The 56,697-nt window shown below is 59.8% G+C and carries 54 protein-coding genes, 3 pseudogenes and 1 riboswitch (1 of these 58 only partly in view); of the genes and pseudogenes, 41 read left to right on the top strand and 16 right to left on the bottom strand.

Features of this window, described 5'->3' with window-relative positions:
- The 13 genes and pseudogenes from PH558_RS29405 to PH558_RS29465 all read left to right on the top strand — a co-directional run.
- Positions 1 to 107 (top strand): annotated as a pseudogene (locus tag PH558_RS29405) (bifunctional methylenetetrahydrofolate dehydrogenase/methenyltetrahydrofolate cyclohydrolase); the annotation flags it as partial.
- Positions 108 to 443: 336 nt separating this feature from the next.
- Positions 444 to 557: riboswitch (guanidine-I (ykkC/yxkD leader) on the top strand.
- 74 nt (positions 558 to 631) lie between these two features.
- On the top strand, positions 632 to 1,705 hold the full coding sequence (locus tag PH558_RS29410; RefSeq protein ID WP_113407064.1) for a putative urea ABC transporter substrate-binding protein: 1,074 nt from the start codon (positions 632 to 634) through the stop codon (positions 1,703 to 1,705).
- A gap of 57 nt (positions 1,706 to 1,762) precedes the next feature.
- Positions 1,763 to 2,581, top strand: a complete 819-nt coding sequence (locus PH558_RS29415; RefSeq protein ID WP_113407065.1) for an ABC transporter permease — start codon at positions 1,763 to 1,765, stop codon at positions 2,579 to 2,581.
- The gene (locus PH558_RS29420; protein WP_285207997.1) at positions 2,578 to 3,399 is read left to right on the top strand and encodes an ABC transporter ATP-binding protein; all 822 of its coding nucleotides are present in this window, start codon (positions 2,578 to 2,580) and stop codon (positions 3,397 to 3,399) included. Before PH558_RS29415 ends, PH558_RS29420 begins: the two co-directional genes overlap by 4 nt.
- Positions 3,400 to 3,401: 2 nt before the next feature.
- Positions 3,402 to 4,220 (top strand): urea amidolyase associated protein UAAP1, encoded by an 819-nt coding sequence (locus PH558_RS29425; RefSeq protein WP_095437554.1) that lies wholly within the window; start codon positions 3,402 to 3,404, stop codon positions 4,218 to 4,220.
- Positions 4,221 to 4,236: 16 nt separating this feature from the next.
- Entirely contained in the window at positions 4,237 to 4,887 is a 651-nt protein-coding gene (locus PH558_RS29430) for an urea amidolyase associated protein UAAP2 (protein ID WP_285207998.1), read from the top strand.
- A 1-nt stretch (position 4,888) separates the two neighbouring features.
- Complete coding sequence (uca, locus tag PH558_RS29435; protein WP_285207999.1) at positions 4,889 to 8,425, top strand: urea carboxylase; 3,537 nt, start codon at positions 4,889 to 4,891, stop codon at positions 8,423 to 8,425.
- Positions 8,425 to 10,236, top strand: coding sequence for an allophanate hydrolase (atzF, locus tag PH558_RS29440; protein ID WP_285208000.1), 1,812 nt, complete (start codon positions 8,425 to 8,427; stop codon positions 10,234 to 10,236). The genes uca and atzF overlap by 1 nt, the downstream gene beginning before the upstream one ends.
- A 703-nt stretch (positions 10,237 to 10,939) precedes the next feature.
- On the top strand, positions 10,940 to 11,779 hold the full coding sequence (locus PH558_RS29445; protein WP_069609889.1) for a transporter substrate-binding protein: 840 nt from the start codon (positions 10,940 to 10,942) through the stop codon (positions 11,777 to 11,779).
- Between the two features lie 58 nt (positions 11,780 to 11,837).
- Positions 11,838 to 12,500, top strand: a complete 663-nt coding sequence (locus PH558_RS29450; protein WP_113407071.1) for an amino acid ABC transporter permease — start codon at positions 11,838 to 11,840, stop codon at positions 12,498 to 12,500.
- A 6-nt stretch (positions 12,501 to 12,506) separates the two neighbouring features.
- Entirely contained in the window at positions 12,507 to 13,166 is a 660-nt protein-coding gene (locus PH558_RS29455) for an amino acid ABC transporter permease (RefSeq protein ID WP_113228797.1), read from the top strand.
- Positions 13,167 to 13,179: 13 nt separating this feature from the next.
- Positions 13,180 to 13,950 (top strand): amino acid ABC transporter ATP-binding protein, encoded by a 771-nt coding sequence (locus PH558_RS29460; RefSeq protein ID WP_095437547.1) that lies wholly within the window; start codon positions 13,180 to 13,182, stop codon positions 13,948 to 13,950.
- A 163-nt stretch (positions 13,951 to 14,113) separates the two neighbouring features.
- On the top strand, positions 14,114 to 14,917 hold the full coding sequence (locus PH558_RS29465) for an IclR family transcriptional regulator (RefSeq protein WP_095437546.1): 804 nt from the start codon (positions 14,114 to 14,116) through the stop codon (positions 14,915 to 14,917).
- Positions 14,918 to 15,019: 102 nt separating this feature from the next.
- Here the strand turns inward: PH558_RS29465 and PH558_RS29470 are convergent, their stop codons facing one another.
- Together PH558_RS29470 and PH558_RS29475 are read right to left on the bottom strand one after the other, a co-directional pair.
- Complete coding sequence (locus PH558_RS29470) at positions 15,020 to 15,409, bottom strand: nuclear transport factor 2-like protein (protein ID WP_095437545.1); 390 nt, start codon at positions 15,407 to 15,409, stop codon at positions 15,020 to 15,022.
- Positions 15,410 to 15,433: 24 nt separating this feature from the next.
- A complete protein-coding gene (locus PH558_RS29475; protein ID WP_095437721.1) occupies positions 15,434 to 16,186 on the bottom strand; it encodes an SDR family NAD(P)-dependent oxidoreductase in 753 nt (250 codons plus the stop codon).
- Between the two features lie 108 nt (positions 16,187 to 16,294).
- On the opposite strand from PH558_RS29475, the gene PH558_RS29480 reads away from it, so the two are divergent.
- Both PH558_RS29480 and PH558_RS29485 read left to right on the top strand, forming a co-directional pair.
- Complete coding sequence (locus PH558_RS29480; protein WP_095437544.1) at positions 16,295 to 17,191, top strand: LysR substrate-binding domain-containing protein; 897 nt, start codon at positions 16,295 to 16,297, stop codon at positions 17,189 to 17,191.
- A gap of 715 nt (positions 17,192 to 17,906) precedes the next feature.
- Positions 17,907 to 18,689, top strand: a complete 783-nt coding sequence (locus PH558_RS29485; RefSeq protein WP_285208001.1) for a DMT family transporter — start codon at positions 17,907 to 17,909, stop codon at positions 18,687 to 18,689.
- Between the two features lie 25 nt (positions 18,690 to 18,714).
- Here PH558_RS29485 and PH558_RS29490 read toward each other — a convergent pair whose 3' ends face one another.
- The 3 genes from PH558_RS29490 to PH558_RS29500 all read right to left on the bottom strand — a co-directional run bounded on the left by PH558_RS29490 (position 18,715) and on the right by PH558_RS29500 (position 21,668).
- Positions 18,715 to 18,963, bottom strand: coding sequence for a hypothetical protein (locus tag PH558_RS29490; RefSeq protein WP_146214413.1), 249 nt, complete (start codon positions 18,961 to 18,963; stop codon positions 18,715 to 18,717).
- Between the two features lie 475 nt (positions 18,964 to 19,438).
- Positions 19,439 to 21,505 carry a recombinase family protein gene (locus PH558_RS29495; protein WP_285208002.1) on the bottom strand — a complete coding sequence of 689 codons (2,067 nt, stop codon included), beginning with the start codon at positions 21,503 to 21,505 and terminating at the stop codon, positions 19,439 to 19,441.
- Positions 21,498 to 21,668 carry a hypothetical protein gene (locus PH558_RS29500; protein WP_285208003.1) on the bottom strand — a complete coding sequence of 57 codons (171 nt, stop codon included), beginning with the start codon at positions 21,666 to 21,668 and terminating at the stop codon, positions 21,498 to 21,500. Before PH558_RS29500 ends, PH558_RS29495 begins: the two co-directional genes overlap by 8 nt.
- A gap of 268 nt (positions 21,669 to 21,936) precedes the next feature.
- On the opposite strand from PH558_RS29500, the gene PH558_RS29505 reads away from it, so the two are divergent.
- The 7 genes and pseudogenes from PH558_RS29505 to PH558_RS29535 all read left to right on the top strand — a co-directional run bounded on the left by PH558_RS29505 (position 21,937) and on the right by PH558_RS29535 (position 26,937).
- Complete coding sequence (locus PH558_RS29505) at positions 21,937 to 22,185, top strand: hypothetical protein (RefSeq protein WP_285208004.1); 249 nt, start codon at positions 21,937 to 21,939, stop codon at positions 22,183 to 22,185.
- Positions 22,149 to 22,352, top strand: a pseudogene (locus PH558_RS29510) (FAD-binding oxidoreductase); the annotation flags it as partial. The gene PH558_RS29505 and the pseudogene PH558_RS29510, both read left to right, overlap by 37 nt.
- Positions 22,353 to 22,361: 9 nt before the next feature.
- Positions 22,362 to 23,582, top strand: a complete 1,221-nt coding sequence (locus tag PH558_RS29515; RefSeq protein ID WP_285208005.1) for an alpha-hydroxy acid oxidase — start codon at positions 22,362 to 22,364, stop codon at positions 23,580 to 23,582.
- 38 nt (positions 23,583 to 23,620) lie between these two features.
- A complete protein-coding gene (locus PH558_RS29520; protein WP_285208006.1) occupies positions 23,621 to 24,601 on the top strand; it encodes an ABC transporter substrate-binding protein in 981 nt (326 codons plus the stop codon).
- Entirely contained in the window at positions 24,598 to 25,530 is a 933-nt protein-coding gene (locus PH558_RS29525) for an ABC transporter permease (RefSeq protein WP_285208007.1), read from the top strand. Before PH558_RS29520 ends, PH558_RS29525 begins: the two co-directional genes overlap by 4 nt.
- Entirely contained in the window at positions 25,530 to 26,327 is a 798-nt protein-coding gene (locus PH558_RS29530) for an ABC transporter ATP-binding protein (RefSeq protein ID WP_285208087.1), read from the top strand. The genes PH558_RS29525 and PH558_RS29530 overlap by 1 nt, the downstream gene beginning before the upstream one ends.
- A 121-nt stretch (positions 26,328 to 26,448) precedes the next feature.
- Positions 26,449 to 26,937, top strand: coding sequence for a MarR family winged helix-turn-helix transcriptional regulator (locus tag PH558_RS29535; protein ID WP_233789794.1), 489 nt, complete (start codon positions 26,449 to 26,451; stop codon positions 26,935 to 26,937).
- 362 nt (positions 26,938 to 27,299) lie between these two features.
- Here PH558_RS29535 and PH558_RS29540 read toward each other — a convergent pair whose 3' ends face one another.
- The 7 genes and pseudogenes from PH558_RS29540 to PH558_RS29570 all read right to left on the bottom strand — a co-directional run bounded on the left by PH558_RS29540 (position 27,300) and on the right by PH558_RS29570 (position 34,618).
- Positions 27,300 to 27,716 carry a DUF3830 family protein gene (locus PH558_RS29540; RefSeq protein WP_113407081.1) on the bottom strand — a complete coding sequence of 139 codons (417 nt, stop codon included), beginning with the start codon at positions 27,714 to 27,716 and terminating at the stop codon, positions 27,300 to 27,302.
- An 85-nt stretch (positions 27,717 to 27,801) separates the two neighbouring features.
- Entirely contained in the window at positions 27,802 to 28,530 is a 729-nt protein-coding gene (locus PH558_RS29545) for an amino acid ABC transporter ATP-binding protein (protein WP_095437534.1), read from the bottom strand.
- On the bottom strand, positions 28,527 to 31,448 hold the full coding sequence (locus tag PH558_RS29550; protein WP_285208008.1) for an FAD-dependent oxidoreductase: 2,922 nt from the start codon (positions 31,446 to 31,448) through the stop codon (positions 28,527 to 28,529). The genes PH558_RS29545 and PH558_RS29550 overlap by 4 nt, the downstream gene beginning before the upstream one ends.
- A 2-nt stretch (positions 31,449 to 31,450) precedes the next feature.
- The gene (gene dapA, locus PH558_RS29555) at positions 31,451 to 32,341 is read right to left on the bottom strand and encodes a 4-hydroxy-tetrahydrodipicolinate synthase (protein ID WP_285208009.1); all 891 of its coding nucleotides are present in this window, start codon (positions 32,339 to 32,341) and stop codon (positions 31,451 to 31,453) included.
- Between the two features lie 16 nt (positions 32,342 to 32,357).
- Positions 32,358 to 33,050, bottom strand: coding sequence for an amino acid ABC transporter permease (locus tag PH558_RS29560; protein ID WP_113407264.1), 693 nt, complete (start codon positions 33,048 to 33,050; stop codon positions 32,358 to 32,360).
- A 43-nt stretch (positions 33,051 to 33,093) separates the two neighbouring features.
- Positions 33,094 to 33,864 (bottom strand): annotated as a pseudogene (locus PH558_RS29565) (ABC transporter substrate-binding protein); the annotation flags it as partial.
- A 106-nt stretch (positions 33,865 to 33,970) separates the two neighbouring features.
- Positions 33,971 to 34,618, bottom strand: coding sequence for a GntR family transcriptional regulator (locus PH558_RS29570; RefSeq protein ID WP_285208010.1), 648 nt, complete (start codon positions 34,616 to 34,618; stop codon positions 33,971 to 33,973).
- 128 nt (positions 34,619 to 34,746) lie between these two features.
- Between PH558_RS29570 and PH558_RS29575 the strand changes: the two genes are divergently transcribed.
- On the top strand, positions 34,747 to 35,397 hold the full coding sequence (locus PH558_RS29575; RefSeq protein WP_113407265.1) for a GntR family transcriptional regulator: 651 nt from the start codon (positions 34,747 to 34,749) through the stop codon (positions 35,395 to 35,397).
- A gap of 156 nt (positions 35,398 to 35,553) precedes the next feature.
- Here PH558_RS29575 and PH558_RS29580 read toward each other — a convergent pair whose 3' ends face one another.
- Positions 35,554 to 36,453, bottom strand: a complete 900-nt coding sequence (locus PH558_RS29580; RefSeq protein WP_095437717.1) for an AraC family transcriptional regulator — start codon at positions 36,451 to 36,453, stop codon at positions 35,554 to 35,556.
- 174 nt (positions 36,454 to 36,627) lie between these two features.
- Between PH558_RS29580 and PH558_RS29585 the strand changes: the two genes are divergently transcribed.
- The 3 genes from PH558_RS29585 to PH558_RS29595 all read left to right on the top strand — a co-directional run bounded on the left by PH558_RS29585 (position 36,628) and on the right by PH558_RS29595 (position 39,775).
- Positions 36,628 to 37,587: an aldo/keto reductase gene (locus PH558_RS29585; RefSeq protein ID WP_285208011.1), complete on the top strand. Its 960-nt coding sequence runs from the start codon at positions 36,628 to 36,630 to the stop codon at positions 37,585 to 37,587.
- 303 nt (positions 37,588 to 37,890) lie between these two features.
- Positions 37,891 to 38,196 (top strand): hypothetical protein, encoded by a 306-nt coding sequence (locus PH558_RS29590; RefSeq protein ID WP_285208012.1) that lies wholly within the window; start codon positions 37,891 to 37,893, stop codon positions 38,194 to 38,196.
- 544 nt (positions 38,197 to 38,740) lie between these two features.
- Positions 38,741 to 39,775, top strand: a complete 1,035-nt coding sequence (locus PH558_RS29595; protein WP_285208013.1) for a LacI family DNA-binding transcriptional regulator — start codon at positions 38,741 to 38,743, stop codon at positions 39,773 to 39,775.
- Positions 39,776 to 39,794: 19 nt separating this feature from the next.
- Here the strand turns inward: PH558_RS29595 and PH558_RS29600 are convergent, their stop codons facing one another.
- On the bottom strand, positions 39,795 to 40,745 hold the full coding sequence (locus PH558_RS29600; protein WP_113407089.1) for an alpha/beta hydrolase: 951 nt from the start codon (positions 40,743 to 40,745) through the stop codon (positions 39,795 to 39,797).
- Between the two features lie 24 nt (positions 40,746 to 40,769).
- A complete protein-coding gene (locus PH558_RS29605; RefSeq protein ID WP_113407090.1) occupies positions 40,770 to 41,918 on the bottom strand; it encodes a Gfo/Idh/MocA family protein in 1,149 nt (382 codons plus the stop codon).
- Between the two features lie 176 nt (positions 41,919 to 42,094).
- On the opposite strand from PH558_RS29605, the gene PH558_RS29610 reads away from it, so the two are divergent.
- The 11 genes from PH558_RS29610 to PH558_RS29660 all read left to right on the top strand — a co-directional run bounded on the left by PH558_RS29610 (position 42,095) and on the right by PH558_RS29660 (position 52,649).
- Entirely contained in the window at positions 42,095 to 43,441 is a 1,347-nt protein-coding gene (locus PH558_RS29610) for an ABC transporter substrate-binding protein (protein ID WP_285208014.1), read from the top strand.
- 1 nt (position 43,442) lies between these two features.
- Complete coding sequence (locus tag PH558_RS29615) at positions 43,443 to 44,375, top strand: carbohydrate ABC transporter permease (protein WP_285208015.1); 933 nt, start codon at positions 43,443 to 43,445, stop codon at positions 44,373 to 44,375.
- The gene (locus PH558_RS29620) at positions 44,372 to 45,208 is read left to right on the top strand and encodes a carbohydrate ABC transporter permease (RefSeq protein ID WP_095437523.1); all 837 of its coding nucleotides are present in this window, start codon (positions 44,372 to 44,374) and stop codon (positions 45,206 to 45,208) included. Before PH558_RS29615 ends, PH558_RS29620 begins: the two co-directional genes overlap by 4 nt.
- 5 nt (positions 45,209 to 45,213) lie before the next feature.
- Positions 45,214 to 46,032, top strand: a complete 819-nt coding sequence (locus PH558_RS29625) for a sugar phosphate isomerase/epimerase family protein (RefSeq protein ID WP_285208016.1) — start codon at positions 45,214 to 45,216, stop codon at positions 46,030 to 46,032.
- A gap of 11 nt (positions 46,033 to 46,043) precedes the next feature.
- Positions 46,044 to 47,120 carry a Gfo/Idh/MocA family protein gene (locus tag PH558_RS29630; RefSeq protein WP_285208017.1) on the top strand — a complete coding sequence of 359 codons (1,077 nt, stop codon included), beginning with the start codon at positions 46,044 to 46,046 and terminating at the stop codon, positions 47,118 to 47,120.
- Entirely contained in the window at positions 47,120 to 47,938 is an 819-nt protein-coding gene (locus PH558_RS29635; RefSeq protein WP_113407096.1) for a sugar phosphate isomerase/epimerase family protein, read from the top strand. The genes PH558_RS29630 and PH558_RS29635 overlap by 1 nt, the downstream gene beginning before the upstream one ends.
- On the top strand, positions 47,938 to 48,762 hold the full coding sequence (locus tag PH558_RS29640; protein ID WP_285208018.1) for an alpha/beta fold hydrolase: 825 nt from the start codon (positions 47,938 to 47,940) through the stop codon (positions 48,760 to 48,762). Before PH558_RS29635 ends, PH558_RS29640 begins: the two co-directional genes overlap by 1 nt.
- A complete protein-coding gene (locus PH558_RS29645; RefSeq protein ID WP_285208019.1) occupies positions 48,759 to 49,484 on the top strand; it encodes a ribulose-phosphate 3-epimerase in 726 nt (241 codons plus the stop codon). Before PH558_RS29640 ends, PH558_RS29645 begins: the two co-directional genes overlap by 4 nt.
- Positions 49,481 to 50,518, top strand: coding sequence for an ROK family protein (locus PH558_RS29650; RefSeq protein WP_095437517.1), 1,038 nt, complete (start codon positions 49,481 to 49,483; stop codon positions 50,516 to 50,518). Before PH558_RS29645 ends, PH558_RS29650 begins: the two co-directional genes overlap by 4 nt.
- Before the next feature lie 235 nt (positions 50,519 to 50,753).
- Positions 50,754 to 51,656: a heparin lyase I family protein gene (locus tag PH558_RS29655; RefSeq protein ID WP_285208088.1), complete on the top strand. Its 903-nt coding sequence runs from the start codon at positions 50,754 to 50,756 to the stop codon at positions 51,654 to 51,656.
- Positions 51,657 to 51,911: 255 nt separating this feature from the next.
- Complete coding sequence (locus PH558_RS29660) at positions 51,912 to 52,649, top strand: L,D-transpeptidase family protein (RefSeq protein WP_168192603.1); 738 nt, start codon at positions 51,912 to 51,914, stop codon at positions 52,647 to 52,649.
- 458 nt (positions 52,650 to 53,107) lie between these two features.
- Here PH558_RS29660 and PH558_RS29665 read toward each other — a convergent pair whose 3' ends face one another.
- Positions 53,108 to 53,284, bottom strand: coding sequence for a hypothetical protein (locus PH558_RS29665; protein ID WP_168192602.1), 177 nt, complete (start codon positions 53,282 to 53,284; stop codon positions 53,108 to 53,110).
- A 293-nt stretch (positions 53,285 to 53,577) separates the two neighbouring features.
- Here PH558_RS29665 and PH558_RS29670 point away from each other — a divergent pair, with 293 nt between their 5' ends.
- The 4 genes from PH558_RS29670 to PH558_RS29685 form a co-directional block, all read left to right on the top strand.
- Positions 53,578 to 53,964 carry a hypothetical protein gene (locus PH558_RS29670; protein ID WP_095437514.1) on the top strand — a complete coding sequence of 129 codons (387 nt, stop codon included), beginning with the start codon at positions 53,578 to 53,580 and terminating at the stop codon, positions 53,962 to 53,964.
- Between the two features lie 196 nt (positions 53,965 to 54,160).
- Positions 54,161 to 54,850 carry a GntR family transcriptional regulator gene (locus PH558_RS29675; RefSeq protein WP_285208089.1) on the top strand — a complete coding sequence of 230 codons (690 nt, stop codon included), beginning with the start codon at positions 54,161 to 54,163 and terminating at the stop codon, positions 54,848 to 54,850.
- Between the two features lie 67 nt (positions 54,851 to 54,917).
- The gene (locus tag PH558_RS29680) at positions 54,918 to 56,432 is read left to right on the top strand and encodes a putative N-acetylmannosamine-6-phosphate 2-epimerase (protein ID WP_285208020.1); all 1,515 of its coding nucleotides are present in this window, start codon (positions 54,918 to 54,920) and stop codon (positions 56,430 to 56,432) included.
- A 47-nt stretch (positions 56,433 to 56,479) separates the two neighbouring features.
- Positions 56,480 to 56,697, top strand: the start of a protein-coding gene (locus PH558_RS29685; protein ID WP_285208021.1) for an extracellular solute-binding protein. Its footprint extends 1,108 nt past the window's final position; the window shows 218 of its 1,326 coding nt (coding positions 1-218); its start codon is at positions 56,480 to 56,482; its stop codon lies beyond the right edge, outside the window.

Here is a 56,697-nt window from a genome sequence, read left to right on the forward strand (position 1 = left end):
TCACGCCGGTTCCGGGCGGTGTCGGGCCGATGACGATCGCCATGCTGATGGCCAATACCGTCATTGCCGCTTATCGCGCCGCGAGTAAGAAGCCGCCGAAGTTTTGAGGGAGAGAGCTGTTAGGCCTCTGCCTCGTCGAGCTCGTTTATCGCCGACAGCGAAAATTAATCGACTAGCACGAGGAGCGTTTTTTGCCCTCCTCAGTGAGTTCGCTATCACAAGGTGGGAGGAGAACTACGCTTATCCAACTCGACACGAGCAAGCTCAGCCTGCTGCTTCCCGATCGTTCCTTATCCGTTGTCCAATGAAGATCAGCGCGCTCATCAAAATTGCATATTCTCCGCGCAAATTTTCAGATCGCTCAATTTTTCATCAACCACCTAGCATCATCCCCTAGCAAATCAATGGTTTGCGATCTGGCACACCACTTGCTTCGTATTGTTCGAGTTGGTGGCTAGGGTTCCGGCGCTCCATTGCGAGCGTGGCTGGTCCGAGAGCCACCACCGGCTGGGGGAGAAATCCCACCGGATGCACGGCGGGATAAAAGCCCGGGAGACCTCGTAAGCCAAGGGATTGGCGGCGCGATGGTCTTTGCCGATCCCTTTTTGAAAAAAGCAAAAGGGGAATTTCAATGCAGACTTTTTCGAAAATTCTTTCCGTCACAGCCCTGTCCGTATCGCTGGCCCTCGGGCTCGGTTCCGTCGCCAGTGCTGCGCCGAAGACTAGCTTCAAGGTCGCCTGGTCGATCTATGTCGGCTGGATGCCCTGGGGCTATGCGAGCGACCACGGCATTGTCAAGAAATGGGCCGACAAATATGGGATCAATATCGAGGTCACCCAGTTCAACGACTATGTCGAGTCGATGAATCAATATACGGCCGGCGCCTTCGATGCCGTAACGCTCACCAACATGGATGGCCTCTCCATACCGGCTGCTGGCGGCGTCGATACGACGGCCGTCATCGTCGGCGACTTCTCGAACGGCAATGACGCCGTCATCCTCAAGGACAAGACGAACCTCGCCGATATCAAAGGCCAGAACGTCAACCTCGTCGAATATTCCGTATCGCACTATCTGCTCGCCCGCGCGCTCGACAGCATCAAGCTCAGCGAACGCGATGTGAAGGTGGTCAACACCTCGGATGCCGACATGGTTGCGGCCTATAAGACGCCTGACGTCTCGGCTGTTGTCACCTGGAATCCGCTTGTTTCAACCATTCTCGAAGATCCGACGGCCAAGAAGGTTTTCGACAGTTCGCAGGTGCCGGGCGAAATCATCGACCTGATGGTCGCCAACAGCAATGTGCTCAAGGACAATCCGAATTTCGGCAAGGCACTCGCCGGCATCTGGTATGAAACGGCCGCGCTGATGAAGGCCGACACGCCGGAGGGCAAGACCGCCCGCGAAGCCATGGGCAAGGCATCGGGCACCGATCTCAAGGGCTTCGAGGCACAGCTCGCTGCGACCCGCCTTTTCGACAAGCCCGCCGATGCGCTCACCTTCACCACCTCGCCGAACCTGCCGAAGACCATGGATCTGGTGCGCAACTTCCTCTTCCAGAAGGGGCTTCTCGGCAATGGGGCGCCTTCCGCCGATGTCATCGGCATCGAAATGCCCGACGGTAAGGTTCTCGGCGACGGCAACAACGTCAAGCTTCGCTTTACCGAAGCCTACATGAAGTCGGCCGCCGACGGTCTGCTCTGAGCTTCCTTGAACGGCGGCGCGGCAGCGCCGCCAGCGTTTCATTTCTTGGAGCCATTCATGCGTTGGATCAATACCAAACCAAGTCCCGGCGCGCAGCTTGCCTTGACGCTCTTGCCCTTTGCGCTGCTGATCATTGCCTATGCGATCGGTTCCGCCGCAAGGCTTGCCGAAAACGCCAATGACAAGCTGCTTCCAAATTTCGCCGGCTTTGCCGACGCCATCAACCGCATGGCCTTCATCGCCGATCCTCGCACCGGAGATTACCTCCTGTGGTCGGATACTGGGGCAAGTCTCGTCCGGTTGCTCTCCGGTCTTGGCATCTCCACGGCGATCGCGCTTTGCCTGGGCATGCTGATCGGCATGTTGCCTTATTTGAGAGCGCTTCTATCGCCCTTCGTCGCCGTCATTTCCATGGTGCCGCCGCTGGCATTGCTGCCCATCCTCTTCATCGTCATGGGCCTTGGAGAAACGTCGAAGATCGCCTTGATCGTTATCGGTGTTGCGCCAACGATGGTCCGCGACCTGGCCCTGAAGGCGCTGGAATTGCCCCGCGAACAGATCGTCAAGGCCGAGACGCTTGGCGGCTCATCCTGGCAGATCGCCCTTCGCGTCGTGTTGCCACAGATCCTGCCACGACTGATCACCTGCCTCAGGCTGCAGCTCGGGCCGGCCTGGCTGTTCCTGATCGCCGCCGAGGCGATCTCGTCCGATTCCGGTCTCGGCTACCGCATCTTCCTCGTCCGCCGCTATCTCTCGATGGACGTAATCTTTCCCTATGTCGTCTGGATCACCCTGCTCGCTGTGGTCATGAACTACCTGCTCGACCGTATCCGCATCGCCGTCTTCCCCTGGTCCGAACTGGAGAAGCAGGCATGAGCGAGCTCAGAATAGAAAGGGTCTGGAAGGAATATGGCGACCAGATCGTGCTTGAGGATGTCTCGCTGACCGTCGCCTCGCGTGCCTTCGTCGCGCTCGTCGGCCCATCGGGCTGCGGCAAGTCCACCTTCCTACGCATGCTTTTGGGTCAAGAGCAGCCGACGCGCGGGACGATCCTGCTCGACGGAGTAGCCCTGCCCTCGGAACCTGGCGCCGACCGTGGCGTGGTCTTCCAGCGCTATTCCGTCTTTCCGCATCTGACCGCGCTCGGCAACGTAGTGCTCGGCAAGGAACTTGCCGGCTCGCGCTACAAGGCAAGGCTCTTCGGCTCGGCGCGTCGCGATGCCATCGACGAGGCGCGTCAGCTTCTTGCGGAAGTCGGTCTTGCCGGCGCAGAGAACAAATATCCGGCCCAGCTTTCCGGCGGCATGCAGCAACGCCTGGCGCTTGCGCAAGCGCTCATCATGCGACCGAAAGTGCTGCTACTCGACGAACCCTTCGGCGCGCTCGATCCGGGCATCCGCGCCGAAATCCATACGTTGATGAAACGCCTCTGGCACGAGACGCAGATGACCGTCGTCATGGTGACCCATGACATGCGCGAGGCCTTCACGCTTGCGACCCGCGTCGTCGCCTTCGAACGCCGCTGCGACCGGCCGGAGGAAAAGGAGCGCTACGGCGCCACCATCACCAAGGACATTTCCATATGGCCGCCGCGCATCGCCGGCGGAGCCTCGATCTTTAGCCCCGACCGGGACGGCCCGGTCTCTTCCCTGGGGCACCGCCGGGACGACCTGGCACCATCGGGAGATATTTAGCCATGCAGCATGTCAGACGTTCACCGGAAGAAATCGCCGCCAATCGCGCACGGTATGAAGACCATCAACGAAAGGGACTGCAATTCGCGCCCAAGGCGTTGCCGGCCCCAAGCCCACTTCCCGCCCCGCCGATCGACCCCGCCCTTGTCCTACACCGCGAGACCCTGCCCGGCGGCTGGTACTGGTCAACGCGCATCAGGGCGGGTGAGACGCTGCGCATCGCGCAGGCCCAAGGCTTTTCTGCAGTGTCGCTGATCGCCTGGAACGAGGCGGATCCGAGCGAACGGCTGAACCTCGTCGATACGGTCAAGGTACAATGGACGACGGCGCTGTCGAAAGGCCGGGTGATCTTTTCCGACATGGGCCGCGTCATGTTCTCGGTGACGGAAGATTCCTCCGGCGCCCATGATTGCCTGATGGGAGGCTCCACCGCCGCCTCCAACGAAGCAAAATACGGCCAAGGCCTGCGCAACAGCCGCGATAACTTCATCCTCCTCACAACGAAAGCAGGCTTGGATCGGCGCGATATCCCTGCCGCCCTGACGCTTTTCGCGCCCGTCCGGGTCGATGCGGACGGCAAGTTCGCCTGGAAGCCCGAACTACTGCACGATGGCGACTATATCCATCTTCGCGCCGAAATAGACATGATCGTCGGCTTTTCCAACTGCCCTCACCCGCTCGATCCAAATCCGCATTACGCACCGAAACCGGTGACCGTGGCCCGCATTGCCGCCCAGCCGATCGCTGAAGACGATCTATGCCGGACAGCTACCGCCGAAGCCGTGCGCGGCTTTGAAAACAACGCCTTCGCCAATCTTTGAGCCGGGAGAGACGATCATGAGCGATTTCATCCAGACCGCACCGTCCCGCACGCTCGACAAGGCGGTGCAGGATCATTTCATCGCTGCCGAAGCGCCGTTTTCGACAATCGTGCGCAAGGGCCAGATGCTGCGCATCGAAGACAGCTACGGCCAGCAGGCAATCGACACGCTGTTCTACAATGCTGAGGACTATTCCGAGCGCTATTCCAACCAGGACACGATGCGCGAACAAGGCGCCGCCTACATCACTACAGGCACCCGGATCATCTCCAACGAGGGGCGCGTCATGCTGACGATGATCGCCGACAGCTGCGGCCGCCATGATACCTCGGCAGGCGCCTGCTCCTGCGAGAGCAACACGGTGCGTTTTGGCCACGGCACGAAATATCTTCACGCCTGCCGTGACAATTTCGTGCTGGAAGTCTCAAAGCACGGCATGAGCAAGCGCGACGTCGTGCCCAACATCAATTTCTTCATGAACGTGCCGATCGAACCATCAGGTGAAATGACGATCGTCGACGGCATCTCCGCGCCTGGCGACTATGTCGAGCTCAAGGCCGAAATGGACGTGCTCCTCGTCATCTCCAATTGCCCGCAGATCAACAATCCCTGCAACGGCTTCGACCCGACGCCAATCCGTGTCCTCGTATGGGACGGTGAGGCCTGAGATGTTCCAGAAAATATTGATCGCCAATCGCGGCGAGATCGCCGTCCGGATCATCGGGACGCTGCGGCGCATGGGCATTGCCTCCGTCGCCGTCTATTCCGATGCAGACCGTTTCTCAAAGGCATCCCTGATGGCCGACGAAGCCGTCAGGCTCGGCCCGGCGCCGGCCTTGGAAAGCTATCTCAATATCGACGCCGTCATTGCCGCCTGCAAGGCTACCGGCGCCGAGGCAGTGCATCCCGGCTATGGCTTCTTATCGGAGAATATCGGCTTTGCTGAACGGCTGGCAAAGGAAGGCATCATCTTCATCGGGCCGACGCCGGACAATATCGCCGCTTTCGGACTCAAGCACACGGCGCGAGAGCTGGCGCGCGCAAGCGGGGTGCCGCTGCTACCGGGCAGCGGCCTCGTCGAAACCAGCGAAGCGGCGCTGACGGCTGCGGCGGAGATTGGCTATCCGGTCATGCTGAAATCGACGGCCGGCGGCGGCGGCATCGGCATGCAGCTCTGCGAAGATGCTGCCAGCCTAAAGACCGCCTTCGACAGTGTGCAACGCACGGCGAGGGCGAGCTTCGGCGATGCCCGCGTCTATCTGGAGCGCTTTGTCTCGCGGGCACGGCATGTCGAGGTTCAGATCTTCGGCGACGGCAAGGGTCGCGTGATCGCGCTTGGCGAGCGCGACTGCTCGCTGCAGCGACGGAACCAGAAGGTGATCGAGGAAACGCCCGCGCCCGATCTTTCGCCTTCGGTGCGCAAAAGTCTCCATGCAGCGGCGGTGGCACTCGGCACCTCCGCCCACTATCGGTCCGCCGGCACGGTCGAATTCATCTATGATCCTGCGCGCGAGGAATTCTACTTCCTCGAAGTCAATACGAGGCTTCAAGTCGAACATCCGGTCACGGAGGCCGTCTACGGCATCGATCTCGTCGAGTGGATGATCCGCCAGGCGGCCGACGAAGAGGTAATCACAGGAAATGCCCGGCTTGTTCCCAAGGGTGCCGCGATCGAGGCGCGCATCTACGCCGAGATGCCGCATGCGGGCTTCCGGCCGAGCGCCGGCCTTTTGACCGAAGTTATCTTTCCGGAAAACACGCGCGTCGACGGCTGGATCGAGACGGGCACGGAAGTCACCCCTTATTACGACCCCATGCTCGCCAAGGTGATCGTGGCAGCCGAAGACCGGCCAGCCGCGATCGAGAAGCTCAAGCTTGCGCTTGCACAAAGCTCCATCTCCGGCATCGAAACCAATCTCGACTATCTAAAGGCCATCGCCGGATCGGATCTGCTGGCCAGCGGCAATGTGGCGACGACGGCGCTGAAGGATTTTCCCTTCGTGCCCGAGATAATCGAGGTGGTGGCGCCCGGCGCGCAGTCGAGCATCCAGGAGCTTCCCGGCAGGCTGGGGCTCTGGCACGTCGGCGTGCCGCCGAGCGGGCCGATGGATGAGCGCTCGTTCCGCCATGCAAATAGGCTGGTCGGTAACGCCGACGAGACCGCAGCCCTCGAGCTGACCGTCTCGGGACCGGTGCTCAAGATCTTCTCCGACGTGACGATCGCGCTTGCAGGCGCTCGCATGCCGACGACCCTCGACGGCGTTCCATTACCCTACGACGAGGCCGTTATCGCCAAGGCAGGGCAGACGCTTGCCATCGGCGCCATAGAAGGTCGGGGCCAGCGTGCCTATCTCGCCGTTGCGGGCGGCTTTGCCGCGCCGCTCATGCTCGGCTCCAGGGCAACCTTCGGCCTCGGTCGTTTCGGGGGCCACGCCACCGGCACACTTCAGACAGGCCATGTGTTGCGGCTGGCACGCACACCTCAGCCTCGGGCCAAGCCGGCGAACATGCCCGCCGCCCTCACCCGGACCTGGGAGGTCGGCGTCGTCTATGGACCGCACGGCGCGCCGGATTTCTTTCTCGACGACGATATCGAAACGCTGTTTTCGACCGAATACGAAGTGCATTTCAACAGTGCCCGCACCGGCGTCCGTCTGATCGGCCCCGCTCCTAAATGGGCACGCAGCGACGGCGGCGAGGCCGGCCTCCACCCCTCCAATCTTCACGACAATGCCTACGCCATCGGCGCGATCGATTTCACCGGCGATATGCCGATCATTCTCGGCCCGGATGGACCGAGCCTCGGCGGCTTCGTCTGCCCGGCTGTCATCGCGCACGACGAGCAATGGAAGATGGGCCAGTTCAAGCCGGGCGACAAAATCCGCTTTCACCCGTTGGTGCGCAGTGAGGACGCCATCGCCGGCCCAACGGTTCGCCACGCGCCCGAGGAAGCCGGATCGGCGATCGTCGGCCAGAATCAGGACGGGCCGGTGCCTGTCGTCTACCGCCGTCAGGGCGATGACAACCTGCTCATCGAATACGGGCCGATGACGCTCGATATCGCGCTTCGCCTGCGCGTGCACCTGCTGATGCAGGCAATCGTCGATACGCGTTTGCCAGGAATTATCGACCTGACGCCCGGCATCCGCTCGCTGCAGATCCACTATGACGGGACGACGCTGACCCGCAATCGTGTGCTGGGTCTGCTTACGGAGATCGAAGCTACGCTGCCGGCGGCGCAGGAGGTAAAAGTTCCAAGCCGCATCGTGCATCTGCCGCTCTCCTGGAACGATCCGCAGGCCGAGCTTGCCATGCGTAAATATCAGGAGCTCGTGCGCCCCAATGCGCCATGGTGCCCTTCCAACATCGAGTTCATCCGCCGCATCAACGGCCTGCCCGACGAGCAGGCGGTGCGGGACATCGTCTTTGATGCCAGCTATCTCGTGCTCGGCCTCGGCGATGTCTATCTCGGGGCTCCAGTCGCTACACCGGTCGATCCGCGACATCGGCTGGTGACGACGAAATACAATCCGGCGCGCACCTGGACACCGGAAAACGCCGTCGGCATTGGCGGTGCCTATATGTGCATCTATGGCATGGAGGGACCGGGCGGCTATCAGCTTTTCGGCCGCACGATCCAGGTATGGAACAGCTGGCGGCAGACACCGGCCTTCGCCAAGGGCAAGCCATGGCTTCTTAATTTCTTCGATCAGATCCGCTTCTTCCCTGTCACGCATGAGGAGCTCAATGAAGCGCGTGCGGCCTTCCCACACGGCGGCTATCCGATCAAGATCGAGGAGACGGAGTTCTCCTACGCTGCCTATGAGGCCGGCCTCGCACGTGAGGCTGCTGCAATCAGCGCCTTCAAGTCCAGGCAGCAGGCAGCCTTCGAGGCGGAACGGCAACGCTGGAAGGAGCTGGGGCTCGATAGCTTCTCGGTCGACGAGGGGACAGGCCCCGCCCTTGCCGGAGATATACCGGATGGTTGCTTCGGCATCGAAAGCGCCGTGCCCGGCAATGTCTGGAAAATACTTGTCGAGGAGGGTCAGCCGGTTGCAGCCGGTGATACTTTGGCCATCATCGAGTCGATGAAAATGGAAATCAACGTCACCGCCCATGCCGCGGGACGCGTCCGCGATTTGCGCGCAGCACCTGGGCGCAACGTCAAGGCCGGCGACGTTCTCGTCATTCTGGAGGAAATCTGATGCTGCCCACTATCCTTGACCTTACCTCCCTGCGAGACGCGTATAAGGCAGGCCTTTCACCGCTCGACATGGTGGAGGAAATCATAGCCCGATGCGGGGTATCCGATGATCCGGCAATCTTCATCACGCCGGCATCTCCAGAGGCGTTGCGAGCTGCGGCAACAGATTTGCTGGCGAAGGCACCCGAGCCCAATAGCCTGCCGCTCTGGGGCATACCCTTCGCAGTCAAGGACAATATCGACGTCGCCGGCTTGCCGACGACAGCCGCCTGCCCGGCCTTTGCCTATCATCCCCAGGCGGATGCAACCGTGGTTGCGCGTCTGAAGGCTGCTGGCGCCATCGTCATCGGCAAGACCAATCTCGACCAGTTCGCAACCGGCCTCAACGGCACCCGCTCGCCTTATGGTGCCCCCCGCTCGGTTTTCGATCGCGCCTATGTCTCCGGCGGCTCCAGTTCCGGTTCCGCCGTTGCCGTAGCGGCAGGTCTTGCCAGTTTCTCGCTCGGCACCGACACGGCAGGCTCCGGCCGGGTACCGGCTGCCTTCAACAATCTCGTCGGCATCAAGCCGACACCGGGGCTTGTTCCCAATGTCGGAGTGGTGCCGGCTTGCCGCAGCGTCGATGTCGTCACCGTGTTCGCCGCAACCGTCGGCGACGGGGTCGCCATTCGCCGGATCATGGACGGCTATGACGCACGAGATCCGTTCTCGCGGGAAGCGACTCCAGCGAGCCTATCGTCGGTGCGCCCGCGCATCGGCGTACTGGACGGAGCCGAGCGCGAATTCTATGGCAACAGCCAAGTCAAGGCCCTCTATGACGCCGCCATCGACAGGGCGAGATCGCTCGGCGCGGAGATCGTGCCCTTCGACTATGCGCCTTTCCGCCAGGCTGCCGAACTGCTCTACAGCGGCCCTTGGGTTGCGGAGCGCCTCGCGGCGGTAAAGGACTTCCTTGCAAGCAATGCCGACGATTTCGATCCGACGGTCAGAACGATCATCGAAGGGGCGAAAGGCTATGACGCGGTTGCGGCCTTCGAAGGCAGGTACAGGCTGGAGGCTTTGCGGCAAAAGACGAAGGTGGAGTGGGAGAAGGTCGATTTCCTGATGCTGCCAACATCGCCTACGACCTATACGGTCGAGGAAATGCAGGCCGATCCGATCGTCAGAAACAGCCATTTCGGCCGTTATACCAATTTTGCCAATCTGCTTGATTGCGCGGCAATTGCCATACCTGCAGGCTTCGATACTGACGGCCATCTGCCTGCCGGTGTGATGCTCGTCGGGCCTGCCTTTACCGACGATGCTTTGGCGCCTTTCGCCGATGCCATGCATCGAGCGGCAAATAGCGGGATGGGCAAGGACCGCACGGCGGCATTGCCGGACAAAAGCCGTGTGACACCTGAAGCCGCGGATATGGTTCCGATCGTCGTTGTCGGCGCGCATCTGACCGGTATGCCGCTCAACCATGAGCTCACCGGAAAAGGCGCCTACAGGATGAAGACGGGACGGACGGATGGCAGCTATCGGCTTTTCGCCCTTTCCGGAACAGTGCCACCCAAGCCGGGATTGGTGCGCGACCCGAGCTTTGCCGGCAACGGTATCGAAATCGAGGTATGGGCGTTACCGCCTGCCGCATTTGCCCACTTCGTCCAGAATATCCCCGCGCCGCTGGGTATCGGCAAGATCCTGCTTGAGGATGGCAGCCATGTTTCCGGATTTCTCTGCGAGAGCCACGCCGTAGCTGGCGCTAGAGACATCACCGAATTTGGTGGCTGGCGAAATTTCATTCGCGCTGCGAATACCACGACGTGAAGGAGATACGAGATGAGAAAGATCTTCTTACGGGCATTGCAGATCATTCTTCATGGCCTGATGGCGAGAACTCAGGCAATTGGCAGCCTCGATCGGCCTCAGTCTCACTCCGCTCGTAGCAAGGCATGGTCAGAGACCGACTAAACGCTTCGGACGAGAGCATCTCGTAAAGTTGAGGGACGGCCGGAAAAACGCCAGCAAGCGAGTGCAGGCATACGAGATGACTGCACTCGCTCGGCCGAGGATTCAGCTCGGCATCCTGACCATCCAGTTGAATCGACAACTTTCAAGGAAAGTCGCAAAGGGCTACTTTCCTCCCGATGGAGCTTACATCGGCAACCCACGGCGAAGGTTCGCCGACAACGCCTGACAACAGATCAACACGGCGCTCAAATTTCACAGGGCACTCGGATATCCGGCATGTCCCGCGGAAAATCCTTCGCATTGCGAGTGACCGGCAACATTGAGTGAGTCTTGCCCGTTGCCCGGATGATGGCTTGGAGCAGCTTGATACATTGTCGACAGGGATAACGGTAAATCCCGCCGGAAACACCCCTTGACCATTCACTATCTCCGACGATCGGCAACAGCAGTCACTATTGACAAGTTGCCCCGTATATCCCTTGATATGTCCTATCCGAGATAACAGACAAATGTCCGGAATATTGGATTACTCGAAAGCCATTAACCAAGGGGAACAACCATGACTATTTCCTTGCGCGTCGGCCTGATGTCGCTGGCCGCCGCACTCCTCTCTTCCACGCCCGTTCTCGCCGACGGCAGCAAGCTCGATGAGGTGCTTGCGCGCGGTCACCTCGTTCTTGGAACCGGCAGCACGAACGCGCCGTGGCACTTCAAGAGCGCTGACGACAAGCTGCAGGGCTTCGACGTCGACATGGGTCACATCATCGCCAAGGCCCTCTTCGGCGACCCCGATAAGATCGAGTATGTCAATCAGTCGTCCGACGCCCGTATTCCCAACATTACCACCAACAAGGTCGATATCACTTGCCAGTTCATGACCGTGACCGGCGAGCGCGCCCAGCAGGTGGCCTTCACCATTCCCTATTATCGTGAAGGCGTCGGCCTGATGCTGAAGGCCGATGGCCAGTATGCCGACTATGCGGCATTGAAGGCGGCAGGCTCTTCCGTCACCGTTTCCGTTCTTCAGAACGTCTACGCGGAATCCATGGTTCATGCCGCCCTTCCGGACGCAAAGGTCGACCAGTACGAATCCGTCGATCTGATCTATCAGGCGCTGGAATCCGGCCGCGCGGACGCGGTTGCGACCGATCAGTCATCACTCGCCTGGTACATGACGCAGAACCCGGGCCGCTACAAGGACGCCGGCTATGGCTGGAACCCGCAGACCTATGCCTGCGCGGTCAAGCGCGGCGACCAGGATTGGCTGAACTTCGTCAATACCGCTCTTCATGAAGCGATGACAGGCGTCGAATTCGATAGCTACGCCAAGTCCTACAAGACCTGGTTCGGCAAGGACCTGACCCCACCACAGATCGGCTTCCCGGTCGAATACAAGTAACAGTCGAGCGGGGCGGGATATCCTCCCGCTCCGCCAGCCTGAAAAGGGGCGGCCCGACATGGGTTACACGCTGAATTTTGCCGCCGTCTGGCGCAATTTTGATTTTCTTATGAGCGGTCTGGCGCTCAGCCTCGGCCTGGCGATCATATCGATTCTGATTGGTGCCTTGATCGGTCTGATCCTGGCCTTCGCGCTGACATCGAAAAACCGCGCAGCCATGATCCCGGCGCAGGTCTATGTGACCGTGATCCGAAACCTGCCGATCCTTGTGTTGGTGCTGTTTGCCTTCTTCGCCTTGCCGCAGATGGGCTTTCGCCTGGACAAGATCAAAAGCTTCGTCCTGGTCCTTTCCATCTACTCTGGCGCCTATCTTGCTGAAGTGTTTCGCGCAGGATTGCTGTCGATTCCGAAAGGTCTTTCGGAGGCGGGCCTGGCAATCGGGCTGACGCCAATGCAGATTCGCGGATCGATCATCGCTCCGTTGATGCTGCGCAACGTGCTTCCGTCGCTGTCTTCGACCATCATCTCACTGTTCAAGGATACCTCGCTTGCAGCCGCCATTGCCGTGCCGGAGCTGACATTCGCCGCGCGCAAGATCAACGTCGAGAGCTTTCGCGTCATCGAAACCTGGATGGTCACATCAGCTCTCTATGTCGCAACCTGCTTCCTCATCGCCGCGCTGATGCGTTTCGTCGAGCGCAGGCTGGCTTTGCCGAGGTAATACCGGATGTCTCATAGTTTTCTCGAACAACTCTGGATCGCCCGCTACGTTATCATCAACGGGCTCGGCGTGACGGTATCGATTTCCCTTCTTGCCATTCTTGCCGGTTCCATCGTCGGTGTCTTCGTTGGCCTCGCGCTCGTCTACGGCGGAGCCATTCTGCGCCTTTTGATCCGAGCCTATACCGACATCATCCGTGGTACGCCCGTGCTCGTTCTCGTGCTGGCAAGCTACTATGTCTCTTCTGCGGTAGGTCTTGATTTGGGGCCATTTTCCGCAGGCGTTCTTGCCCTGGCGATCTTCTGTTCATCACATGTCGGCGAGATCGTGCGCGGCGCGCTGCAGGCCATTCCAAAAGGTCAGACGGAGGCGGCCAAGGCGATCGGCCTCACCTTCACCCAGACCTTCACTTCGGTCCTATGGCCGCAAGCGATGCGCCAGTGCCTGCCAGCCTGGGTAAATACGGCAGCCGAGATGGTCAAAGCATCGACATTGCTTTCCGTCATCGGCGTCGCCGAACTGCTGCTGCGCACACAGGAAATCATCTCCCGCAATTTCATGAGCCTCCAGTTCTATTTCCTGGCTGGCGGCCTCTATTTCATCGTCAACTTCGGTATCGAGCGCTTCGGCAAATATGTCGAGCGTAAGACCGCACTGCCGTCCTGAGGAGATCGGACCGATGGGCAAGACAATCCTAGACATTCAGGGCCTGCGCAAGACCTATGGCCAGCACGAGGTTCTCAAGGGCGTCGACTGCACGGTGCAGGAAGGCGAGGTCATTTCCATCATCGGCTCGTCGGGTTCCGGCAAGACGACGATGCTGCGCTGCATCAACATGCTGGAGGAGTTTCAGGGAGGCAAGATCAGCCTCGATGGCGAGGAGATCGGCTATCACGCTGAGGGCAGCATCCGCCGCCGCAAGAGCGAGAAGGAGATTGCCCGCCAGCGCGCACTCACCGGCATGGCCTTCCAGCAATTCAACCTTTTTCCGCACATGACCGCCGCCGAGAACGTGATGCTCGGCCTCGTCAAGGTGAAGAAGATGTCGAAGCCGGATGCACGCGCCGTCGCGGAAAAATGGCTTGACCGTGTGGGCCTTGCTGCCCGCGCCAATCATTATCCGGGCCAGCTCTCGGGTGGCCAGCAACAGCGCGTCGCGATTGCCCGAGCGATCGCCATGGCGCCTCGGCTGATGCTGTTCGACGAAGTGACGTCGGCCCTCGACCCCGAACTGGTTGGCGAAGTTCTTCAAGTCATCAAAGGACTCGCCGCCGACGGCATGACGATGCTGCTGGTCACCCATGAGATGCGCTTTGCCTATGAGGTCTCCTCGCGCGTCATCTTCATGAACCAGGGCGTCATCTGCGAAGAAGGCGATCCGAAGGACATGTTCGCGCGTCCGAAGACGGAGCGGCTTGCCGAATTCCTCAAGACCTCGAGTTTCAATTGAGAGGAAACAACAGCGTTGCGCAAGCGTTGCGTCATCGCACGCTCGGATGCTATCGCAGCGTGTTGCTGAGATCTGGCGGCACCAGCGCCGTATAGCCGGCACCATGTGCTGATGCGTCGCAGCGTGCTGGTTGCGGCTGGTTTGGGAATATTCGGAGAGAAGCATGGCCGAGACTGCAAACGACATTGTATCCCGACGCATGCGGGGCCTGGATCGCGCCTTCGAGATTCTTGAGTTTCTGCGGGTAAAACGCCAGCCCATGCGCCCGAACGAGATCGCCACGGAAATCGGTGCGCCGCGCTCTTCCATCTACGAGCTTGTCAATCTTCTGCTCGGTCATGGCATGCTCGACTATCAGGGCGGCGACGGCCGGGTCTTTCTCGGCCGTCGCCTCTATTTTCTCGGCACCGCCTATGCCGAACAATTCGACCTGATGCGCGAATGCGGCCGCATGCTCGGCGTGCTGGCGGAGGAGACGCGCGAGACAGCGCAAATGTGCCTGCTGGAGGGCAATAAATATACGGTTGCCATGATGCGGGAAGGCATCCGCCCCTTTCGCATCTCCTCGAATGTCGGCGAGCTCGTCGCCATTCCGTGGACCGCCTCGGGGCGCCTGCTTGTAGCCCATCTTTCGGACCGGGAAATCCTTGATTTCATTCCGCCTGAAGATTTCGTCCTTCCGAATGGCAGGCGGCTGGAACCCGCCGATTTCATCGCTCAAGTACGCCAGGCGGCCGAAGACGGATACTTCACCTTCAATAGCGAAGTGGAGAACTTCACCCATTGCTTCGCCGTGCCCATCCATCAGGCCGACGGCGCCTGCATCGCGACACTCTGCCTAGTAACGCCGCGCGAGGATGGCTTGCGCAACCGCACCGCCTATCTCGACAGCCTCTTGAAAGCCGCTCACGAGATCTCCGAAAAGCTCGGCTTCCGGTCGTCGAAAGGCCGTTTCTTCGGATCCTGAACCTAACAAGACTTTTCGCGAAAGTGACAAATCTCCAAAGGAACGATCCCGCGAAGATCGCCGGGCACCCGCCCGGCGATCGTTGTTGGTGCATTGGACCCCTCAGACCCTGATGGGCGGGCTGGTCGGATCCGGATTTCCCTCGAAGAAAAGATAGATCGCTGCGATCTTGCCGTCCTTGGCAATGATGAAATCCGTACCTGCATATGCAGGTTCTTCGCCGGGCGCACCGGCCACCCATTGCACGCGCCCGGCCTGATCATGGAGAACGTCCGCCGCAGCGATTGTGGTGTACGCAAATGTCGGATGCATTGCGCGGATAACCCCGGCGATGCGGACGATCTCGTCCCGGCCGCGGTAGATCCCGTGCGGTTCGATGAATATCGCGTTCTCGTGAAGGATTTCCTCCGCCACTTTCAGGCGGAGGGCGTCGTCGCCCTCCCCAAAGATGCCCTGCAGATTCCGATCGAGCAGCGTTGCGATGTCTGCCATGGTCATTCTCCCTGATATAGCGGCTTAGATCTGGACGTGGCCACCATCGACGAAGAGTTCGACGCCATTGATGAAGCTGGCATCGTCGGAGGCCAGGAATAGCACGGCCTTGGCGATCTCTTCCGGTTGCCCGATGCGGCCCGCAGGAATGAGGCTCGCGAGGTAATTCTTCGTGTTCTCCGCGCTCTCACCGTTGCCGAAGAGTTCGTTGAGGCCGGCTGTCTCCGTCACGCCAGGACTAATTGCATTGACGCGAATATGGCGATCCTTAAGATCGAGGATCCAGTTGCGGGCGAAGTTGCGCACGGCAGCCTTGGTTGCCGAGTAGACGCTGAAGGCAGGCGTGCCGGAAATGCTCGTGGTCGACGAGGTGAGGACAATCGAACCACCATCACGCAGGAGCGGGAGCGCCTTTTGAACGGTGAATAAGGTGCCCTTCACGTTGGTATCGAATGTCTTCTGGTAATGTTCTTCGGTAATCGCCCCGAGAGGCACCATCTCGCCGCCGCCGGCATTCGCGAAAACCACATCGATGTGCGAGTGCTTCTGTTGAACTGCGTCGTACAGGCGATCGATATCGACGAGCTTGCTCATGTCGGCCTGTACGCCCGTGACACGGCCACCGATCTTCTGGATGGCGGCATCGAGCGCTTCCTTGCGGCGGCCGGTGATGAACACGGAGGCACCTTCCATCGAGAAAGCCTTTGCCGTTGCAAGACCAATACCGCTCGTGCCACCCGTTACGATCACGACTTTGTCTTCGAATTTCTTGCTCACTGTCATGCTCCTTTGTGCGGCCATTGCCGTTGAAATGAACATGCCAGCAGAACGATGCTGCAAATAGCCAGCAAATTTGATACTCATCGTTCCAAATGGAGAACGATCATGAGATCTGATTTGAATGATCTGGTCTATTTTGCCGAGGTCGTCGCCCACGGCGGGTTCGCAGCCGCAGGGCGCGCTTTGCGCGAGCCGAAGTCGAAGCTCAGCCGGCGGGTGGCTGGACTTGAGGAACGGCTCGGCGTGCGCCTGATCGAACGGTCGAGCCGCCGCTTCCGGGTAACCGATGTAGGTCAATCCTTCTACGAGCGCTGCAAGGCAATGCTGGCGGAAGCCGAGCGTGCAGAGGCGCTCGTTGCAGAGGCAAAATCAGAGCCGCATGGTCTGATCCGAATGAGTTGCCCGACAGGGTTGGTCGAACCGATCTCCCCCCTCCTAATGCAGTTCCTGGCGCAGCATCCAAAAGTGCGGCTGCAACTCGTCGCGATCGACCGTCCGGTCAATCTCATCGACGAGCGGATCGACGTCGCATTGCGGGTCCGAACGTCGCTGGATGGTGATGCCTCACTAACGATGCGCTCGCTCGGCAACTCGATCCGCATCCTGGTCGCAAGCCCCCAAATTGCCGGCCGCATCGCAGACATAGAAGCTTTGGCGCGCGAACCTACCCTCTCGACCACGGATGATCAGGGCGAAGTGAACTGGTTTCTCGAGACGGACGATGGCCGAACCCATACGCTCAGGCATGAGCCGAGAATGGGCTGTGCAGACTTTACGGCCGTGAGGGCAGCAGCACTTGCGGGTCTGGGTGTCGCTCTTCTCCCCGATCACACATGCAGACAGGCGCTGGAAGAAGGAAAGCTCGTACGAGTCCTTCCCGCTTGGCATGGCCTGAAGGGCCTTGTCCATCTCGTATTCACGACGCGCCGTGGTCTTCCTCCGGCCGTTCGCAGGTTTATCGACTGCCTGGCCGCAGGCTTCCCCAGGGATGCGCTTGTCTGATGATCTACTCGAGTAGTGGGCCATAGGTCTCTCGAAAGCAGCACTGCGAGCGCCTCCGGAGCGTGCGGGATAGCGACGTATGCCATATCCGGTCAATGCAAAGATCCGCCGACCGCCAATCCGGACATAGACTGGCACTTGCGCCGAGCCGGATACGAACCCGTTCTCCAAAGCCTGAGATCGGGCGGTTTGCCAATCTATCGCTCACCAAGTGAAGAGAGGACGGGAAGAGCCATAGGAACCGGGTGCCGACCCGCTTGGAGCCAGCTGATTATCTCGTTCAACTCTCTCTGCCCATCGCCGACGTTCCGCCGCTTTGTCTTTGTCGCGATCTGTCGATCTGCTCGCGGTTACCGGCCTGGATTGGCCGCCGGTTCCGCCGACCGTCGAGCAGGAGGCAAAGAAAACCGCGGGAACAATAATCAGAATGCCTAAGGCAACCGTCTTCGTGAACGCTTTATCGATCAGCTGCATGGACATCCCTAACGCTCTCTTTGACCATCTTCGATAAGGAGAGATGTTATTCGATTTCGCATCGCGGGGAAACAAAAGGCTATTCGGATTTCCGTGTGATCGACAGTGATTTGTGCCCGAACCCGCATTGCGCTCGCCGCCCTATTGTCCCCGCCTGTCACAAGCTATATTGCAGCCTCGGGCCGAAAGTGAAAATTACTGAATCTCACCTTCGAAGCCCGAGATTTCCGATAATTGCCATTTGCCATCGTGGACGCAGGAGCCGCATAAGCGCCGCCAGTGCGAGTTAAATAATAATTGCATTTTGCAAGTAAATAACCGACATTATACTTATGCCTGTGCCCCCACGCTGAGGCGAGTCGATTGCCTGAAATATCATTTAGCCACAAAGGATGCGAGGATGACCGCAGTCCTCTTTCTCGCGACCGTGCTTTTCTGGGGTTCGGGCGCGATTGTGACATCTCTTCAGGCAAGCGCTTCCGCTCCCGAGCTGTCGGTAGCGATCCGCATGTTTCTTGTAGGATTGGGCATGCTCGGATTTTCGGTCGCCACTGGTAAACCGATCACGATAGCCCGCAACGATCGTCTTTGGGTGATGATGCAAGGCATATTGTTTTTCGGGCTTGCATTTATCGCCTTTTATAAGGCGACGAAGGGTATCCCGAGCGGGATTGCCGCCCTGGTGCTATCGAGTTCCTCGCTGTTTGCCGCCATCGCCAGCCGCTTACTGCTGAATCTCCGGATAAGCCGCCGCGCGACGATTGGCATAGTTTGTGGTCTCCTGGGCCTTGCCATCGTCGCCGCCCCACAGATCTTCGCATTGCATCTCGACCCGCAAACTGTGACGGGCTTCATCTGGGCAGGCATTGCGGCGATGGCGACAGGTGCGGGGACGGCGATTGCTGCGCGAACCAGCGGCGCGGCCTGCCGATCCGGATGCTCATGGGTTGGGGTGCATTGTGCGGATGCGGCTTCGGAGTCGTCTGGGCGATCGTTGTCGGCACGTCTCTCACGATACCCGTAACCGTCGACTATCTGGCGCAGCTCGCCTACCTGGCAATTGTTGCCTCCTGCGTCACGTTTCTCGTGTATTCACGCTCATCGAGAAGGTCGGCCCCGCACGGGCGGCCTATGCGCTGACCGTTGTTCCGATTGTCGCCATAACGATCTCGGTCATCTTCGAAGGCCTGCACATCGATACCCGCCTTGCCTTCGGCGGCGCGACGATCCTTCTTGGCAAGATCCTGGTGCTCAATGCCTGAGGCGGAACAATCAAGCACGGATTCTGCAATCGGCATTCTATCATGTTCGCCTGCCATCCCGGCGATTGAAGCACTTCCGGCAAGACTTAATAATTCTGACAATTCGTGCAGAGCCGATCAAAGAACATCCCCCAGATCGGCTATTGGCTCTGCTCAAATTGCCTCCAATCAGCTCGATTGCACAAACGTTGCGCATGTCTAAATTACTTGCAAATAGCAATTGATTTCCTATCAAATCTGTGTTGTAGTTTTAATCATAAGAGGTAAATCGCACCGCGATTGCCCGCATAACTAGAATCTAGGGAGATTTCCGAACCGCAACAATTTTGGAAGGCATATGTTCATGTATATGTCCTCGACACCGATTAAAGCTGACATCGTCTTCTCCGGGCCTCGCTTGGCGACCTGCCGCGATGCACTTCATCTCTTTCCCGATGCTTGGCTTGACGATGTCGCCGCCATGCGCAACTTCCTACAGCCCACGATGTCTGATTCATTATACGCCTCCTTCTCAAGTATTTGGAAACATTGGGATTTGATTTTGCGTTTCGAGGTGACACGGGCCGCCGTTACGCCCCATCGCACGAACGACGGCGTCAGAGTTAAGATCGGCGGCGAGGATTTGGTAAGGAGCGCCGGGCACGACCTGCTCTGCCGGAAGGATTTTAGCCTCGATCAAGCGCCGGATCCGATGGCTTGTGACCCCGCAGTGTTGAGCGGCCTCACGCAGAGTGAGCCACGTGCCGTCCTTTTCCGCCGAACGATAGGCGTGGATGTCGCGTACGCGCCTTATGGAACTCACGCGCTTGGCGGTCCAAGTCTTGCCTTGTGCCGTCGGCATCCGCATTCTGTTCAGCGTTGCGGCGATGTCCTCGTCCGACCATCGAGTAGCCATGCTGGTAATCACGGCGATAGCGTCATCGGACGTGCGGCATTCATGTTCTCCGGAACTGGGTTTGTGCAGTCGAACCTGCGAGTGCTGACCGCCCTTCCAATGGATAGTCAGAACAATCTCATGGGCAACGTCATCAATATTGGCCGTGATCTCGTTGACCATGGAGCGAAGCAACTGCTGGCGGGTGCGCATCGTCACTTGCGGACTTGCCCAAGCCGCTTGCAGATCGTCGGCGAGACCGGCAAAATCTGGAACGGTCTTGTCGGCGTTGGTGGCCTTTGTGGCGCTCAGCCGGGCTTCGCACTCTTGAACGCGGCGTAGGGTCGCCTCCCAGTTCTTCTCAAGCGTCGCGGCGATCAGACGATTATCTGGATCGCAGGCTGCATAACGGCGCTCGGCTAAGGAGGCATCATACCGGGCTTGCTGAAGCTCCAGCTCGATCATCCGCTGTTGCTCTGCCTGACCTTCCATGTACATCCTCTCCGCCTTAAGCGCCGCTTCGACCGCCATGGGCTCGACGGCACGGATGAGCTCCGAAGCGATTGCTCTATCGGTACGTTGCCCCGCAAAACTCATACAGCGCGTCGAGTTGTGGACATCTGCACCGAAGCATTGGTAGATGGGGTAAGGATAGCGCCCCCTATACCCAACCTTCAAGCGGCGTCCGCATCGACCGCAAGCCATTAATCCAATCAGTAAGGATCGCCCACCTCTACCGGACTTCGGGCCGCCCCGACGGCCGAAATCGTTGAGGGAAAGCTGCTTCTGGTTGCGCTCGTACTCGGGCCAATCGATGTAACCCTCGTGGTGGCCTTTTAGAAGAATCTCGCAATCACTCAGCGCGCGAGGATGTTTATAGGTTTTGTGGGCGCGACCGCCGATAATCTCAGTCCGTTTCTCAGTCTTGCCGTAGGCATAGGCTCCCGCATAAAATGGGTTCTTCAAAACTGAAATGACGTTACGATAGCGGATCGGCGTCCAATCAAACGACACTGATCGCTTGCCGTCGGATGGGCGGGGGAAGTGAACTCGCTCCGCGCTGAGGGCGCGGTAGACCTGGCGACCACTTCCCAGTTGGCGAAAGCGCTCGAATATCTGATGAACGGCTTCTTGAACCCGAAGGTCAGGGTCAAAACCGAGGCCAACTTCCCGGTGCCAGATATAGCCGATTGGCACCGGAATACGCAGTTCACCGCGCCGGGCCTTGGATCGGGCCGCATCGAGCATCCTTGATCGCAAGATACCAAGCTCAAACTCGCTGATGCTGCCCTTCATTCCCAAAAGCAGCCTATCGTTCGGGCGGCAAGGATTGTACACGCCTTCAAGGTCGATGACCCTTGCCTCAACCAGCCCGCAGAGCTCAAGTAAATGGTGCCAGTCACGTCCATTGCGAGCCAAACGCGACGCATCCAGGCAGAGAACGGCGCCCACATTGCCGGCACATAGTCCAGCGACGAGCTTATCAAATCCTGGGCGAGCGACCGTTCCGCTTGCGGAACGGCCAAGGTCATCATCGATAACTTCAACGTCTCGGAATCCGCGCCGGCGGGCCTCATCGACCAGCTCATACTGCCGCCGCTGGCTCTCAAGGTTGTGCTGGACCTGGGCTTGAGACGATTGGCGAACATAAACCACGGCCTTGCGCTTCAATATCGAAGGCGGCAAAATATCGACGTCAGTCATTGCCGTTCTCCACCGTTATCGCGCCGGCGGCTTCCATGAGAAGCCGCGCCAACCTTAGAGTGACTGCGCTTCGTTCGGTGGCCTTGATCCCCTTCAGCTCGGGCGGGTCCAGTAGAATGCAGAGCTGGCGGGGCATTAAGATCAGGTCGAATGACTTCCTCATGACGGTCCTCCTGGACGACGGTGTTGTCGTCTGAGAAGCTTCGCCTGAGTCTGTGCCTCTCAAGCAATAGACATAGATCTGCAAGGCCCTCAATGTTTACGTGGGGCTCCCCGATCTGCATTGCCGCGCAAATTATCGGATCGAAAATCCAAGCCGGAAAGCAAAGTGCCACCCCAGGCTCCACCTCACCGACGATCGTCTCCATTCCTCGCCGCGTCTCATCGTAAAACCGCCGCACACGGTGCCCGTAAAGCGCATGCCAGCGATAATGGACTACGAGATCTTGCTCGATATGGGCAGAATGTCCACCCGACCATCGACGGCCGTCGCGTCTCGGAAATCGGCGCTGACAACGGTCATTTCAGCCGAGCGACTGCCGAAGATGTCGGCTCTGCCGGCTTCATTGGTCACGACCGATCCGTCCACCGAACAACTTGAGGATCTCGAAGTCGAGAGTGGCGGCCGGATCAGGGTCTCCGGTCAGGCGGCGGAACGTCGACCGGCGAGCATGGGATAGGCCACAGCAAAATAGCTGCGCTTGTCGCGGAGCATGGTCCGGCCATCCGGGTCATGGCCGCAATCAAACGCGCCATTGATCCTCACAACATCATGAATCCATGCAAGGTTTCAATCTCGCCGAGGCGCCGCTCTTCAATGAGCGGGATCCATAAACCAGGGAGGTAGTGAGAATTTATGTCCAATCCGCATGGTCCGGCATCGATCGCCGACTTCAGAACCGCCGCGCGGCGCGCATTGCCGAAAATGGTGTTTGACTTCTTCGATGGCGGCGCCGGATCGGAGCTGACGCTGCGCGAAAACCGGGCAGCGTTGGATCGGATTCGTCTCGTCGGCTCCGCACCCGTCGATGTCGGCCACCGCTCGGCGGCCATCTCGCTCTTCGGCGAGCCGCTCTCAATGCCGGTCATCATCGGACCGACCGGGCTGGCGGGTGCTGCATGGCCTGCGGGCGACCAGGCGTTGGCCCGGGCTGCCGCACGAGCGGGAATTCCCTTTGTCATGAGCTCAGCGGCCAGCGCGACCATGAAAGCGGTGGCAGCCGCCGGCGAAGGCAGGAAGTGGTTTCAGCTCTACCTGTTCCGAGACCGCGAAGTGAGCCTCAGGCTGCTGAAACAGGCCGAAGCACTGAGCTTCGAAGCAATCGAGATAACGGTCGACAACGCCATTCCGGGCAGACGGTTGCGCGATGCCCGGAATGGCTTTTCGCTGCCGTTCCGCTGGACACCCAGGAAACTCCTGACTCTTGCGGCTCATCCCGGGTGGGCCTTGCGGATGGCCAAGGCCGGCGCTCCGCGTCTGGAAGTCATGGAAGCCGAGTTCGATCTCAAATCCGCGGGAACGATTGCCGAGGTGATGGAACAGCAGCTCGACCCGACCGTGTCCTGGGACGACATCGCTTTTATACGGGATCGCTGGAAGGGACCGCTGATCCTTAAGGGATTGCTCAATCCGAGGCAGGGCAGCCGGGCAGCCGAGCTTGGGCTTGACGGTATCGTGGTCAGCAATCACGGCGGCCGGCAGCTCGATGGAGCCGTCGCGAGTATCGACATCCTGCCGGAATTCGTCAGCGCTGTCGGAGGCAGGCTCGCAATCCTGATCGACAGCGGCTTTCGCAGCGGCACCGACGTTGCCAAGGCGCTGGCGCTTGGAGCAACGGCCGTGCAGATCGGACGTGCGACGCTCTATGCTTTGGCGAGTGGCGGCGAGGATGCCGCGTTCAGAGCCCTTGCCATCATCGCCGCCGAACTCGACGTCGCTCAGGCAATGATGGGTGCGCCCACCATTGCCGACCTGCAGCCTTCGAGGCTTCGACTTCCTCCAATGCTGATGCGACCCGGGCAGGTTTCCGCCGGCGAACCCGTGTCTCCGCGCCCACAGTCACCATTTGCCGCCTGACCCGTCATTGCCAAAACCCTTACGAGGAGATTGCTCCGGTGAAACGCAAAACCGCTTTCGTACACGCACTGGCCCTCTCGGCCCTGCTCCTGTCTTTCTCCGCCACGGTCACCACTGCGGCGAACAAGACGGTGGCGCTGACCTATATCGTCGAGCATCCGGCCATCGATGCGGCCCGCAAAGGGATCGTCGATGCACTGGCCGATGCCGGCTTCGTCGACGGCAAGACCGTCACGCTCGACATTGCAAGCGCTCAAGGAAGCATGCCGACGCAGACGCAGATCGCCAAGACATTTGCCGGCAAATCGCCCGACGTGATCGTCGCTATCTCCACACCGTCGGCCCAGGCCTGCCAGGCCGCAGCCAAAGGAGCAATCCCAATCGTGTTCTCGGCCGTGACGGATCCTGTTGCCGCGAAATTGGTCAAAAGCTTTGCTCAGCCGGACGGCACGCTCACCGGAACCAGTGACAAGCAGCCTCTGAACCTGACCTTCGAACTGATCCATAAACTGACGCCGACGGCAACGAAGATCGGCGTCCTCTATAATGCCGGCGAGGCCAATTCCGTTGCGCAAGTGGCTGAGATGAAGACCGAGGCGGCGAAGATCGGTATGAGTATCGTCGAGGCGTCGGCGGCACAATCGGCCGCGGTGCCGGACGCTGCCCGCAGCCTCGTCGGCAAGGCCGATGTAATCCTCCTGCCGACCGACAGCACGGTGGTTTCGGCCGTGGAAAGCGTGGTGAAGGTCGGCGTCGACGCGAAGATCCCGGTCTACGCCAGCGACACCAATTCGGTCGAACGAGGTGCGATGGCTGCACTCGGATTCAATTATTACAAGCTGGGACGGCTGACGGGCGAGATTGCCGCCAAGGTCCTGAACGGTGCAAAGCCGGGCGACATCCCGGTCGGAACGCTGGACAGCGAGGATCTCTACCTCAATCTCGCCTCGGCTAAGAAGATGGGCGTCACTCTCTCCGAGGCGATGACACAGAGCGCAGCGAAGGTGATCGACCAATGAGCCTAATTGCCCTTTCCGGCGCTTGCGAAGCAGGCTTGCTGTTTGCCCTCGTAGCCCTTGGCGTCTATCTCTCGTTCCGGCTGCTCGATTTTCCGGATCTAACTGTCGACGGCAGTTTCCCACTCGGCGCGTCGGTAGCTGCGTCGACGATCATGGCCGGCGTGCCACCCATTGTCGCAACGGTCCTCGGATTTGCCGCGGGCGCGTCTGCAGGCTTCGTCACGGCGTTCCTGTCGGTCCGGCTGAAGATCATGAACCTTCTCGCAGGGATCCTGACCATGGTCGCATTGTTCTCGATAAATCTGCGCGTCATGGGTAAGCCGAATGTTTCGCTTTATGGGACCGATACCATCTTTTCCTGGATCGACGGAATCGCAGCGCTTGGGGTCTGGGCCAATACGGTATTGCTCCTCTGTATCGTATTGGCCGCAAAGATGTTCGTAGACTGGTTCCTTGCCACGCAAATGGGTCTGGCCTTGCGTGTGACCGGCGCCAGCCCGAGGATGGCCGAGGCACAGGCCGTCGACAACGGCCGCATGGTCATGCTCGGCATGGCCCTCGCCAACGGCCTCGTCGGGCTTGCCGGGGCGCTTTATGCCGAAAGCCAGGGCGTTGCCGATGTCTCGATGGGTCTCGGCACGATCGTCACCGGTCTTGCCGCAGTCATTATCGGCGAGACGGTCGTCGGTGCAGGATCGGTCGCACGAGCCACGCTCGGCTGTATCCTCGGTGCATTGATCTACCGCCTGGTCATTGCCCTGGCGCTCGACGGCGGCATGATCGGAATCCAGGCACAGGATCTCAATCTGGTAACCGCATTGGTGGTCACCGTCGCCGTGATGATTTCGAAAACGCGGCTGAAAAAGCTGCCCTCCATAAGGCGTACCCGGCTGCCTGAGCCATCGAAAGCAGAAGGAGCTGCTTCATGATGCTGAATCTCGACACGATATCGGTCACGTTCAACCCGGGGACAGCTCTCGAGGTGGCCGCACTGCGCGGCGTATCGCTGGCCATCCCCAAGGGGCAGTTCGTAACGGTGATCGGCAGCAACGGTGCCGGAAAATCGACGCTCCTTTCGGCCATTGCCGGCGCTATTTCGCCCGATCGGGGCCGGATCGTCATCGACGGCGTCGACGTTACGCGCTTGCCGACCCAGGCACGGGCGCGATTCATCGGCCGCGTCTTCCAGGACCCTCGGGTCGGAACCTGCGAGGCTCTTACGGTTGAGGAAAATCTCGCGCTCGCTTCCGCGCGCGCCGGACGGCGCGGACTGTCCCTTGCTCTTGGGGGACGGGTTGGGCGCGCCCGGTTTGAAGAACAGCTTGCCAGCCTTGGTCTCGGACTTGAAACGAAGCTTAAGGCGGGGATTGGCACGCTTTCAGGCGGCCAGCGGCAGGCGGTAAGCCTGTTGATGGCGACATTGCTGCCCATGAAACTACTTCTTCTCGACGAACATACGGCAGCGCTCGATCCCAAGGCGGCGTCCCGCATCCTGGCACTTTCGGCTGAAATCAGCGAACGTCAGCGCCTCACCACACTGATGGTCACGCACAGCATGCGCCATGCTCTCGATTATGGCGAGCGCACCATCATGATGAGCGGTGGACGCATCGTGCTTGACGTCGCAGGGGATGAACGGGTTGGCTACGATGTGCCGGACCTGATTGCCCTGTTTGGAGCGGTAAGCGGCGGCGAAATTGCCGAAGACAGGCTGTTGCTCGCTTGATTTCCGCCGCGATCATCCGCGGCTTGTTTTCGGAACATGGCTGGAATATATCTGCAATATGCAATTAAAAAACGACAAAACCGATAATAAGGCGACGGAGGAATGCGAGGATGGGACGGCGGTGAAGCCAGCCTTTCGGCTCGATCGCTGGGTACCCTACCGCATGTTTCTGGTGGCGAGCAGCACTGCCGAGTTGCTCGCGTCCTACTACGGGCCACGATATGGCCTGTCCCAGGCGTCATGGCGAATTCTCGCCATCGCCGGCAGCCGCCCGGGGCTTTCGAGCAAGGAAATCTGCCATGCCGGAGCACTTGATCAATTCGCCGTAAGCCGCGGTATTGCGCAATTGGTCTCGCTAGGCTTTGCCCGGCGCAATGCCGGTGCCGGCGACCGCCGATTTTCGGCGATCGAACTCACACCCGAAGGCTACAAGGTACTCGAGGAGATCGTGTCCATCGGTCAGGCAATGGAAGCACGTATCCTCGAAAGCCTGTCGGTTCGTGAGCGCGAGGCGCTACATGCCATGCTTGATCGCATCGAAGATGCATGCGCCGGAGCTGTCGCTCGTGGCTGGCAGGCGATGGTAGCCGACATCAAATCTGGGATCTAACCCCGAATATGGTTCATCCCGATAAAAGCTTCCCGAATACTCTCGGATTGCTGCTTACCTTGCTGATCGTCCGGGTCGCGCCGCACAAGGACACCCGAAGTGGGTATCTGCATCGAACAGAATTAGGTCGAAGGCGCCTTCAGCTTAATTCGTCAGTCGATTGACGGGGGTTATGAAGAACTTGTCAAACGACATCAGGAGCCGGGTTGGCCGGAGGCCTTACTCCAAACTGTAGGAAATCCGCGTGGGCAGGATGTTAGCCGCCTGCCCACGCAGATCTGCATGAATTGCAGCCTCGACATATGATCGCAGATCAGTGCTTCGAAGCCAATTTGGTCACAACGATAGCCGCCTGCCTCAAGTTATGCATAGGCCGCTTCGAATCTGATGTCCTGCGCTCCTTCCCACAGGACCAACTGCCCCAGCGCAGGCAGCTGGTCCAGATTGGAGGTGAGCGTAATGAAGTGGTTTCCAGCGAGCTGTCCCATCTTTGACGAGAAATCGACGCCGCCATAGGCAAGCAGGATTTCCGTTTCACTGATGCCGCCCGGATAAAGGATGATGTGGCCGGGAGCGGGGTGACTGGTATGATTTTCGTAAGGGACACCAAAATCCCGCTCTCCGAGCGGAATCCATACACCCTCACCCGACCAGCGCACATGGACGATCTTGCCTTCGAAGGGCATCTCTTTCAGAAACGCCTCGCAGGTCTTTGGTGCCTTCGCCGTTTCCAGCACCGCATCGAATTCGAAAGGGCCGGCGGTAATTCTCAGCTTCATTCCACTCTCTCTTTGTCGTTATCCAAAATTTCGATTTATCCAGTTGCATGATACTTGTGCGTTGCTCGTAGCAGCCGAGCGTCCATCAATGCCGCAGAATCTTGCCGAGAAAGGCTTCCGTCCTCGGATTGTGACTGCCGGTGAAGAACTCTTCGCTGGGCCGATCTTCGATGATCTCGCCCTGATCGATGAAGATCACGCGTGTAGCTACGCGGCGAGCAAAGCCCATCTCATGCGTCACCACCATCATGGTCATTCCGTCTCTTGCGAGGCCGGTCATGACATCAAGCACTTCCGACACCATTTCCGGATCGAGCGCTGATGTCGGCTCGTCGAACAGCATGGCGAGAGGGTCCATGGCGAGTGCGCGCGCAATGGCCACGCGCTGCTGCTGGCCGCCTGAAAGCTGGCTCGGGAATTTTCTCGCTTGGTCGGCCAAACCGACGCGATCGAGTAGTTGCATGGCCTTGGCTTCCGCCATGACGGGACTGCGCCCAAGCACGATCTTCTGCGCCAGCATGATGTTATCCAGGATGGTGAGATGAGCAAAGAGCTCGAAATTCTGAAAGACCATACCGACGCGCGTGCGCAAGTTCGGCAGATCCGTTTTCGGATCGCCTACCTCGATCCCGTGGACACGGATTGAACCTTCCTGGAAGGGTTCGAGACCATTGACGCACTTGATCAAGGTCGACTTGCCTGAGCCAGATGGTCCACAGACCACCACGATCTCGCCCCGAACCACCTGAACAGTACAGTTCTTCAGAACCGGATAGGTGCCGTAGAATTTAGAGACGCCATTGATCTCGATCATGAGCGGCCTTTCGCGAAGCGAGTTATGGAAAAGGCTTGCAGCGCCCGCCCAGTCTCCCGACCCAGGATGAGCTGCGCGGTGAGTTGGCCGACAAGCGGACCGAGCGTATAGCCGTTGGATGTTACGACATTGAAGAAGCCGGCCTGCTGGGGATGCTCGCCGAGGATTGGCGCGCCATCTATATTGATGTTCATGGCGGCCCAGCTACGAATGATATGCAGCTTACGCAATGCCGGAACCACATGCTGGGCCACCCAGAGATTGCCCTCGAGGCTCGACAGCAGCGGCCGGGGGTGCTGATGTACCGGATCAAGACCAGCCGTCCAGCCGCCGCCGATGATGAAATTGCCGTTGGCGGCCTGCTTCAATGTCAGATGGCGATCGGCATGAGCGACAAGACAGGAAATCAAAGGGGCGGCAGCCTCGGTGACGACCATCTGCAGCGGCGCGCCGAATACGGGAATATCGAGCCCGAGCATGGTGCCGATGCGTGAAGAAAAGGCACCGGCCGCATTGACGATGCGTTTCGCCCTGATCATGCCGCGCGATGTCCGCACCTCGAAACCGGACGCAACGGCGGCGATGGCGACAACCTCGCATTTCTCGATGATGCGGGCTCCCTTTGCGCGCGCGGCCTCGAGGATATGTTGGGTCGCAACGAGCGGATTGATCTTGCCTTCCTGCGGGCAATAGGCCGCGCCAAGGAAGGCCGGCGCTAACCCCGGCTCCACAGCGCGCAATTCCTCGCGACCGATCAGCCGGCAGTCAATGCCAGCGCGCTGCTCGACGGCGACCTTTTCGGCAAGAAAACGCATGTGCGCCTCGGTCTCGGCAACCATCAGGCCACCGGTTACCTTCATCTCGAAATCGCGACCAAGCTCCTGCTGCAAGGCGTCCCAGAGTGCGATGGAATCGCGCTGCAGAGGCAGCGTTTGCGCCGCTGGCCCACCGCCGCCTTCGGCGCGTACGCCATGGTCGAAGGATAGAAGCTGCGCATGCAGGCTGCCGGCATTGCCTCCTGAGGCAAGCGAATTGGCAAAGGCGCGTTCGACAACCGCAACCTCCTCGCCTTCGCCTGCAAGAAAAAGCGCGGTCGACAGACCGGCGATCCCCGCCCCGATCACCAAGGTCGACGTTTGCGAGAACGGCAGAGGCTCGGCCGACTGCAATGGCTGCTTCGCGGGCAGCATGGCGCGCTTGTGTCCTCCCCATTCGGGTTTTTCAACGGCAAGGGCGGCCAGAGGAATGGGGCGCAGTGGCATTTGCGGCGCCAGAAACCCTTGGGTTTCCCGAGTGCTGTGCCTCTCATCTGCGATCTTAGCGAGCACATGACCACAGTAGCGGTTTTGGCAGCGCCCCATGCCAGCACGCGAAAGTCGCTTCAACGTCGCGATATCCGCTGCGCCTTTTGCAATGATCGCCTTTAGGGTACCGGCCGTAACGCCTTCACAGCGACAGATGATCGTCTCGTCGGCAAGCGCCTCGCCTCGATCAACGGTTGCCGGCTTGAAAGCCTTCCAGAGACTGGCCTGGAAGGCGCGATGGCGGGCAAGCCTGCGTTCGGCTCCACGATCAGATGTGCCGCCAAGATCCAGTTTGCGCGCGACCGCAAGTCCGGCCAGCCGGCCTTGCGCCCTGGCGATATGAGCGCCGCCGAAACGCGCGGCTTCGCCAATGACATGAATATGAGAAAGCGTGGTCTCGCCATCATCACCACTCGTAACCACCAGCTCGCCGCCGGCAACCTCGTGACCGCAGCCGAGAAGACGGGAAAGCTCATTCGAGGAAGCAAAGCCGCCGCCGATAAGGACGGTATCGGCATCCAGCTTCCTGTCACCCGTTGGGCCGGATATTGTGACGGCCTCGACGTGCGTGGAACCATGGATTGACGTGATCTTGCTTTGCCAATGGAGCGAGATGCCGGCCGCCTGCAAAGCCGCAAGCTGACGTGCGCCGTAGACGGCAAGGCCACCACCGAGCTTCAATAAACTCAAGGCCTCGAAAGGCTTCGACCATGGCGACGCTGCAGCTTCGACCAATGCCATCACCGTGCCGCCCGCCCTGCGGATCTCATTGGCAACCTGGATATTGAGGGGACCGTTGCCGGCGATGAGGATCCTGCCGCGAGGCACTGTGCCGTAGCTTCTAAGGAGTGTTTGCGCTGCCCCTGTGGTCATGACGCCTGCATGCGTCCAGCCCGGCACCGGGTACGGCCGCTCGTAGGCACCGGTTGCGATCACGATCATGCGAGGCTTGCAATAGAATGCGCCCGAGGGGTTGTAGCAGGCAATGATGGCGCCGCCTTCGCCGTTTTCAGCACCCCAGACGACCGTTTCGCCGATCAGGGTCACTCCGGCCTCTCCGGCAGTTCGGATCAGATCCAGTCCTTCACGGGCCTGTGCATCATGTTTCAGCTGGGCCACAGCAGACGACGTCGCAGGCTGCTTATAGTATTGGCCGCCGGCAATCCTGCGTTCATCGACGACCGTAACCTTCGCACCGGCGCTTGCAGCCGCTTCTGCAGCGACAAGGCCGGCTGGCCCGGCGCCGATGACCAGCAAATCCATCTCGATAGTTGCGATCGACTCGGGGACGGCACAGACATCGGCAATTTCCCCGGACGCGATAGCCGGCCGCGAAGATGGCGTGTGGACGTTCATGCCGGCCGTAACGGCTGTCATGCAGGCGCGCTGACTGACCTTGCCGTCGACGGTCACGAGACAATCATGACAAGCGCCCATGCCGCAAAAAAGCCCACGCGCCTCACCTTTCAATCCGCGCGAGAAACCGTGCTGCCCACTTGCCTCGATCGCCGCGGCAATCGTCATGCCACGCTCGGCATGAAGAGAACGTCCATCGACAACGAATTCGATGGTGGACTCCGTTGCGGATCGAGGAGCGGGTGACACGGGCGGCATCCTCAGGCGTGGAATTTCAGGCCGAAATCCTGAACCAGTTTTTTCATGGCTGCATCCTGTTCGGCAGGTAAAGGCAGACGCGGCGGACGCGGTGCACCGGCGCCAAACCCCATGTGCCGCAACAACGACTTCGAACCGGCGACATAGGCCTGCCCCCCGACGGCCTGAATGATCGGCAGCCAATGCAGATAGAGTGCGCGGGCCTCGTCGATCTTCTTTTCGTCGGCCACAAGCTCGAAAATGCGCGCCATCGGTCCTGGAGCAATATTGGAGGCGACCGCCACCCAACCCTGCGCACCCATGACGAAGGATTCGAAGCCAAGAATGCCGCCAAAGACCGTCATATTGTCGCCCGCAAGCCGGATGATGTCACGCACGCGCGTCACCTCCAGCGTCGACTCCTTGATGTAGTCGCAGCCGTCGATTTCAGCGATGCGCGCGACGAGCTCCGGCTTCAAGTCGACATTGGCCGTTGCGGGATTGTTGTAGATCATGATCGGAATGGAGATCGCTGACGCGATGGTGCGATAATGATGCACCAGTTCGTCGTCGGTCGGGGTCGAATAGAAAGGCGGAATAGTCATGACGCCATCGGCGCCCATCGCTTCCGCCTTGCGGCTAAGACGAACGCATTCGCGCGTGTCCTCCGCACCGGCACCAATCAGGACCGGCACACGGCCGGCCACGGTTTCGATGACCGTCCTTGCGACGCCATCGCGCTCTTCCTCGCTGAGCGAGAGAAACTCCCCTGTCGATCCCAAGGGTATCAGCCCGTGGATGCCCTGGCGGACCTGCCAGTCGGTGAAGGCGGCGAGAGCCTTCAGATCTACCGCGCCATGCTCATCCAGCGGCGTGATCATCACGGTGTAGACACCGCGAAATTTCTTGGTCATGTCGATTATCCTGGTTTTAGCGCTTTTCCGTCATCGACAGTCGGGAATCTGCCTGACCGAAGCGTTTCTCGATATGGCGCTGGAAAAAATCCCAGAGCGTGGTCAAAAGGAGGTAGTAGATGGCCGCAACCGAAAAGAGCTCCAGCACCATGAAGCGTTCCTGGATGAGGACCTGGGTGCGGCGCAACAGTTCTTCCATCGAGATGACCGAGGTCACCGAGGTCGTTTTGAGAAGGCCGTTGACCGAATTTCCGAGCGGCGGAATGATCACCTTGAATGCCTGCGGCATGACGATATGGCGCATGATCTGCCGCTCGGTCATGCCGAGCGCCCTGGCGGCTCTCGCCTGTCCTTCAGGTACGGCTTCGATGCCCGCACGAATAATCTCCGCGAGGTAGGCCGCCTCATTGAGCGCAAGCCCGATCAGCGCTGCCTCGACGACCGAAAAGCGGATGCCGAACTGCGGCAATGCCGTATAGATGGCGATCAGTTGGACCAGCAAGGGCGTGCCGCGAAACAGCCAGATATAGGCTTTGGCAACCAGCTGAACCAAGCGTGCCCGCGAACGCCGCATCAATGCCAGGGCAAACCCCAGGATCAAGCCGGCGCTCAGCGAGACGACCGTCAGCCATATGGTGGTGAAGACACCCCCGAGAATGAAGGGGTTGAAGAGGTATCCAAAGAAACCCGACCAGCTCCAGAGCTGCATGAGCGTAACCTTCCGTTCGAAGCGGGCGGCCCACCCCGGCGCCACTCTTCAGCGAACCATCGGCCTTCATCTCCTTCAGCGTCGCAGAAACGGCATCGGCAAGCTTGGAGCTTTTGAAGGCAAGAGCGACAGGGGCAGGATAGAGGCCGCTCAGGGCGCGCTTGAAGTCGCCGCGCGCATCGTAGTCCTTGGCAACGGCGTCGATCGAGACCACACCTTGAACCTGGCCGGCGCGAAGCGCCTGATAAGCGAGGGCGAAATTGTCGAAGGTCTGGATCGTCAGGCCCAGCTTGCCCGCATCGCGCAGCTCCTTGTCGAGCAGCCGCGTCTTGGTTTCCTCGAAACCGCCGATTTCGACGCCGATTGTCATGCCGGCCAGATCGTCCTTGCCGATGATCTTCTTGTCGTAACCCGGCGCGACGGACACGCTGATCGCCTGATCCTCGTAGGGGATCATCTGCATGATCTTGGCGCGTTCCTCTGTGAAGAAGATGCCGGTGTCGATCATATCCCATCGCCCGGATTGCAGGCCCGGCACCATGGCCGAGAACTCGATGCGAATATATTCGGCCTCAAGGCAAAGGCGTTTGGCAATCTCGGTGCCAAGTTCGATGCGCATGCCCTTCAAGTCGCCGCTGGAATCGACGAATTGCAGGGGTGGCAGCGTCGGGTTCGTCGACATGACGAGCTTGCCGGGGTTAATCAGATCACCTGCCGCGACCTTCGGCGTGCAGGACTGGGCAAGAGCGGCTGATGCCGTCAGGGATAGAAGCGAAACGGCGAGCAGGCCGCGTGACATTGAAAATCGAAACATGCTGACCTCTGGAGTTATTTTTGTTATGCCCAGACACTTGCATTCATCTGGGATCCCAGTTTTATACAACACTTTCCTATCGATGCAAGAGATGACTCGATTGCCGTCAGAAATTTGTGAGAACGCCTTGACGAACCGCCTCGAGATGACGCGTCATCGCCTGACGTGCGGCCTCAGGATCGCTATCCGCCAAGGCGGCAAGGATGCCGCGATGTTCGGCAACGCCGGGTTTTGCCCGGACGACGGACATCTGCCGTTCAAAGATCGTGGTATAGCGGCGCATTTCCCCGATCGTGGCGGCCATGAAACCATTGCCGCTCGCATCGGCGATCGACAAGTGCAAGGCGTCGTCGAATTGCCAGACAAATTCCGGATCCGGTTCGGCATCGACCTCGATCGCATCGAGCATGGCTTGCAGCGAATGCAGTGTCGCCGCCGGCATGCGCCCCACCGCTGCAGCCGCCGCACTCGGTTCCAGCAGCATCCGCATCGCAAGACTGTCGAGATAGTCCTTCAGGGAGATGACACGGACACACAACACGCCCTTGTCGTTCCGAACAAGCAGCCCCTCGCCTTCAAGACGACCTAGAGCATGGCGCATCGGAGACCGGGATACCTCATATCGGGTCGCCAGCCGCCTTTGCTGCACCACCGATCCACCCGCAAGCCGAGCCGAGAGAATTTCCGCCAGAAGCAGCCGATAGGTTTCCTCAGCAAGGCTTTCCTCGGCCGCATCGTCCATCCGGTCGTCCATGAGTCCCCTTTTTGCTTCTTCATGAGTTCGGCTATCATATGTAACACCAATTGCGCCAAGGAAAGCCGGCCGTTGCCAAAGATGCCGGCGAGGCGGAGATCGAGGAAAAGGTGAGCGACATTTTAGCCATGCAGGATGCCACTTCGACCAGCGGACAGCACAATCTCGCCTCGCTCGCATATAAGGCGGTGTCGGACATGATCCGTCATCGCCGGCTGAAAGGTGGCCAGGTCATCGTCGAAGCCAAGCTTGCCGAAGCCCTGGGCATCTCTCGTACCCCCTTGCGCGAAGCCCTGCAGCGACTGGAAGGCGAAGGCTCGGTCCGCAAGGGTGACGGCCGCAACTACGTCGTTCGCCGGGTCGATATCGGCGAATATCTGCAAAGCCTGCGATTGAGACTTTTAATCGAACCCGAAGCGGCCGTGCTAGCGATCCCCAACATCCCGCGGCGACAGCTGATTGCGGTCAGGCGTGAAATCAACGACCTACTCGACGCGACGGCCTACCACACCGATGCCCATTGGGTATCGGATGATAATCTGCACAACCTCATCATCGATTATTGCGCCAATGCCGTCATGGCGAAGGTGCTGCGCGAGCTGCGGGCCACGACACGCCTGTTCGAAATCGATCGGTTGAAAGACCGGCTAAAGCCGGACTCGACGGAACATCTGTTTATCATTGATGCGCTCGAACGCGGCGATCTCCAGCAGACACGTCTTGCGGTCGCTGGCCACGTTGAAAGCTTGATAAGCTTCGCCCGAGAGCAACTGGAATAACGGCTTTAAGAGCACCGGCCCTGCTTCGCGGAATACCCCTTCAGTGTACAAGACATCGTCTCCGACGGCGTCGACCTCTCGACTCCGTCATTCCCCAGCCGCGTCTTCGACGCGGGCGATATTTGGGCTGACCGTCAATACCCCCGAAAGCTGAATTCAAGCTACCCCTACCAAGCGCGGCGAAGCGCGCAAGCGAGCTATGTCGCGTGCCGGCGGTTCTCCAAAGTGGCGCCGATATTCGCGAGTGAACTGTGACGGGCTTTCGTAACCCACGCGGAAGGCGGCCGTCGTGACGTCGATGTCCTGGACCAGCATCAGGCTGCGCGCGTCCTGGAGCCTTAGCTGCTTCTGGAATTGCAGCGGCGTCATCGCCGTCACGGCGCGAAAATGCTCGTGCAGGCTCGACGGACTCATGCCGACTTCCGCAGCAAGCCGCTCGATGCTGAACCGTTCCCGGAAGTTCAGCCCGATCCACGCGATGGCGCGGCCAACCTGCGCCACCCGCCCCTGACCGGAGGTGATCTGGCGCATCCTGGCACCATCCGGGCCGGCGAGCAGCCGATAGAGAATTTCCTGCTCGATCAATGGCCCGAGTACGGGCAATGCTGCCGGTTCATCGAGCAGAAGCAGCAGGCGCAGCACCGCATCGAGCAGACTGGCGTCGGCGTCGGACACCGTCTTGCCTGTGGGCCGAGCGGGCGCTCCCGGCGGTGGCGACACATGCAATGCCAGCTGTCCCAGCATGACTGGATCGAAATCGAGGAACAGGCAGAGATAGGGCCTGTCGGGTGTCGCCTCGACCACTTGGCCTGTCGCCGGCAGATCGTAAGTCACGATCCCATAGCGGCCCGGCGCATATCTGAATACGCGGTCACCCAGAGTGATTTCCTTTTGCCCCTGTGCGACAAAGCATAATTGCGGCCGATATACGTTCGGCATCGGCATCGTTACCGTGGAGGATCGAGCAAGCGTCACCCGTTCGATGGGGGTGGCGTGGAAGCCATCCTTCGGGGCGTGCCGGGCAATTACTGCAGAGATTTTGGTCAGTATTTCCATGAACCTGACCATCGCATGCGAGCAGGAGGGCAGCAAGGCGAAACCGCGCGGCTTCTGGAGGATTGGGCAGTAATCCCGGCGCATAAGGCTAACGGTTCGGCGTCGCCATCCAGCATAGTGTCCGCAGCGCCTGGGTCACAGCGAACCTGGCTGCAGAACAAGGATGGAGCAAACATGACGATGGATTATCTCAAAGTCCCCACGGTCGCACTGGGGACCTGGGCGTGGGGCGACAGCGGCGAGACTGGCGACGGTTACTTCGGCAGCCGTCTTACTCAGGCTGGCCTCGAAGAGCTAGCGGAAAAGGCGCATGCGGGCGGATTCACCCTGTGGGACACCGCCATGGTATACGGCATGGGCCGTTCAGAAACTCTACTTGGGGAGATACTCAAACGCTACGCCCGCAGCGGCTATCAGCTCTCCACAAAGTTCACGCCGCAGGCGGCAGGGACCAGTAACGATCCCGTGGCGGACATGCTGGAGCAGAGCCTGGCGCGCCTCGGCACCGACTACATCGATCTCTACTGGATTCACAACCCGGCCGATGTGGCGCGTTGGACTCCGCACCTGATACCGTTGCTGAAGAGCGGGAAGGTCAAACATGTCGGTGTCTCGAATCACAACCTAAGCGAAATCGAGCTCGCCAACCGGATCCTCGGAGAAGCCGGATTCCGGGTTGAAGCCATCCAGAACCACTATAGCCTCCTTTACCGCAGCTCTGAACAAGCTGGCATTCTGGACTACTGCCGCAATCAAGGTATCCCGTTCTTCGCCTATATGGTGCTTGAACAAGGCGCCCTGACCGGCAAGTACAGTCCGGAGAACCCGCTGCCAAAAGGAAGCAGCCGGGCGGCTGCTTACAATGGTATGCTGCCTCAGCTAAAGGCGCTGACGGACATGCTCGCCTCGATCGGCCAGAAGCAGGATGCGGCCGCTCCCGATGTCGCGATAGCGTGGGCGATCGCCAAGGGCGCAACCCCGATCATCGGCGTCACCAAACCCGATCACGTCGATAGTCTGGTCCGAGCCAGCAGCATCAGCCTCACCAGCGACGACATTGCAGAGCTGGAAGCGCTCGCTGACGTTGCGGACGTGAACACCCGCGGCTGGTGGGAAAAAGGGATGCAAGCCTGAAGCTCCGCTGTCTCAAAACCTCGGAGCCGCTGCGACCAGTACCACAGGCGATCATCTCGTTCTGCGGGACGATCGCCTGCCTCCACCCCTTTATTCAAGTGCTCCGGAATGTGTTAGCGTATTTCGCAAGTTCCGGAGTGCTGGATACTCGCAGAACCCCGACTGTAGCGCTGTACATGCTTCATTTTGCAAGATATTCGGCCGCAAACATCTGAGACGACGGAGGGTTGCGCAAAGTTTGAGTTGACCGTTTTCGATGGCGAGGCGACACTTGCAACCCGAAGCAAGGCAGGAGGAAAAGTGATGGATGAGCCAGACCGCTGGCGGCACATGGCAAGCGCTCCGAAAGACGGCAGTCGGATCCTAGTCACGATCCGCTCGTCAGAACAGGGGCCGGCAGAAGTCGACCTCGCATATTGGTCGAATGGCGATCAGTTCGGCACAGAGGGTTGGCGCGCCTCCGATTCCTCGCCCGGGCACATCATAGAATATGCCGAGCCGGAACTAAAATGCTGGATGCCGATGCCCTCGGCCAATCTCAATCGCACCTCAATGCCCTCACCTTGGGAAGGCGACAACGCCGAGCAACTAGACGGGTCGGGGATTTGAAAGCTAGCGCCGGCTTGTCGCGCGGATTCGATAACAGATTTGCATCAGCAGAAACGCGCGGCATCCATCAAGGAGACGCCGATAGCAAAACGGCGAGCCCCAGGCCCGGTTCGCGGCGATCGTAAAGAGCAACCAGAAATTACCATTTGCACGAGGATATGCATATCAAGGTCACCGCGCCGTTCATGCGCCTCCGGCTTTACCCATTCCCGCTTCACACTCTCTAATATCAAGATGCTGACTATGCGGCTGTGGTTCGAATGTCGTCGTAACCACTCATCGGCGCACCTCGTCGCCATTCGCATGGGCGTTGACGAAGGATCCAGGCAGTGGATTTCGTGTGATGCGCTCCATTCCCGATCGGACCACCCATGCAGCAGCTTGAATTTAACGCGTTAAATAATAAATTTTCGCGCGCTACCTTTTATTGCAACGCAAAGCGCAAAAGAACTTGCCAGGACTTTACGGCTATGATTGCGCTACTTTCCACGTATGCGCATAAGGCATTCGTAGCGACGGCAGCTGGAACAATGGTCGACTTTAGATGGAAAAATTGACGCATAAGACGATGGAGGACTTCGCGAAGTCCTGCGGTGTCTCCCGCCCCACCCTTTCCAAATATTTTGACGACCCGACCAGTGTAAAACCGGCGACCCGCGCGCTGATCGAAGCCGCACTTCGTTCATCGGATTATCAGCCCAATCTGTATGCACGGAACCTCAATCGCAAGAGAACACGCAATATCGGCATCCTGGTTCCCGCCCTCACCGATCCCTTCTACGCAGAAATGGTCAATCGCCTGGAACTGCGCCTGCGCAACGAGGGTTATTGGCCGATCGTGTTCTCGTCGCACGGCTTGCCCGAACTGGAAGGCGAGGCGGTCAACACGATGCTGTCCTTGAAGGTGGCCGGGGCGCTTGTCGCACCATTGGGGAAGAAATCCGATCCGCGCACCTTTGAAAAACTCGCGCAGAACCTGCCCATCGTCTATTTCGACACTTACATCGAAGGCAATACGCCCTTCATTGGCAACGACAATTACCAGAGCGTCGCAACGATCGTGGAATATCTTTGCCGATCCGGAGAGGCGCCGGCCTATCTCGACATTCCGCATGTCAATCACAACTCACCCGAAAGGCTGGCGAGCTATATCGCCACCATGGAAGCCGCAGGCTGCGAGCCGTTGGTCATCAGCACCAGTGTTGCCTACACCTGGGAGTTCGAACGCATCGGATACGAGCAGATGGATGGCCTGCTCCGCGCAAAGTCTCTTCCACGTAAAACCATCCTTTGCGCGAATGATCGCCTCGCCTTCGGCGTGATGGCAGCCGCCTTCGCGCACGGGCTGAAAATCGGGCGCAAAAAGGGCGACAATCTGCGCATCGCGGCCCATGACGACCATCCCTTGAGCCGCTATACCTGCCCGCCGCTGACGACGATGGCTCAGGACTTCGCCGCGATGACGGCAAGCAGCGTCAGCACGCTTCTGATGCTGCTTGGCGATACGGACGTGCCCACCCGGTCGATCGCGCGCAAGGTCAGCCTGGATGGAACGCTGGTCATGCGGCAGTCTGCCTGACGCGACACCTGCTCTTCATCTAAATCAAGACAGCTTCGAAGCCGCGCCACGCCGCGACGGCCTCCTCCACTGCCCGCCGAGCCTCCGCTACATATCTCCCCATCGACACGAAACCGTGGATCTGCCCCGGCCAATGGCGATGTACCGTGCGCACCCCTTCTTCCCGCAGTCGCCCGGCATAGGCGATGCCTTCATCGACCAGAATATCGTGTCCGGCGGTGGCGACGAAGGCCGGGGCCACTCCGGCCAAGGTCTCGGCTTGTAGCGGAGAAACCCTCCAGTCTGCTATATCGGCTGCAGTGCGAACGTAGTGATCGCGAAACCATCTCATTGTCGAGGCCGTCAAGCCGAAGCCTTCAGCATAGCGGCGATAGCTGTCGGCCGTCTGGGCGGCGTCCGTATTGGGATAGATGAGCAGCTGCGCCGCAAGCGGCGGGGCATCGCCATTGCGTGACATCAATGCCAGCACGGCAGCAAGATTGCCGCCGGCACTGTCGCCGGCGACGGCGATCCGTCCGGGATCGATGCCGAGGTCTGCCGCCGATTTCACCACGAATGCCAAAGTCGCAGCGCAATCGGTCACTCCGGCGGGAAATTTATGTTCTGGCGCCAGCCGATAGTCGGGGCAGATGACAGTGCATTTGGCAGTATTGGCGAACCATCGGCAGATTTCGTCGTGCGATTCGAGATTGCCGATCACCCAGCCGCCGCCATGCAAATAGATGAGGCCCGGACCATGCTTCAGAGGCGCACCGATGCCGCGATAGATGCGCAAGGTGATCGGACCGTTCGGGCCGGCAATCCCGAGATCCTCCACCGAAGCGACGGCCTCTCTTGCGCCCTGGAGCGTCGGACAATTCGCATCATAGTCAATACGCGCCTGCTGAGGTGTGCCGGTTTCGAATGGCCGACCGCTCGACCGACTGGTGAGAGCAAGAACGCGCAGCGCGCTTTCAGCCAGCTTTTCCATTGGATTACCCCCTCTCTGCAGCGATCAAGCGAGAAGGCTGTGTGCTTCGCCTTCGTCAAGGTGCGGTGAGGGAGTGAACTGCGCGCCGATGCTGACCGACTGCCGACTTTCCCCGGACTGAAGAATGGCCTCCATGATCTCAAGGACGTGAAGGGCCAGCTCTCCCGACGCGCGGGGCGACCTGCCCTCCTCAAGCCCTCGCGCAAGGTCGGCGACACCGAGCATTCGGTAATTCGCCCGATCCGGTGCATCGAATGGCCAGTTCTTCGCGCCGTAAAGCTCGCCGTCGCTTTCGAAATCGCGCCAATCGGCGCCCCGCTCGGACAGCGACACCGTTCCGCCGAACGTGTCCGGATCGGGCAAACGGAGCGAACCTTCGGTGCCATGAAGCTCGATTGGATGATTGGAGTGGCGAAACACGTCCCAAGAGGCACCGAAATTCACGGTCGCGCCGGATTGGAATTCCAGAAGCGACAGGATGTTTGTAGGAGTGCCGACCTTGAAGCGCGTATTCTTGAACGGACCGTCGGCGGTGATCAGACGTTCTTCCTGGCCCTTCGTCGCCATTGCCATGACCCGCACGACAGGCCCCAGCAGGTTCACCATCATCGTCAGATAATAGGGGCCCATGTCGAAAACCGGGCCGCCGCCCGGTTGATAATAGAATTGCGGATTGGGGTGCCAGTGCTCCATGCCACGCCCCATCATGAAGGCAGTGCCGCTGACCGGCCGACCGATCGCGCCCTCATCCATCAGGCGCCGCGCCCGACGACCGGCCGCGCCCAGAAACGTATCGGGCGCCGACCCCAGCTGCAACCCGCGCCGCTTGGCCTCCGCCACGAGAATCCGTCCATCGGCTGCCGACGTTGCAAGCGGCTTTTCCGTGAAGACATGCTTGCCAGCGGATAGGGCCAACATCGTGACGTCGAAATGGACGGCGGGAACAGTGAGGTTCAGCACGAGATCGACTTCGGGATCGGCCAGCAATTGGTCGACGCTGAGCGCGCGAATGCCATACTCCCGGGCACGCAGTGCGGCGACATCGGCGGATATATCGGCGCAAGCCCGCAATTCGACACCGGCAAACAGCGCTGCATTGCGCAGATACGTCATCGAGATGTTACCGCAGCCGATGACGCCAATGCCAAGCTTAGCTTTTGAATTACCAGCCATATTACCCAATCCTCCCCGATCTACCGCATCTGTTCGCCGCGCTTCGGCGCATCCGAACGATGACTCCCGGGTTGATTTAAAGCATCTTATTTCTTGACGCGCGACAAATTTTTATAAAACATATGCGAATACTGGCGCGGAGGTTTGGAGGTCGCCAGTCTTCCTGGGAGGGAAACATGACAGATATCAAGAAGACGCCGGCTCACGCCAAGGGTGCCGGACAATCGATAATGCTTGATCGTCGTCAGCTGCTGTTGGGTGCCGCCGGCGCCGCCATCGGTACGGCAACACTTGGTGTTGCCTCAGGCCTCGGTATCCGCCCGGCCCGCGCGGCCGATCGGACGGAAATCAGCTTTGCCAGTGCCAGCTTCTTCGGGAAGGAAGGGCTTGGCGATCTCGTCAAGGCTTTCAACGAGTCGCAAAGCCGCATCACCGTCAAGTTCATCGAACTGCCGCCGCCGAGCTCGTCGACGGAAGTCTATCAGGGCCTCGTCCAGCAGCTCGCCCGCCGCAATGGAACACCTGACGTTTTCAGCCAGGACGTGATCTGGATCGCGGGCTTTGCCTCTGCCGGCTGGGCTCTGCCGCTTGACGAGTATTTTCCGAAAGACAAGCGTTCCGATTATTTCCCCGGCACGGTGGCTGCCTGCACTTATGGCGGCAAACTGACCGCGCTGCCATGGTTCGTCGATTCCGGCATGTTCTACTATCGCAAGGATCTGATGGAAAAGCATGGCGGCAAGGTGCCGGAAACCTGGGCCGACATGGCGACGATGGCGGCAGAGGCGCAAAAGGCCGGCGACGCCAAATTCGGTTATCTTTGGCAGGGCAAGCAGGCCGAGGTTCTGGTCTGTGACGCCGTAGAAATCATCGCATCCAATGGCGGCTCGATCCTGTCCGCAGATGGAAAATCTTCTGTCATCGGCGACGATGCCGCCGTTGCCGCGATCCAGTTCCTGTACGACACCATCAACAAGACGAAGATCAGCCCTCAGAACGTGCTCTCCTGGGACGAAGAGCCCTCTCGCCAGCCGTTTACGTCTGGTGAGGCGATGTTCATGCGCAACTGGTCCTACGTCTACCCGATCGCGCAGGACCCGAAGGCCTCGCATGTCGTCGACAAGGTCGCCGTCGCGCCGTTGCCGCATTTTGCCGGCGGCAAGAGCTCGGCCTGCCTTGGCGGCTACCAGCTGGGCGTCAATGCCAACTCCAAGAAGCGGGAAGCGGCGATCGAATTTCTGACCTGGATGTCTTCACCCGAAACCCAGACCCGGCTTGCCCTTAATTTCGGTCTTGCGCCCTCGCGGCCTGCCATCTTCCAGGATGCGAAGCTCAAGGCCGAGCAGCCGTTCATGGCAAGTCTCCAGAACGTCTTCACCGGAGCCACGCCGCGGCCGATCACGCCGCAATATGCCAAGGTGACGCTGGCATTGCAGTCGAGTATCTCCAAGGCGCTGGTCAGCGGCAACGTCAAGGCGGAGCTTCAGGCCGCCGCCGCCCATATCAACAAGATCGTTGGCTGACATGGCCGTGACGATGACGGTTGCCGTTTCCGAGCAAACCCCAGGTAAGTCGAGGGCGCTGTCCAGCGCCCTCTGGCCCTGGCTGTTGCTGCTGCCGGCATTCCTTTCGCTCGCATCAGTATCCTTCTATCCGATCGTCAACGGCGTCTATCTGTCCTTCACCAACCGCTCGCTGATCACCCAGGACAATGATTTCGTCGGCATCGCCAATTATGTGCAGCTGCTGTCCGATCCGCCGTTCTGGAATGCCTGGTGGCATACGATCTGGTTTACCCTGATCTCGACCTTGCTCGAGACGTTCATTGGCCTGGCAATGGCGCTGATCCTTTGCGAAACCTTCGCCGGCCGGGGTATGGTCCGCGCCGCCATGCTCGTACCCTGGGCCATGCCGACCGTCGTGACATCGAAAATGTTCGGCTGGCTCTTCGACGGCCAGCACGGCATCATCAATTTCATCCTTCTGCATACCGGACTGATCGACCAGAACATCAACTGGTACGGTTCCCCCGATACGGCGCTGACGACGATCATCCTTGCCGATGTGTGGAAGACCACGCCATTCATGGCGCTTCTGTTGCTGACCGGGCTGCAGACCGTTCCGAAATCGCTCATAGAGGCCGCACGCATGGACGGTGCGAGAGCATGGACGATCTTCTGGCATGTCCGCCTGCCGCTCCTGATGCCGACACTGTTGATAGCCGGGCTCTTCCGTGCGCTCGATGCCTTCCGCGTCTTCGACCTCGTCTATGTGCTGACGGGTGGCGGTCCGGCAGATTCCACCGAGACCCTTTCAACTCTGTCCTACAAGGTGCTCTTTTCGACGCTGCAGTTCGGCTACGGCTCGGCTGTAACGACCGCCATGTTCCTCACCGAGGGGCTGATCGCCATCGGCTTCTGCATCTTCCTCGTGCGCCAGATCAGGAGGACGACGTGAACGGAGAGCGCTCAGTCTTCCAAAACATCCTCATCTATCTCGGCGCCCTGTTCATCCTCATCTGGTCCGCCGGCCCCTTCATCTGGCAATTTTCGACATCGCTCCAGCTCGACAAGGCCCTGACCGAGGGAACGCCCTCGCTCATACCGAACCCGTTCACGCTGGAGCATTACTACAATGCCTTTGTCGAAAAAGGCCTGCATCACTATGTGCTGAATTCGCTCGTCGTTTCCCTTGCGACCACCGCTCTTTGTCTGATCGTCGGCTCGCTCGCGGCCTTTTCGCTGTCGCGCCTCGATGTGAGGGGACGCTTCGGTATCCTGACGGTCATCCTTTCGGTATCGATGTTTCCGCAGATCGCCCTCGTCGGACCTCTCTATCTCATCGCCTCCGATCTCGGGCTGCTCGATACCTATACGGCGCTGATCATCACCTATCTCGCTCTGGGACTGCCGCTGGTGACCTGGGTACTGTTCGGCTATTTCGAAACGCTGCCGCGCGAGATCGACGAGGCGGCCCGCATAGACGGCGTCGGCCCAGTCGGCCTGCTCTGGCACATCATTCTGCCAATGTCATTGCCGAGTCTGGTCACGACGGGTCTGCTTGCCTTCATCACCGCCTGGAATGAGTTCCTGTTCGCGCTGGCCTTCACTTCGGACAGCGGCAGCCAGACGATCCCGGTCGGCATCGCCAACTTCACCAACCAATATTATGTGCCCTGGGGAGACATCGCCGCCGCATCGGCTGTCGTCACCATACCGCTCATCATTTTGGTGCTCTTCTTCCAACGACACATCATCGAAGGCCTGACCCAAGGCGGAATCAAGGAATAGCGGGAATGCGCAAGGACATAAAAGTCGGCTGCCAGACGTTCACATGGGAAATGCTCGGCAATGCCTGGACGGGAACGGCTGATGATCTGCTCTCGGCGATTTCCGCCGGCGGTTATTCCGGCATCGAAATCACCGATACGATGATCGGCCGTTATGGCGCGGAGCCGCGTGCCTTCGCGAATGCATTGAGAGATCGCGGCCTGACGCTCGTCTCCTTTGCCTTCGGCTCGAAGAGCGGCTTTACGGTCGCCGACGCGCTGAAGGACGATCTTGCGACGGCCAAGCGCTGGATCGATTATGCCGCGCATTTTCCGGGTGCACTCGTTTCCATCGGCTCGGCAACCGTCGTTTCTGACGGCCCGCGAGACGAGAAGTTCGCCATTGCCGGCGAGTTCTACAATCGCGCCGGCGAACTGGGCAAGGCCGCCGGTGTCGAGGTCGCCGTGCATCCGAGTTCGCATCACAATACGCTGCTGTTCGACCGGACCGATTACGACCGCATCTTCGCTCTGCTCGACCCGAGCCTGGTCGGCTGGGTGCCGGATACCGGTCATATCCTGCGGGGGCATGCCGATATGCTTGACACGATGCGCACCTATCAGGACCGTATCCGCTACCTGCATCTGAAAGATGTCGATGCGCAGGGCCGATGGGCGATGCTCGGCAAGGGCGTTCTCGATACGCCGGCGGTGATCGACCTTGTCTCGGCCGCTCCACGCTTTAACGGCTGGCTGGTGCTGGAGGAGGAATCCGAGATGGCCGGCGCTGATCCTGCCGCTGCGATCAAAGCCAATCGCCAAACCATGCGCGGCTACGGGGCGTAAGAGGGAGAACCATGATCGAAAAGGAAAGCCGCCGTCTTCGCGTCGGGGTCCTCGGCTGCGGCCCGATCGCGCAATTCGCGCATCTGGAATCCTGCGTTAAAGCCAGGAATGCCGATCTTTATGCAATCTGCGACGCAGCCCCCGATCTTCTTGCCCGCATGGGCGCGACCTACGAGCCGCAGAAGATGTACGACGATTTTGATGCCATGCTTGCCGATCCCGAGCTGGAGGCCGTGATCGTCGCGACATCCGACGCCTATCATGTGCCAATGTCGATCAAGGCGCTGGAAGCCGGAAAGCACGTGCTCTGCGAAAAACCCATCGGCGTTTCGGTCGAGGAAGGACAGCAGCTTGCCGAGGCCGTGCACCGGTCCGGCAAGATCCTGCAGGTCGGCCATATGAAACGCTTCGATCCGGCGCTTGAGGCAGCGCGCGATTTCGTGCGCGATGATATAGGCCAGATCTTTGCGATGAAGGCCTGGTATTGCGATTCCACCCATCGCTACACCAATACGGATGCGGTGCAGCCCCTGCCCGTCACCAGCAAGCTTGCGCGCAAACCATCAGGCAATCCCAAGGCCGATCTCAGGCAATATTTCATGCTCGCGCATGGTTCGCATCTCGTCGATACCGCGCGTTTCTTCTGCGGCGAGATCGTCGCCGTTCGTGCCCGGCTCCTGGAACGTGCCGGTGCCTATTGCTGGTTCGTGGAGACCGAGTTTGCCAACGGTGCTCTTGGTCATCTGGACCTGACGGTTGCCGTGCGCATGGATTGGCATGAGGGGTTTCAGCTTTACGGCGAGAATGGCTCGGTTCTCGCAAAGACCTTCAATCCCTGGTACTTCCGCTCGAGCGAAGTGGAAATCTTCCATGAGAAGGATGCGACGAGCCGGAAGCCGCTCGGCGCCGACGGCCATTTCTTCCGCCGGCAGCTGGAGGGGCTCGCCGATACCGCGCTGAACGGCGCGCCGATGCGCGGCGCCAATGTCGAGGACGGCCTAGCCTCCATCCGCGCGATGGTGGCGATCGCCCGCTCGGTGGAACAAGGCGAGCGCGTTGAACTCGCATCGGTTTCGGGAGCGGTCTGATGCAGATCGGGATATTCGCCAAGACCTTTCCCGGAACCGAGCCGCTCGGCGTTCTCTCGGCTGTGCGTGACAGCGGTTATGCTTGCGCGCAGTTCAATCTCGCCTGCTGCGGTCTCCCATCCATGCCCGATGCCGTTTCCGAAGAAACGATCGCGGCGATCCGGGCGGCCGTCGAGGCGACGGGCATCTCGCTTGCCGCCCTGTCCGGCACCTACAATATGGCTCACCCCGATATCGCTGTACGCCGAGCGGGCCTTGCCCAGCTCGCCGTCGTCATCGAAACGGCGGCGGCACTCTCGATTCCGCTGGTAACGCTTTGTACCGGAACGCGCAACCCGGACGACCAATGGGCCCATCATCCCGACAATGGCGATCCCTCTGCCTGGGCCGACATGGCGGCTGAAATGGCGAAGGCTCTGGAGCTGGCGGAACGGCATGGCGTCGATCTCGGCATCGAGCCGGAGCAGGCCAATATCGTCACCTCGGCCCGCGACGCCCGGCGGCTGATCGATGAGATCAGATCGGCGCGGCTGCGCATCGTGCTTGATCCGGCCAATCTCTTCGAACAGGCAACACCGGCCGAGGCGCGGGCGATCGTCGAAGAGGCGGTCGAAACGTCGGCCGGTCATATCGCCCTGGCGCATGCCAAGGATCGTTACAGCGATGGTCGCTTTGCAACCGCCGGACAGGGCATTGTGGATTTTGCCGATTTCATCGCGCGGCTGCTCTCGGTGAATTTCGACGGACCGCTCGTAACCCATGGCCTTTCGGCTTCGGACGCACCCGCCGTTGCCGGCTTTCTCAAGGCGCTGATCTGATGGGCAAGAAATGGTTCAAGCGCGATGATACAGAGCTTGCCGTCTACGAGACTGGGAAAGGACTTCCGGTCGTCTTCCAACACGGCCTGGGTGGCGATGAGGCGCAGGTGGCGCAGAATGCCCCCACTTCGGCCATTCACCGACTGACTCTGGAATGCCGTGGGCACGGCACATCCTCGCTCGGCAATGCGCGGCCCTTTTCGATCCGTATGTTCGCCGAGGACGTTCTGGCCGCGGCCACCGAATACGGGTTCGATCGCTTCATCATCGGCGGCATTTCGATGGGAGCGGCCATTGCCCTGCACCTTGCCCATCATCATGCCCAACGGATCGCCGGGCTCGTTCTCGTGCGGCCCGCCTGGACCTTCGAGGCATCGCCGGGCAATCTCGCGCCGATCCGCACTGTGGCTGCTCTGATCCATTCCCATCCGATCGCGGAGGCCAAAAGGCGCTTTATCGCCTCTGAAACCGGACGATGGTTCGCCTCGGAAGCACCGGACAACTTCTCCTCCCTGCTCGGTTATTTCGATAAGCCGGACGCCGTCGCTTTTGCGTCGGTACTGGCTGACATAGCGTCAGACGGGCCGGATGTGCCGCAGGCAGCCGCAGCCGCTCTTGCTATGCCCACCCTCGTTATCGGCAACCATCAGGATGCGATCCATCCGCTCTCCTGCGCGCAGACGCTCGCCAATGTCATTCCAGGCGCAAGCTTTGTCGAAGTTACCGCCAAGGCTGTCGACAAAAACAGGCATTTTGCTGAGGTCCAAGACGCCATCGCACATTTTTTCGCATCCAAAACACTCCGGAGCTTCGTTCCATCATGACGTCCAAACCCCTTTCCGGCCCGGCGGCCATCGCAGCGCTTCCCCGCAACAGGCTTCTCGGCGAGTTTTCGCTCTGGTCGGCAGATCTTGCGAATATGGAGACCGATCTCAGACGTATAGAGCCTTATGTGGACCTGCATCACATCGATGTCGCAGATGCGCGCTTTACGCCGGGCTTCCTGTTTTTTCCGGATTTCGTTGCCCGTATCGCCAAGTTAACCGCCAAGCCGATCCATGTGCATCTCATGGTCGAGGCTGAAATCGTCGAGGAGCAGGCGCGCCAGTTCATAGAAGCAGGCGCGGATTTGATCAGCGTCCACGCCGAAAACGGCGACGCCGGCTTGCGCGCCATTGCGCTTGCCAAAGAATTGGAGGCCGAAGCCGGCGTGGTACTGCGGCTGGAAACGCCCGTTTCGGCGATCGAGCCTTTCATCGATCATGTCGCCTTCGTGACGCTGCTCGGAACCTCGATCGGCCTCAAGGGACAAAGCCTTTCCGAAAAGGCCTGCGACCGGCTGGTCGAAGCGCGTTCCCTGCTGAGGAAAGCCGGTCGCGAAGATCAGATCATCCTCGCAGCCGATGGCGGCATTCGCGAACAGACAGTGCCGCTTCTGCGCCAGGCCGGAGCGCAGAACGTCGTTCTTGGATCGCTGGCATTCGGCGACAAGAACCTCGGCGACCGGATCGCCTGGCTGCACGGACTGGAGAGCCGGGTTTCGTGAAAAAGGTCGCTCTTGCATTCGATCTCGGTGGAACGGAGCTTCGCGCCGCACTTGTCGATGATGCGGGACGCCCTCTGTCGTTCTCGTTGTTGTCGACGGATGCGGCCGGCGGCCCCGCCGCAGTCATCCGCCAGATCGAGCAGCTGGCTGAAACGGTGTTGGCACAAACGCCCGATCTTTCGCCGATCGGGATTGGGATCGGCGCGCCTGGTCCGCTTGATCCGAATGCCGGTGTCGTTATTGCCGCCCCGACCCTGGTCGGATGGCATGAGGTCCCGCTGGCGGAGATTCTCCAAAACCATTTCAAGCTGCCCGTAAGGCTCGAAAACGATGCGAATGCGGCAGCGCTTGGCGAGTGGCGATATGGCGCCGGCCGCGGGGCGGGATCGATGGTGTTCGTCACAGTGTCGACTGGTATCGGCGGTGGCGTGATTGCCGACGGCCGGATCCTGCATGGCAGACGGGGCCTGGCGGCTGAGATCGGCCACATGACGATCACAAATGAGGGCGAACGTTGCTTTTGCGGTGCAGTCGGCTGCTTTGAGGCCGTCGCCTCCGGCACGGCACTCGGCAGGCGGGCAACGGCCCGCACCAAGCCATCAGACGGATCGATACTGCGCAAGCTCGCCGCCGATGCCGACGTGACCGGACGGCATGTCGTCGAAGCCGCGCGAAAGGGCGACGCCGATGCATTAGAGCTGCTGGCTGCCGAGGCGCGGTGGCTGGGGCTCGGCTTCACAAACCTGCTTCATCTCTATTCGCCCGACGTGCTTGTCATGGGCGGAGGAATTTCGCATGGCTTCGATCTTCTGCACGATCAAATGGCGGCGACGGTTCGCGAGCGCGCCATGCCCGCCTATCGCGACGTGCCGATCGTTGCCGCACAGCTCGGACGGCATGCCGGTCTGATCGGCGCCGCCAGCCTCATCTTCGACGGCTACGGAAAATCAGACCCCAGGCCGATTGGCACCAAAGGCACGAATAACCTTGATAGGACTATACCCGCCGGCAAAAAGGAGGCCAGCAATGGCTAATCTCAAGCTCCGCGACGCCCGCAAATCCCAAGGCGCTTTCTCGAGCATGGCATCTTGGCGCCCATCCATCCGTGCGGCGAACGGCGTGACATTGCCGATCGAAACACTCTTGACCCGCAATTTTCGGCCGATAGAAATGAATTGAGGCTTTGCAACCAATATCGTTGGTCAAGAAAGCTGGCTGGAGCCGCTACTTCTCAGACCCTGTCCCGTCTTGCGGAAAAGACCGACGATGATGACCTTGAGAACACCACAGCTTGCCTTCGTTTTATTATGCCTGGGTGCTTTGAACGGATCGCACGCCATCGCACAGGAAACAGCGGTCCCTCTGTCGGGCAGCTTTGCCGACCTATGCGCCGTCGACGGCGAACATCCATCCAAGCTCTGGAAGATCAGCGGCAGGCTGGACCCTGGCTCATGGAGATCGCGTATCATTTGCGATCTCTCATCCCCTTCCAGGCCGATATTGCGTATCTCGGTGCATCCCGGCGATGCTCCCGATCAGAGTGTCGGCGATGCACCGACTGAACGGGTAGAGATTCAAATCAAGAAAGAGGTTATCAAATTCGATGAGCCGACGTGGTACCATTTTGCCTTCCGGCTCGAAGCCCCTTGGCGGGGGCTGGGCAACCGCACCGTCATTCATCAGGTGAAACAGAATATTCCAACGGAAGAGACGAAGCCTCTTGGAGCTTGCCAAGCGGCAAATCCCTTGTTCAAAATCGAGGCCATACCATCGGAAACAGGCGCGAACTTCGTTGCCAAGGTGCGGGGGAGCGCTGACTGCAACGCCGGTCAATCCAAGATAATCTGCGGTCCCTGGCATCTCAATGTGGGTGACTGGAATGATGTGAATGTGATGCTGAAGCCGAGCTTGCAGGAGGGTGCAAGCGCCATACAGGTCTATCTCAACGGACGCGCCTGCGACCCCTCCTATACGGGGCGCCTCGGTTTTCTCGATCACGGTATGCGGCATGAAGACGGCCGCCCCTTCATCGACGTTCAACCGCGCTTTGGAATATATAGGGACACTCTTCCGGGTGTCGTGCAATCAATTGACTTCGCGGATATCCAGTTCTGGTCTACGGATCCTTCCAGTGATCCCGCTTGGTCGAAACTGGCAGTATCGGCCAAGTAATCTCCGATCTTTTCGGGCCGATGACAGAAACGCTCAGCGTGGCCGCCCCTTTGCCCATCTTTACAAAGACTTCAAAACAGGTCGGAAAATCACGATTTTCAAACGCCGTTGCCACAATTACGCCCGCCGTTTCCGGAATTGTCTGCAGCACGCACGCCCCGTCGACGCGGGGTGCAATCCGATGCATTCTTCGGGAAATATGGTTATCACGTGAAGACTAAAAAATTTGTTCTTTTGCCCGCTCTGGCTTTACTGATGGCAAGCGCCGCCGCGCATGCGCAGGAATGGAGATATCTACCGGATTACGGCGACGATCTGGATGGCGGCTATGTCGCTCCGCACTATTCGCGGCAGGCGCCGCCGCGCTATCGCGACGATCCGCGTCTCGACGATGGCTATTACTATCGGGGTGACCCTTACAACGACTATGACGACGAGGACGGCGATTTCCCGCCACCCCCTCGCCCAGGGCGCCAGGCTTCGATCGATCGGAATGCGGTGTCTCCCCAATTCAGTCCGGGGCTCAAGGACGACAAGCGGGCCAGTCTGGCGCAGTCGCCGATCCCGCGCAGCGTTGTGCGCTTCTCCGGCTACGATCCCGGCACAATCGTGATCTCCACCAAGGAAAAGCGTCTCTATCTCGTGCTCAACGACGGAACTGCCCTCAAATACGGCATCGGAGTCGGCAAGCAGGGCTTCGCCTGGAAGGGCACCGAGACGATCAGCCGCAAGGCGGAGTGGCCCGATTGGACGCCGCCCAAAGAAATGATCGCTCGCCGTCCGGAATTGCCTGACCACATGGAAGGTGGACTCAATAATCCCCTCGGAGCGAGAGCGCTCTATCTCGGTTCCACCCTCTACCGCATCCACGGCACCAATGAGCCGAACTCGATCGGCAAGGCGGTGTCGTCCGGCTGCATCCGCATGGCAAATCCGGATGTCATGGATCTCTATGGCCGGGTCGGCGTGGGAACAAAGGTCGTCGTTCTCTGATTGCACTCCGACCTTGCATAGGTCAACCTGGAGCAATTCCAAGGAAAGTGCGCAGCCGTTTCCGTCCGGAATTGCGTGAAGACAAAGAGCTGGAGCGGTTCATTTATTCGATGAAAAGCTGAACCGCTCTGACAGAACCGGAAACGCACATCATTGGACGGAGAAAGGCAGCCGTCACAGACACCATGGCCCCTGCATTTTGTCGCGCCTCGGAGGAAGCGCGGAAATCGGATTTTAAGCCACCGGTCTCTCAATTCGCATCCGAGCGGAATGAATAGGGGGAGAGGAAGGGCGCGGACGAAATCATCGGCGCTATGCAAGCCTGGACTCCGCAATACGCGGAGCCATTCGCCTGCTGAACGAATCCCGCCGATGCGGGCCGGCCAGATCGGAAAGCCGAGAACAATGAGCAAAGCGTTGTAAAAAACAGCGCCTTGCCTCATTCAAAAGGTCACAGTCTAACTACCTGTAATCTTGAATTCATTAGCATACTCTTCCGAACGCAGTGCATCGGCTTGGGAGGCCTCTGCTCCGTTGAAGAATTCCTGCAGGAGCCGGGTGATGCGCTCCGGCGATGTACCCTTGGCATATTCTTCCTGCATCCGGCGTCTGACTAGCATTTCCAAGACTGACATGTCTTTCACCTCATAATTCCGGCGCAAGGAAAATGTCGCTCTCAATGACACGGGAGGCAAGTTACAGTTTTTTCATGGTCTTGATGGCTCGACGACAAGACTTCTGATCTCTTTCGCTGCCTCGTGCCGGAAACGGTGCCGACCGAAGCGTGATCGATCTTTCGCTTGCCAAATGGCGACGTATCGTAGAATTGAAAGCGGCCAATCGGTCGGTTGTTTGCGCTTCGTTAACCTGCGTGCTTTAGCGGGCCACACCCCGACCTTTGGATGATGTCGCCTGCAAGGAATGAATAATGCCCATAAAGAAAAGCTCTGCCTCTGACGTTTTCCAGCGCAAGATTTCGGATTTTTGCGATATGCGGCTCAAGCCGCTGCTTCAGCCGCGTAGCTTCGAGAATATCAAAGGCTTCATGATCGGCCTGATCGTTTTCCAGTCGCGCCCTCCCCTTCGGGCAGGACGTGTCGACTTCCAGGAAATTGCCTCGCTCTGCGGCATGGACGAGGAGATGAGCCCGGAATTCAAGCGGGCTGCCCAGCCCGGTTTCGACGCGATTCTTCGCTGGCTGGGAGCGACCAAGAGCAATACGACCCGCATTTCGCCCGTCGTCGCAAAGGCCCCTTTGCGGGTCCCCGGCAAAGCCATGCCAGCCCAGACCGCACGCCGCGCTCTGGCCTCCTAATATGAAATGCATACCGGTCCGCTTCAGCGGACCGGTATGCCCTTTACCCGCCTCGACAGATCGCAAAAACCTGTACAGTATAATACCAGTAGCAAACAGGGCGACATTTCGTCGCCACGCCATCAACGGGAAGTCTGCCTTGGCAACTGATATTATTGAGCTGGTCAGGAAAGAGCTTGCTTCCGGCACAGAGGGGATGCCGCTCTACAAGCAGCTGAAGAGCGCGATCGAAACCGCCATCCGCAGCCACGCCTTCAAATCCGGCTCGGTATTGCCGGGCGAGCGATCGCTTGCGGAAACCCTCTCCCTGTCGCGCGTCACCGTTCGAAAAGCACTCGCCATGCTGGAGGAGGAAGGCATGTTGAGCCGACGGCAGGGTGCCCGCAGCGAGATTGGCTCGCGCGTCGAAAAATCGCTTTCCACCCTCACCAGTTTCTCCGAGGACCTGTGCGCTCGTGGAATGGAGCCCGGTTGCGTCTGGATTTCCAAACAGTTAACCCGACCTTCGCCGGCGGAGATGATGGCGCTCGGCATCTCAGCCAATGCGCAAGTCCTGCGGATGCGCCGCGTGCGAACAGCCGATGGCGCACCGATCGCAGTCGAACATGCCGCCGTGCCCGTGCGCTTCCTTCCCTCACCTTCGTTCGTCGGCGATTCCCTCTATGAGGCGCTGGCCGAGCGCGGCTTTCTTCCTAGGCGTGCCGTCCAGCGCATGCGCGCGCGCGCCGCCTCGCCCGAGGATGCGCAGCGTCTGCGCTGCGAACCGGGCGCACCGATCCTGACGACCGAGCGGCGGTGCTTTCTCGCAGACGGAGAGATCGTCGAATATTGCGAGACCCGCTACAAGGGCGAGGTCTATGATTTCGTCTTCGAACTGCAGCGATGATACCAGTTTAAAACCGGTTGCTTTCTGGTGATCATTCTCTATCGTTGCGCTCCGAAAGGGGTGCCGAATGCGCAAGGAAGATCTCAATCTGAGCCTCATCGTCTCATGCCAGCCCGTACCGGGCGGGGCGATGGATGAGGCCATTTTCGTCAGCGGCTTTGCGCGTGCGGCGCTGGCCGCTGGCGCCCGTGCCTTGCGCATCGAGTCGGCGGCTTACGTCGCAGCCGTCAGGGCCGCCGTCGACGCGCCGATCATCGGCATCGTCAAACGTGATCTCGATGACAGCCCGGTGCGCATCACTCCCTTTATCACCGATGTCGAGGCGCTGGCCGATGCCGGCGCCGATATCATCGCCTTCGATGCGACCGACCGGCCTCGTCCGGCAACGATCGAAGCGCTGATTGCCGCCATCAAGGCCCGAGGTCTGCTGTCGATGGCGGATTGCTCGTGTGTTGGGGATGCCAAACGCGCCCTCGACGCCGGCGTCGATTTCGTCGGCACGACTATGTCCGGCTATGTCGGCGGCCCCGAACCGGTGGAGCCGGATATCGCGCTGATTGCCGCCATGCGGGAGCTCACGCCCTATGTGATCGGCGAAGGCCGCATCCGCACACCCGAACAGGCGGCGGATGCCGTGCGGGCCGGTGCCTGTGCCGTCGTCGTCGGATCGGCAATCACGCGCACCGAGCATGTGACACTCTGGTTCGACGGCGCTGTTTCCGCTGCCTTTTCCGAGCGCAATGATGCAACGCTGGCGATCGATATCGGCGGTACTAAGACCCTGGCGGCCCTGGTCCAGGGCGCGCAGGTACTTGATAAGGCAACCATCGCAACCAGCCGGCAGGCAGACCCGAACGCCTGGCTGGCGGCCGTCTCCGAGCGGGCAAAGTCCTGGGTCGGTCGATATGAGCGCGTCGCCATCGCGGCAACTGGCTTGATAAGGGACGGATGCTGGTCGACCCTCAATCCCGCGACACTCGCAATTCCGGACGGCTATCCGCTGGCGGCACAGGCCAGCAAACTCTTCGGCAAGCCGGCTCTCGCCGTCAACGATGCTCAGGCTGCAGCCTGGGGCGAACACAGGTTCGGCGCCGGCGCCAACGAGGATACCGTCTTTTTAACCATATCGACGGGCATCGGCGGCGGCATCGTAATTAATGGGCGGCCGCTATTGGGTCTGGCAGGTCATTTCGGCCTGCTTCGCGGACCGACACACGGCCAGTCACCATTGGAGGACCTCGTTTCGGGTCGGTGGATGGCGGCCGAAGCCGCCCGTGCCGGGCATCCGGCCGAGGCACACGAGATCTTTCAAAAGGCACGCGAAGGTGCCGCCTGGGCCGAAGCGATCATCACGCAGTCGGCGTCACGCATCGCGCTTCTATGCCGTGACATCCAGATGATGTTCGCGCCGAAACGTATTGTTATCGGCGGCGGTATCGGTTTGGCATCCGGCTATCTAGACACTGTCAGTGCGCAACTCGAGGGATTGCCGCCGCATCTGGCACCGCGCCTAGTCGCCGCAAGCCTCGGCTCCAATGCTGGCATCATCGGCGCGGCAGATCTTGCTGCGCGCCATCGATGAACAGACCTGCCCAATTCAACAAACAACGATAAGGAAAGGGAACAAAAATGAAATTCAAGCACATATCGTCCACACTACTTGCCCTCATGCTGTCGGCAACGGCCCTGCCGGGACTTGCCAATGCCAAGGTTGTGGTGCTCGGCTGGCCGGGAGGCTCGGAGGAAACGGCGCTGCGCGCCACCGCCGATCTCTACAACAAGACGGCACCGGATGCCGACAAGGTCGAGCTGCTGTTCTTCAATCGCGACGGTTTTTTCGACAAGCT

It is taken from the genome of Rhizobium pantanalense (genome assembly GCF_030182525.1).
GTDB lineage: Bacteria > Pseudomonadota > Alphaproteobacteria > Rhizobiales > Rhizobiaceae > Rhizobium.

What these genes read in the sequence shown, in the direction of transcription:
- PH558_RS29480 (WP_095437544.1), top strand. Translation starts at nt 16,295, where the DNA reads ATGAGATCTGATTTGAATGATCTGGTCTATTTTGCCGAGGTCGTCGCC.
- PH558_RS29630 (WP_285208017.1), top strand. Translation starts at nt 46,044, where the DNA reads ATGATCGAAAAGGAAAGCCGCCGTCTTCGCGTCGGGGTCCTCGGCTGC.
- PH558_RS29515 (WP_285208005.1), top strand. Translation starts at nt 22,362, where the DNA reads ATGTCCAATCCGCATGGTCCGGCATCGATCGCCGACTTCAGAACCGCC.
- PH558_RS29585 (WP_285208011.1), top strand. Translation starts at nt 36,628, where the DNA reads ATGACGATGGATTATCTCAAAGTCCCCACGGTCGCACTGGGGACCTGG.
- PH558_RS29545 (WP_095437534.1), bottom strand. Translation starts at nt 28,530, where the DNA reads ATGATCGAGATCAATGGCGTCTCTAAATTCTACGGCACCTATCCGGTT.
- PH558_RS29645 (WP_285208019.1), top strand. Translation starts at nt 48,759, where the DNA reads ATGACGTCCAAACCCCTTTCCGGCCCGGCGGCCATCGCAGCGCTTCCC.
- PH558_RS29655 (WP_285208088.1), top strand. Translation starts at nt 50,754, where the DNA reads ATGACCTTGAGAACACCACAGCTTGCCTTCGTTTTATTATGCCTGGGT.
- PH558_RS29450 (WP_113407071.1), top strand. Translation starts at nt 11,838, where the DNA reads ATGGGTTACACGCTGAATTTTGCCGCCGTCTGGCGCAATTTTGATTTT.
- PH558_RS29430 (WP_285207998.1), top strand. Translation starts at nt 4,237, where the DNA reads ATGAGCGATTTCATCCAGACCGCACCGTCCCGCACGCTCGACAAGGCG.
- PH558_RS29670 (WP_095437514.1), top strand. Translation starts at nt 53,578, where the DNA reads ATGCCCATAAAGAAAAGCTCTGCCTCTGACGTTTTCCAGCGCAAGATT.
- PH558_RS29460 (WP_095437547.1), top strand. Translation starts at nt 13,180, where the DNA reads ATGGGCAAGACAATCCTAGACATTCAGGGCCTGCGCAAGACCTATGGC.
- PH558_RS29455 (WP_113228797.1), top strand. Translation starts at nt 12,507, where the DNA reads ATGTCTCATAGTTTTCTCGAACAACTCTGGATCGCCCGCTACGTTATC.
- PH558_RS29560 (WP_113407264.1), bottom strand. Translation starts at nt 33,050, where the DNA reads ATGCAGCTCTGGAGCTGGTCGGGTTTCTTTGGATACCTCTTCAACCCC.
- PH558_RS29540 (WP_113407081.1), bottom strand. Translation starts at nt 27,716, where the DNA reads ATGAAGCTGAGAATTACCGCCGGCCCTTTCGAATTCGATGCGGTGCTG.
- PH558_RS29470 (WP_095437545.1), bottom strand. Translation starts at nt 15,409, where the DNA reads ATGGCAGACATCGCAACGCTGCTCGATCGGAATCTGCAGGGCATCTTT.
- PH558_RS29410 (WP_113407064.1), top strand. Translation starts at nt 632, where the DNA reads ATGCAGACTTTTTCGAAAATTCTTTCCGTCACAGCCCTGTCCGTATCG.
- PH558_RS29675 (WP_285208089.1), top strand. Translation starts at nt 54,161, where the DNA reads ATGCCGCTCTACAAGCAGCTGAAGAGCGCGATCGAAACCGCCATCCGC.
- dapA (WP_285208009.1), bottom strand. Translation starts at nt 32,341, where the DNA reads ATGACCAAGAAATTTCGCGGTGTCTACACCGTGATGATCACGCCGCTG.
- PH558_RS29605 (WP_113407090.1), bottom strand. Translation starts at nt 41,918, where the DNA reads ATGGCTGGTAATTCAAAAGCTAAGCTTGGCATTGGCGTCATCGGCTGC.
- PH558_RS29505 (WP_285208004.1), top strand. Translation starts at nt 21,937, where the DNA reads ATGGACTACGAGATCTTGCTCGATATGGGCAGAATGTCCACCCGACCA.
- PH558_RS29615 (WP_285208015.1), top strand. Translation starts at nt 43,443, where the DNA reads ATGGCCGTGACGATGACGGTTGCCGTTTCCGAGCAAACCCCAGGTAAG.
- PH558_RS29680 (WP_285208020.1), top strand. Translation starts at nt 54,918, where the DNA reads ATGCGCAAGGAAGATCTCAATCTGAGCCTCATCGTCTCATGCCAGCCC.
- PH558_RS29640 (WP_285208018.1), top strand. Translation starts at nt 47,938, where the DNA reads ATGGGCAAGAAATGGTTCAAGCGCGATGATACAGAGCTTGCCGTCTAC.
- PH558_RS29610 (WP_285208014.1), top strand. Translation starts at nt 42,095, where the DNA reads ATGACAGATATCAAGAAGACGCCGGCTCACGCCAAGGGTGCCGGACAA.
- PH558_RS29665 (WP_168192602.1), bottom strand. Translation starts at nt 53,284, where the DNA reads ATGTCAGTCTTGGAAATGCTAGTCAGACGCCGGATGCAGGAAGAATAT.
- PH558_RS29580 (WP_095437717.1), bottom strand. Translation starts at nt 36,453, where the DNA reads ATGGAAATACTGACCAAAATCTCTGCAGTAATTGCCCGGCACGCCCCG.
- PH558_RS29660 (WP_168192603.1), top strand. Translation starts at nt 51,912, where the DNA reads ATGGCAAGCGCCGCCGCGCATGCGCAGGAATGGAGATATCTACCGGAT.
- PH558_RS29420 (WP_285207997.1), top strand. Translation starts at nt 2,578, where the DNA reads ATGAGCGAGCTCAGAATAGAAAGGGTCTGGAAGGAATATGGCGACCAG.
- PH558_RS29415 (WP_113407065.1), top strand. Translation starts at nt 1,763, where the DNA reads ATGCGTTGGATCAATACCAAACCAAGTCCCGGCGCGCAGCTTGCCTTG.
- PH558_RS29570 (WP_285208010.1), bottom strand. Translation starts at nt 34,618, where the DNA reads ATGGACGACCGGATGGACGATGCGGCCGAGGAAAGCCTTGCTGAGGAA.
- PH558_RS29595 (WP_285208013.1), top strand. Translation starts at nt 38,741, where the DNA reads ATGGAAAAATTGACGCATAAGACGATGGAGGACTTCGCGAAGTCCTGC.
- PH558_RS29600 (WP_113407089.1), bottom strand. Translation starts at nt 40,745, where the DNA reads ATGGAAAAGCTGGCTGAAAGCGCGCTGCGCGTTCTTGCTCTCACCAGT.
- uca (WP_285207999.1), top strand. Translation starts at nt 4,889, where the DNA reads ATGTTCCAGAAAATATTGATCGCCAATCGCGGCGAGATCGCCGTCCGG.
- PH558_RS29465 (WP_095437546.1), top strand. Translation starts at nt 14,114, where the DNA reads ATGGCCGAGACTGCAAACGACATTGTATCCCGACGCATGCGGGGCCTG.
- PH558_RS29530 (WP_285208087.1), top strand. Translation starts at nt 25,530, where the DNA reads ATGCTGAATCTCGACACGATATCGGTCACGTTCAACCCGGGGACAGCT.
- PH558_RS29525 (WP_285208007.1), top strand. Translation starts at nt 24,598, where the DNA reads ATGAGCCTAATTGCCCTTTCCGGCGCTTGCGAAGCAGGCTTGCTGTTT.
- PH558_RS29625 (WP_285208016.1), top strand. Translation starts at nt 45,214, where the DNA reads ATGCGCAAGGACATAAAAGTCGGCTGCCAGACGTTCACATGGGAAATG.
- PH558_RS29635 (WP_113407096.1), top strand. Translation starts at nt 47,120, where the DNA reads ATGCAGATCGGGATATTCGCCAAGACCTTTCCCGGAACCGAGCCGCTC.
- PH558_RS29445 (WP_069609889.1), top strand. Translation starts at nt 10,940, where the DNA reads ATGACTATTTCCTTGCGCGTCGGCCTGATGTCGCTGGCCGCCGCACTC.
- PH558_RS29425 (WP_095437554.1), top strand. Translation starts at nt 3,402, where the DNA reads ATGCAGCATGTCAGACGTTCACCGGAAGAAATCGCCGCCAATCGCGCA.
- PH558_RS29575 (WP_113407265.1), top strand. Translation starts at nt 34,747, where the DNA reads ATGCAGGATGCCACTTCGACCAGCGGACAGCACAATCTCGCCTCGCTC.
- atzF (WP_285208000.1), top strand. Translation starts at nt 8,425, where the DNA reads ATGCTGCCCACTATCCTTGACCTTACCTCCCTGCGAGACGCGTATAAG.
- PH558_RS29500 (WP_285208003.1), bottom strand. Translation starts at nt 21,668, where the DNA reads ATGAGGAAGTCATTCGACCTGATCTTAATGCCCCGCCAGCTCTGCATT.
- PH558_RS29550 (WP_285208008.1), bottom strand. Translation starts at nt 31,448, where the DNA reads ATGCCGCCCGTGTCACCCGCTCCTCGATCCGCAACGGAGTCCACCATC.
- PH558_RS29490 (WP_146214413.1), bottom strand. Translation starts at nt 18,963, where the DNA reads ATGCCGATTGCAGAATCCGTGCTTGATTGTTCCGCCTCAGGCATTGAG.
- PH558_RS29495 (WP_285208002.1), bottom strand. Translation starts at nt 21,505, where the DNA reads ATGACTGACGTCGATATTTTGCCGCCTTCGATATTGAAGCGCAAGGCC.
- PH558_RS29590 (WP_285208012.1), top strand. Translation starts at nt 37,891, where the DNA reads ATGGATGAGCCAGACCGCTGGCGGCACATGGCAAGCGCTCCGAAAGAC.